53 protein-coding genes, 1 pseudogene and 1 riboswitch (1 of these 55 running past the window's edge) are annotated in these 56,990 nt (G+C 71.6%); of the genes and pseudogenes, 31 read left to right on the top strand and 23 right to left on the bottom strand.

Annotation, left to right across the window (positions count from 1 at the left end):
- From C2L59_RS15870 to C2L59_RS15860, 3 genes are all read left to right on the top strand, one after another.
- Positions 1–316: the end of a S8 family peptidase gene (locus C2L59_RS15870; protein ID WP_103350277.1), read on the top strand. Its footprint begins 569 nt before the window's first position; 316 of the gene's 885 nt are visible here — the last part of the coding sequence; the start codon falls outside the window, past its left edge; the stop codon is at positions 314–316.
- Between the two features lie 133 nt (positions 317–449).
- On the top strand, positions 450–3,827 hold the full coding sequence (locus tag C2L59_RS15865) for a pyruvate carboxylase (protein ID WP_103350276.1): 3,378 nt from the start codon (positions 450–452) through the stop codon (positions 3,825–3,827).
- 38 nt (positions 3,828–3,865) lie between these two features.
- Positions 3,866–4,648 carry an arginase family protein gene (locus tag C2L59_RS15860; RefSeq protein ID WP_103350275.1) on the top strand — a complete coding sequence of 261 codons (783 nt, stop codon included), beginning with the start codon at positions 3,866–3,868 and terminating at the stop codon, positions 4,646–4,648.
- 370 nt (positions 4,649–5,018) lie between these two features.
- On the opposite strand, the gene C2L59_RS15855 is transcribed toward C2L59_RS15860, so the two are convergent.
- Together C2L59_RS15855 and C2L59_RS15850 are read right to left on the bottom strand one after the other, a co-directional pair.
- Complete coding sequence (locus C2L59_RS15855) at positions 5,019–5,381, bottom strand: GntR family transcriptional regulator (protein WP_103350274.1); 363 nt, start codon at positions 5,379–5,381, stop codon at positions 5,019–5,021.
- Entirely contained in the window at positions 5,378–6,073 is a 696-nt protein-coding gene (locus C2L59_RS15850; protein ID WP_103350273.1) for a hypothetical protein, read from the bottom strand. The genes C2L59_RS15855 and C2L59_RS15850 overlap by 4 nt, the downstream gene beginning before the upstream one ends.
- 310 nt (positions 6,074–6,383) lie before the next feature.
- Between C2L59_RS15850 and C2L59_RS15845 the strand changes: the two genes are divergently transcribed.
- A complete protein-coding gene (locus C2L59_RS15845) occupies positions 6,384–7,667 on the top strand; it encodes a CdaR family transcriptional regulator (RefSeq protein ID WP_103350272.1) in 1,284 nt (427 codons plus the stop codon).
- 37 nt (positions 7,668–7,704) lie between these two features.
- Here C2L59_RS15845 and C2L59_RS15840 read toward each other — a convergent pair whose 3' ends face one another.
- From C2L59_RS15840 to C2L59_RS15820, 5 genes are all read right to left on the bottom strand, one after another.
- Positions 7,705–8,283 (bottom strand): DUF6801 domain-containing protein, encoded by a 579-nt coding sequence (locus tag C2L59_RS15840; RefSeq protein WP_103350271.1) that lies wholly within the window; start codon positions 8,281–8,283, stop codon positions 7,705–7,707.
- Positions 8,284–8,297: 14 nt separating this feature from the next.
- Positions 8,298–8,879: a DUF6801 domain-containing protein gene (locus C2L59_RS15835; RefSeq protein WP_103350270.1), complete on the bottom strand. Its 582-nt coding sequence runs from the start codon at positions 8,877–8,879 to the stop codon at positions 8,298–8,300.
- A 15-nt stretch (positions 8,880–8,894) separates the two neighbouring features.
- Positions 8,895–9,482 carry a DUF6801 domain-containing protein gene (locus C2L59_RS15830; protein WP_103350269.1) on the bottom strand — a complete coding sequence of 196 codons (588 nt, stop codon included), beginning with the start codon at positions 9,480–9,482 and terminating at the stop codon, positions 8,895–8,897.
- A gap of 20 nt (positions 9,483–9,502) precedes the next feature.
- Entirely contained in the window at positions 9,503–10,921 is a 1,419-nt protein-coding gene (locus C2L59_RS15825; protein WP_233223515.1) for a DUF6801 domain-containing protein, read from the bottom strand.
- Between the two features lie 85 nt (positions 10,922–11,006).
- Positions 11,007–11,645, bottom strand: coding sequence for a DUF6801 domain-containing protein (locus C2L59_RS15820; protein WP_103350267.1), 639 nt, complete (start codon positions 11,643–11,645; stop codon positions 11,007–11,009).
- Positions 11,646–12,067: 422 nt separating this feature from the next.
- Between C2L59_RS15820 and C2L59_RS15815 the strand changes: the two genes are divergently transcribed.
- Complete coding sequence (locus C2L59_RS15815) at positions 12,068–12,958, top strand: hypothetical protein (RefSeq protein ID WP_103350266.1); 891 nt, start codon at positions 12,068–12,070, stop codon at positions 12,956–12,958.
- A gap of 48 nt (positions 12,959–13,006) precedes the next feature.
- Here the strand turns inward: C2L59_RS15815 and C2L59_RS15810 are convergent, their stop codons facing one another.
- The 12 genes from C2L59_RS15810 to C2L59_RS15755 all read right to left on the bottom strand — a co-directional run bounded on the left by C2L59_RS15810 (position 13,007) and on the right by C2L59_RS15755 (position 24,664).
- Positions 13,007–13,651: a hypothetical protein gene (locus tag C2L59_RS15810; protein WP_103350265.1), complete on the bottom strand. Its 645-nt coding sequence runs from the start codon at positions 13,649–13,651 to the stop codon at positions 13,007–13,009.
- A gap of 68 nt (positions 13,652–13,719) precedes the next feature.
- A complete protein-coding gene (locus tag C2L59_RS15805) occupies positions 13,720–14,529 on the bottom strand; it encodes a hypothetical protein (RefSeq protein WP_199199097.1) in 810 nt (269 codons plus the stop codon).
- Entirely contained in the window at positions 14,526–15,029 is a 504-nt protein-coding gene (locus C2L59_RS15800; RefSeq protein WP_103350264.1) for a hypothetical protein, read from the bottom strand. The genes C2L59_RS15805 and C2L59_RS15800 overlap by 4 nt, the downstream gene beginning before the upstream one ends.
- Positions 15,017–16,225 (bottom strand): MCE family protein, encoded by a 1,209-nt coding sequence (locus C2L59_RS15795; RefSeq protein WP_103350263.1) that lies wholly within the window; start codon positions 16,223–16,225, stop codon positions 15,017–15,019. The genes C2L59_RS15800 and C2L59_RS15795 overlap by 13 nt, the downstream gene beginning before the upstream one ends.
- On the bottom strand, positions 16,225–17,283 hold the full coding sequence (locus C2L59_RS15790; protein ID WP_199199096.1) for an MCE family protein: 1,059 nt from the start codon (positions 17,281–17,283) through the stop codon (positions 16,225–16,227). The genes C2L59_RS15795 and C2L59_RS15790 overlap by 1 nt, the downstream gene beginning before the upstream one ends.
- Positions 17,284–17,369: 86 nt before the next feature.
- Complete coding sequence (locus tag C2L59_RS15785; protein WP_103350262.1) at positions 17,370–18,407, bottom strand: MCE family protein; 1,038 nt, start codon at positions 18,405–18,407, stop codon at positions 17,370–17,372.
- Positions 18,404–19,396 (bottom strand): MCE family protein, encoded by a 993-nt coding sequence (locus C2L59_RS15780; protein WP_103350261.1) that lies wholly within the window; start codon positions 19,394–19,396, stop codon positions 18,404–18,406. The genes C2L59_RS15785 and C2L59_RS15780 overlap by 4 nt, the downstream gene beginning before the upstream one ends.
- Entirely contained in the window at positions 19,393–20,397 is a 1,005-nt protein-coding gene (locus C2L59_RS15775; protein ID WP_103350260.1) for an MCE family protein, read from the bottom strand. Before C2L59_RS15775 ends, C2L59_RS15780 begins: the two co-directional genes overlap by 4 nt.
- Positions 20,394–21,668 carry an MCE family protein gene (locus C2L59_RS15770; protein ID WP_103350259.1) on the bottom strand — a complete coding sequence of 425 codons (1,275 nt, stop codon included), beginning with the start codon at positions 21,666–21,668 and terminating at the stop codon, positions 20,394–20,396. Before C2L59_RS15770 ends, C2L59_RS15775 begins: the two co-directional genes overlap by 4 nt.
- Positions 21,665–22,516, bottom strand: coding sequence for an ABC transporter permease (locus tag C2L59_RS15765; protein ID WP_103350258.1), 852 nt, complete (start codon positions 22,514–22,516; stop codon positions 21,665–21,667). The genes C2L59_RS15770 and C2L59_RS15765 overlap by 4 nt, the downstream gene beginning before the upstream one ends.
- 1 nt (position 22,517) lies before the next feature.
- A complete protein-coding gene (locus C2L59_RS15760) occupies positions 22,518–23,312 on the bottom strand; it encodes an ABC transporter permease (RefSeq protein ID WP_103350257.1) in 795 nt (264 codons plus the stop codon).
- Between the two features lie 359 nt (positions 23,313–23,671).
- The gene (locus C2L59_RS15755; RefSeq protein ID WP_199199095.1) at positions 23,672–24,664 is read right to left on the bottom strand and encodes an LLM class flavin-dependent oxidoreductase; all 993 of its coding nucleotides are present in this window, start codon (positions 24,662–24,664) and stop codon (positions 23,672–23,674) included.
- A gap of 162 nt (positions 24,665–24,826) precedes the next feature.
- Between C2L59_RS15755 and C2L59_RS15750 the strand changes: the two genes are divergently transcribed.
- Positions 24,827–28,597, top strand: a complete 3,771-nt coding sequence (locus C2L59_RS15750) for a hypothetical protein (protein WP_103350255.1) — start codon at positions 24,827–24,829, stop codon at positions 28,595–28,597.
- Positions 28,598–28,934: 337 nt separating this feature from the next.
- On the opposite strand, the gene C2L59_RS15745 is transcribed toward C2L59_RS15750, so the two are convergent.
- On the bottom strand, positions 28,935–31,049 hold the full coding sequence (locus C2L59_RS15745) for an ATP-binding domain-containing protein (protein WP_103350254.1): 2,115 nt from the start codon (positions 31,047–31,049) through the stop codon (positions 28,935–28,937).
- A gap of 123 nt (positions 31,050–31,172) precedes the next feature.
- On the opposite strand from C2L59_RS15745, the gene rsmD reads away from it, so the two are divergent.
- The 12 genes from rsmD to C2L59_RS15685 all read left to right on the top strand — a co-directional run bounded on the left by rsmD (position 31,173) and on the right by C2L59_RS15685 (position 40,598).
- Positions 31,173–31,733, top strand: coding sequence for a 16S rRNA (guanine(966)-N(2))-methyltransferase RsmD (gene rsmD, locus C2L59_RS15740; protein ID WP_103350253.1), 561 nt, complete (start codon positions 31,173–31,175; stop codon positions 31,731–31,733).
- Positions 31,734–31,776: 43 nt separating this feature from the next.
- Positions 31,777–32,262, top strand: coding sequence for a pantetheine-phosphate adenylyltransferase (coaD, locus tag C2L59_RS15735; RefSeq protein ID WP_103350252.1), 486 nt, complete (start codon positions 31,777–31,779; stop codon positions 32,260–32,262).
- 133 nt (positions 32,263–32,395) lie between these two features.
- A complete protein-coding gene (locus C2L59_RS15730; RefSeq protein WP_103350251.1) occupies positions 32,396–33,088 on the top strand; it encodes a ribonuclease domain-containing protein in 693 nt (230 codons plus the stop codon).
- Positions 33,089–33,207: 119 nt separating this feature from the next.
- Positions 33,208–33,936: a DivIVA domain-containing protein gene (locus tag C2L59_RS15725; protein WP_103350250.1), complete on the top strand. Its 729-nt coding sequence runs from the start codon at positions 33,208–33,210 to the stop codon at positions 33,934–33,936.
- A gap of 142 nt (positions 33,937–34,078) precedes the next feature.
- Positions 34,079–34,681 (top strand): DUF177 domain-containing protein, encoded by a 603-nt coding sequence (locus C2L59_RS15720; protein WP_199199094.1) that lies wholly within the window; start codon positions 34,079–34,081, stop codon positions 34,679–34,681.
- A gap of 72 nt (positions 34,682–34,753) precedes the next feature.
- Positions 34,754–34,936, top strand: a complete 183-nt coding sequence (gene rpmF, locus C2L59_RS15715; RefSeq protein ID WP_013223689.1) for a 50S ribosomal protein L32 — start codon at positions 34,754–34,756, stop codon at positions 34,934–34,936.
- 13 nt (positions 34,937–34,949) lie between these two features.
- The gene (gene rnc, locus C2L59_RS15710) at positions 34,950–35,699 is read left to right on the top strand and encodes a ribonuclease III (protein WP_199199093.1); all 750 of its coding nucleotides are present in this window, start codon (positions 34,950–34,952) and stop codon (positions 35,697–35,699) included.
- A gap of 90 nt (positions 35,700–35,789) precedes the next feature.
- Positions 35,790–37,145 carry a polysaccharide lyase 6 family protein gene (locus C2L59_RS15705; protein ID WP_103350247.1) on the top strand — a complete coding sequence of 452 codons (1,356 nt, stop codon included), beginning with the start codon at positions 35,790–35,792 and terminating at the stop codon, positions 37,143–37,145.
- A 44-nt stretch (positions 37,146–37,189) separates the two neighbouring features.
- A complete protein-coding gene (gene mutM, locus C2L59_RS15700; protein ID WP_103350246.1) occupies positions 37,190–38,050 on the top strand; it encodes a bifunctional DNA-formamidopyrimidine glycosylase/DNA-(apurinic or apyrimidinic site) lyase in 861 nt (286 codons plus the stop codon).
- Positions 38,051–38,105: 55 nt separating this feature from the next.
- On the top strand, positions 38,106–38,540 hold the full coding sequence (locus C2L59_RS15695) for a helix-turn-helix domain-containing protein (protein ID WP_103350245.1): 435 nt from the start codon (positions 38,106–38,108) through the stop codon (positions 38,538–38,540).
- A 325-nt stretch (positions 38,541–38,865) separates the two neighbouring features.
- Positions 38,866–39,423, top strand: a complete 558-nt coding sequence (locus C2L59_RS15690; protein WP_199199092.1) for a hypothetical protein — start codon at positions 38,866–38,868, stop codon at positions 39,421–39,423.
- The gene (locus C2L59_RS15685; RefSeq protein WP_103350244.1) at positions 39,420–40,598 is read left to right on the top strand and encodes an MAB_1171c family putative transporter; all 1,179 of its coding nucleotides are present in this window, start codon (positions 39,420–39,422) and stop codon (positions 40,596–40,598) included. Before C2L59_RS15690 ends, C2L59_RS15685 begins: the two co-directional genes overlap by 4 nt.
- A 192-nt stretch (positions 40,599–40,790) precedes the next feature.
- On the opposite strand, the gene C2L59_RS15680 is transcribed toward C2L59_RS15685, so the two are convergent.
- The gene (locus C2L59_RS15680; protein WP_103350243.1) at positions 40,791–41,693 is read right to left on the bottom strand and encodes an SMP-30/gluconolactonase/LRE family protein; all 903 of its coding nucleotides are present in this window, start codon (positions 41,691–41,693) and stop codon (positions 40,791–40,793) included.
- Between C2L59_RS15680 and C2L59_RS48955 the strand changes: the two are divergent.
- From C2L59_RS48955 to C2L59_RS15665, 3 genes and pseudogenes are all read left to right on the top strand, one after another.
- Positions 41,638–41,772: pseudogene (locus tag C2L59_RS48955) on the top strand (hypothetical protein); the annotation flags it as partial. The gene C2L59_RS15680 and the pseudogene C2L59_RS48955 overlap by 56 nt on opposite strands.
- A gap of 300 nt (positions 41,773–42,072) precedes the next feature.
- Complete coding sequence (locus C2L59_RS15670; protein WP_086843254.1) at positions 42,073–42,396, top strand: PadR family transcriptional regulator; 324 nt, start codon at positions 42,073–42,075, stop codon at positions 42,394–42,396.
- Positions 42,393–43,634: a DUF1700 domain-containing protein gene (locus C2L59_RS15665; protein WP_103350242.1), complete on the top strand. Its 1,242-nt coding sequence runs from the start codon at positions 42,393–42,395 to the stop codon at positions 43,632–43,634. The genes C2L59_RS15670 and C2L59_RS15665 overlap by 4 nt, the downstream gene beginning before the upstream one ends.
- Before the next feature lie 87 nt (positions 43,635–43,721).
- On the opposite strand, the gene C2L59_RS15660 is transcribed toward C2L59_RS15665, so the two are convergent.
- Positions 43,722–44,246 carry a general stress protein gene (locus tag C2L59_RS15660; protein WP_103350241.1) on the bottom strand — a complete coding sequence of 175 codons (525 nt, stop codon included), beginning with the start codon at positions 44,244–44,246 and terminating at the stop codon, positions 43,722–43,724.
- 228 nt (positions 44,247–44,474) lie between these two features.
- On the opposite strand from C2L59_RS15660, the gene C2L59_RS15655 reads away from it, so the two are divergent.
- The 4 genes from C2L59_RS15655 to C2L59_RS15640 are packed head-to-tail and all read left to right on the top strand — an operon-like array spanning position 44,475 to position 48,655.
- Positions 44,475–45,821 (top strand): glutamine synthetase family protein, encoded by a 1,347-nt coding sequence (locus C2L59_RS15655; RefSeq protein WP_103350240.1) that lies wholly within the window; start codon positions 44,475–44,477, stop codon positions 45,819–45,821.
- Positions 45,802–46,524 (top strand): gamma-glutamyl-gamma-aminobutyrate hydrolase family protein, encoded by a 723-nt coding sequence (locus tag C2L59_RS15650; RefSeq protein WP_199199090.1) that lies wholly within the window; start codon positions 45,802–45,804, stop codon positions 46,522–46,524. The genes C2L59_RS15655 and C2L59_RS15650 overlap by 20 nt, the downstream gene beginning before the upstream one ends.
- Entirely contained in the window at positions 46,521–47,888 is a 1,368-nt protein-coding gene (locus C2L59_RS15645) for an aldehyde dehydrogenase (RefSeq protein WP_103350239.1), read from the top strand. Before C2L59_RS15650 ends, C2L59_RS15645 begins: the two co-directional genes overlap by 4 nt.
- The gene (locus tag C2L59_RS15640) at positions 47,888–48,655 is read left to right on the top strand and encodes a 3-oxoacyl-ACP reductase (RefSeq protein ID WP_103350238.1); all 768 of its coding nucleotides are present in this window, start codon (positions 47,888–47,890) and stop codon (positions 48,653–48,655) included. The genes C2L59_RS15645 and C2L59_RS15640 overlap by 1 nt, the downstream gene beginning before the upstream one ends.
- Here the strand turns inward: C2L59_RS15640 and C2L59_RS15635 are convergent.
- Positions 48,652–48,849, bottom strand: coding sequence for a hypothetical protein (locus C2L59_RS15635; protein ID WP_103350237.1), 198 nt, complete (start codon positions 48,847–48,849; stop codon positions 48,652–48,654). The genes C2L59_RS15640 and C2L59_RS15635 overlap by 4 nt on opposite strands.
- A gap of 72 nt (positions 48,850–48,921) precedes the next feature.
- Here C2L59_RS15635 and C2L59_RS15630 point away from each other — a divergent pair, with 72 nt between their 5' ends.
- The 6 genes from C2L59_RS15630 to C2L59_RS15605 all read left to right on the top strand — a co-directional run.
- Positions 48,922–50,214 (top strand): helix-turn-helix transcriptional regulator, encoded by a 1,293-nt coding sequence (locus C2L59_RS15630; protein ID WP_103350236.1) that lies wholly within the window; start codon positions 48,922–48,924, stop codon positions 50,212–50,214.
- A 78-nt stretch (positions 50,215–50,292) separates the two neighbouring features.
- Positions 50,293–50,386, top strand: a riboswitch (glycine riboswitch).
- Positions 50,387–50,540: 154 nt separating this feature from the next.
- Positions 50,541–53,372, top strand: a complete 2,832-nt coding sequence (gcvP, locus tag C2L59_RS15625; protein ID WP_103350235.1) for an aminomethyl-transferring glycine dehydrogenase — start codon at positions 50,541–50,543, stop codon at positions 53,370–53,372.
- 5 nt (positions 53,373–53,377) lie between these two features.
- The gene (gene gcvT, locus C2L59_RS15620) at positions 53,378–54,469 is read left to right on the top strand and encodes a glycine cleavage system aminomethyltransferase GcvT (RefSeq protein ID WP_103350234.1); all 1,092 of its coding nucleotides are present in this window, start codon (positions 53,378–53,380) and stop codon (positions 54,467–54,469) included.
- A gap of 12 nt (positions 54,470–54,481) precedes the next feature.
- A complete protein-coding gene (gcvH, locus tag C2L59_RS15615) occupies positions 54,482–54,859 on the top strand; it encodes a glycine cleavage system protein GcvH (protein ID WP_103350233.1) in 378 nt (125 codons plus the stop codon).
- Positions 54,859–56,133 (top strand): serine hydroxymethyltransferase, encoded by a 1,275-nt coding sequence (gene glyA / locus C2L59_RS15610; RefSeq protein ID WP_103350232.1) that lies wholly within the window; start codon positions 54,859–54,861, stop codon positions 56,131–56,133. The genes gcvH and glyA overlap by 1 nt, the downstream gene beginning before the upstream one ends.
- Positions 56,130–56,990, top strand: an 861-nt coding sequence (locus tag C2L59_RS15605) for a lipoyl synthase (RefSeq protein WP_103350290.1), incomplete at its 3' end; no start/stop codon positions are given. The genes glyA and C2L59_RS15605, both read left to right, overlap by 4 nt.

Genomic DNA, 56,990 nt, shown 5'->3' with positions numbered 1-56,990 from the left:
GCTGACCGTCGCCGCCTCCGATGCCCAGGACCAGCCGGACAGGACGGCCAACTCGGGGCAGGCCGTCGACCTGTACGCCCCGGGGGCCGACATCCCGTGCCCGATCGCCGGCGGCACCGGCGCGGGCCCGGAGTCCGGCACGTCGATGGCGGCGGCGTTCGCGGCCGGCGTGGCCGCCCGCTACCGCGCGCAGCACCCGGGCGACACCCCCGCCCAGGTGGACGACGCCCTGGTGGGCGCGACGACGCCGGACGTGCTCAAGGGCGTTCCGGGCGGCACCGCCAACCGGCTGCTTTACGCGCCCGCCGGATCCTGAAAAGCTGCCCGGACGGCTCGCCCGGCAACCGTCCGCGACGCATGATGTCCATCACCCGGGACTGAACTCCCGCAGTGCGGGAAGAACCGGGTAACGTGCGTTGACTTACCGATCCAAGAGGGAAGGACCGGGCATGTTCCGCAAGGTTCTGGTGGCCAACCGCGGGGAGATCGCGATCCGGGCGTTCCGCGCCGGCTACGAACTCGGCGCGGGGACGGTCGCCGTGTTTCCGCACGAAGACCGCAACTCCCTGCACCGGCTGAAGGCCGACGAGGCGTACGAGATCGGCGAACCCGGTCACCCCGTGCGCGCCTACCTCTCGGTCGACGAGATCGTCGCCGCGGCGAAGAAGGCGGGGGCCGACGCCGTCTACCCCGGCTACGGCTTCCTCTCGGAGAACCCCGATCTCGCGCGCGCGTGCGAAGAAGCGGGGATCACCTTCGTCGGGCCGAGCGCCGACATCCTCGAACTCACCGGTAACAAGGCCCGCGCGGTCAAGGCCGCGCGCGAGGCCGGCGTGCCGGTGCTCGGGTCGTCCGAGCCGTCCAGCGACGTCGACGCGCTGGTCGCGGCGGCCGGGGAGCTCGGCTTCCCGGTCTTCGTGAAGGCCGTCGCCGGTGGCGGCGGGCGCGGCATGCGCCGCGTCGAGGACCCCGCCCTGCTGCGCGAGTCCATCGAGGCCGCCGCGCGCGAGGCCGAATCCGCCTTCGGCGACCCGACCGTCTTCCTGGAGAAGGCCGTCGTCGAGCCGCGGCACATCGAGGTGCAGATCCTCGCCGACGGGGCCGGCAACGTCATCCACCTCTACGAGCGCGACTGCTCGGTGCAGCGGCGCCACCAGAAGGTCGTCGAGCTGGCCCCGGCGCCGAACCTCGACCCCGAGCTGCGCGACCGCATCTGCGCGGACGCGGTCAAGTTCGCCCGGCAGATCGGCTACCGCAACGCCGGCACCGTCGAGTTCCTGCTCGACAAGCAGGGCAAGCACGTCTTCATCGAGATGAACCCGCGCATCCAGGTCGAGCACACGGTCACCGAAGAGGTCACCGACGTCGACCTCGTGCAGTCCCAGCTGCGGATCGCCTCCGGCGAAACCCTCGACGACCTCGGCCTGAGCCAGGACAAGATCTACCTGCGCGGCGCCGCGCTGCAGTGCCGCATCACCACCGAGGACCCGGCCAACGGCTTCCGCCCGGACACCGGGATGATCTCCGCCTACCGCTCGCCGGGCGGCTCGGGCATCCGGCTCGACGGCGGCACCGCCTTCTCCGGCACCGAGATCAGCGCGCACTTCGACTCGCTGCTGGTCAAGCTCACCTGCCGCGGCCGCGACTTCAACACCGCCGTCGGCCGCGCGCGCCGCGCCGTCGCCGAGTTCCGGATCCGCGGGGTCGCGACGAACATCCCGTTCCTGCAGGCCGTCCTCGACGACCCGGACTTCCGCGCCGGGCGCGTCACGACGTCGTTCATCGAAGAGCGGCCGCAGCTGCTCACCGCGCGGCAGTCCGCCGACCGCGGCACGCGGCTGCTGACCTACCTCGCCGACCAGACGGTCAACAAGCCCAACGGCGAACGCCCGAAGACCCCGGACGCCACGCTCAAGCTGCCGAAGCTCCCGAAGGACGCCGAGCCGGCGCCCGGGTCGAAGCAGAAGCTCATCGAGCTGGGCCCGGCCGGGTTCGCGCGCTGGCTGCGGGAGTCGCCGCACATCGGCGTCACCGACACGACCTTCCGGGACGCGCACCAGTCGCTGCTCGCCACCCGCGTCCGCACCAAGGACCTCCTCGCGGTGGCGCCGGTGGTCGCGAACACGCTCCCCGAACTGCTGTCGCTGGAATGCTGGGGCGGCGCGACCTACGACGTGGCGCTGCGGTTCCTCGCCGAGGACCCGTGGGAGCGGCTGGCCGCGCTGCGCGAAGCCGTGCCGAACATCTGCCTGCAGATGCTGCTGCGCGGGCGCAACACCGTCGGGTACACGCCGTACCCGACCGAGGTGACGAACGCCTTCGTCGAGGAGGCCACGAAGACCGGCATCGACATCTTCCGGATCTTCGACGCGCTCAACGACGTCGAGCAGATGCGCCCGGCCATCGAGGCCGTGCGCGAGACCGGGACCGCCGTCGCCGAGGTGGCGCTCTGCTACACCTCGGACCTGTCCGACCCGGGCGAGAAGCTCTACACGCTCGACTACTACCTCAAGCTGGCCGAGCAGATCGTCGGCGCCGGGGCGCACGTCCTGGCGATCAAGGACATGGCCGGGCTGCTGCGCGCGCCGGCGGCGACCAAGCTGGTCACCGCGCTGCGCAAGGAGTTCGACCTGCCGGTGCACATCCACACCCACGACACCGCGGGTGGCCAGCTGGCCACCTACCTCGCGGCGATCAACGCGGGTGCGGACGCCGTCGACGGCGCGGTGTCGTCGATGGCGGGCACGACGTCGCAGCCGTCGCTGTCCTCGATCGTGGCGGCCACCGACCACTCGGCCCGCACGACCGGGCTGGACCTGCGGGCGATCGGCGAGCTGGAGCCGTACTGGGAGAGCGTGCGCAAGATCTACGCGCCCTTCGAGGCCGGGCTGGCGTCGCCCACCGGGCGCGTCTACGACCACGAGATCCCCGGCGGGCAGCTGTCGAACCTGCGCACGCAGGCCATCGCGCTGGGCCTGGGCGACCGGTTCGAGGACATCGAGGCGATGTACGCGGCCGCGGACAAGATCCTCGGGCACCTGGTGAAGGTGACGCCGTCGTCCAAGGTCGTCGGCGACCTCGCGCTACACCTGGTCGGCGCGGGTGTCTCGCCGGCCGACTTCGAGGCGGAGCCGAACAAGTTCGACATCCCCGACTCGGTGATCGGCTTCCTGCGCGGCGAGCTCGGCGACCCGCCGGGTGGCTGGCCGGAGCCGTTCCGCACCAAGGCCCTGGAGGGCCGCGCGGCGGCCAAGCCGGTCGTCGAACTGTCCGAAGAGGACCGCGCGGCGCTCGCTTCGGAGCCGCGCCGGACGCTCAACCGGCTGCTGTTCCCCGGCCCGACGAAGGAGTTCGAGGCGCACCGCGAGGCATACGGCGACACGTCGGTGCTGCCCAGCAAGGACTTCTTCTACGGGCTGCGGCCGGGGGAGGAGTACCCGGTCGACCTCGAGCCGGGCGTGCGGCTGCTCATCGAGCTGGAGGCCATCGGCGAGGCCGACGAGCGCGGCGTGCGCACGGTGATGTCGACGCTGAACGGCCAGCTGCGGCCGATCCAGATCCGCGACCGTTCGATCGCTTCGGACATCCCGGCGACGGAAAAGGCCGAAAAGGGCAACCCGAAGCAGATCGCGGCGCCGTTCGCGGGCGTGGTGACGCTGCAGGTGGCCGAGGGCGCCACGGTCGAAGCCGGCGCGACGGTCGCCACGATCGAGGCGATGAAGATGGAGGCCTCGATCACGGCGTCGGCCGGCGGCAAGGTCGGCCGGCTGGCGATCACGAACGTGCAGCAGGTCGAGGGCGGTGACCTCCTGCTGGTCCTCGAGTGACGCCTTCACGGCGGCGGCTTCCGCGCTAGCATCGGCGGATGCTGATCAACGCGGTACCGCAGCGGCAGGGCGCGGTGGGACCGCGCGCGGCGGAGCTGCCGGACGGCTGTCTGGCGCTGGCGGAGCTGGCCGGGCACGTGCTCGGCCGGCCCGTCCACCACGTCCCGCAGACGCGCGCGGTGTCCGAAGTGGACGGCGGGATCGCGTCGCGGGCCGTGCTGACCGGCCCGAACCGCGCGGCCCAGCTGGCGGCCCTGGAGGCCCCGGGCGGCCCGGTCCTGACGATCGGCGGCGACTGCGGCGTCGAGCTGATCCCGATCGGCGTGGCGCGGTTCCGGCACGGACCCGGCCTGGGCGTGACGTGGTTCGACGCCCACCCGGACCTGAACACGGCCGAGACGTCCCCGTCGGGCGCGTTCCACGGGATGGTCCTGCGGTCCCTGTTCGGCGAGGGCGACCCGGAGTTCGCGGCGGCTCCGGCGCTGGAGCCCGGCCGGGTGGCCCTGGCCGGAACCCGCGTGTTCGACCCGGAGGAGCGGGCGGCGGTGGCCCGTGGGCTGGCGGTGACGTCCGCGGCCGCGCCGGCCGGGGTGGAGAAGCTGTACGTGCACGTGGACCTGGACGTGCTGGATCCGGCGGAGTTCCCGGGGCTCAATTACCCGGAGCCGGACGGCTGGACGATTTCGCGGCTGGTGGCGGAGCTCGACGCGCTGGCGCGGTTCGAGGTGGTCGGCGCGGGGATCACGGAGTGCGTGGGGACGCCGCGCGAGGTCGAGGTGCTGGAGCCGGTGGTCGAGGCGATCGGCCGCCTGCTCGGCTGATTGCGGTTCGGGCGGGGCCGGGCGGACTGCGCCGGGGTTCGGCTGGGGCTGCGCGGGCCTTGCCGGGCTCGCGAGCTCCGCGGCAGCTGGCTGCGCGGGCGGGCCGGGCTGCTCCCGGTCACGCGGGGCGGGCTGTGCCTTGGGAGCCTGGGGCGCGGAGTTAGCGGCTTGCCTGGCGGGCGGCGCTGTTCCGGGCACGTGGGGCGGGCTGTGCCTTGCGCACGCAGGTCGCGGAGTTAGCGCAACTGCCGCGGGCCGGGCGGAAACCCGCCGCGCTCGCCGCCGAAGCCGCGGCCGCGGCGAGCTCAGGATGCGTGCCGTGCCGGAGCCTGAGGCGCGAAACCCGCCGCAACACGCGGTCTGCCGGTGCTCACTCCGGCCAAGCCGCGCGCACCGCGGCGAGGGCGGCACCGAGGCCCGCGCCCAGATCGCGGGCCTGGGCCGCGTAACCGGCCGCGGCCGAGCCCAGGAGCGCCTCGCGGTCCGGGCGGCCTACCGGGATCGTCACCACCGTGCCGCGGGCGCGGGCCGTTGCCACCCAGCCTGCCGCCTCCAGTTCGCGGTATGCGCGGGCCACCGTGCCCGAGGCCAGGCCCAGGTCGCGGGCCAGCTGGCGGATCGGGGGCAGGCGGGTTCCCTCGGCCAGTGCGCCCGTCGTGACCGCGTGGACCACCTGGTCGTGCACCTGCCGCCAGGGGGCCAGCCCGTTCTCGGTGTCGACGACGATCTTCACGCCGCGGCCGGGAGCCGTTTCACCGGGGCCGTGACCGCCAGGAACGCCGCCAGGCCGGCCACGACCACCAGGAACGACACGAAGTCGCCCGCCGGCCAGCCGATCGCCGTGCACGCGCCGATGCCCAGCCCGATCGCCACCCGGGCGCTGCGGGTGCGCAGGGCCAGGTCCGCACGCGGGTCACCGACCGCCGGGCGGCGCACCGCGAGCAGTGCGATCGCCGCGCAGACCACCGCCGTGCCCGCCGCCACCGCCAGCTGCTTCCACTGGGCCGTCACCCCCAGGTGCACCATCGACCCCGCCGCCGCCAGGCCGCCGAGGACCAGCACCCACACCGGGACGATCCCCGGCAGCGTCCGCGGCACCAGCACCGCCTCCCGGCGCGGGCCGCGGTTCGGGCGCTGCGCCAGCAGCTCCGCGATCAGGCCGCCCAGCAGCAGCGTGACGACGATCGTGCCCGCTCCTTCGTCGCCCAGCAGCGGCGGGATGGCGAGGAAGAGCCACGGGTACCAGAGCCGGCGCCGCTTGAGGTAGCGGACGGCCATCGCGACCTCGCCGGGGCCGGGACCGGGCACGCCCCAGCGTTCCAGCAAGCGCTTACCGTGCTTTTCGCCCGGCCAGAGCACGATCAGGATCGCCAGCCCGAACAGGCCCATCACGAGCGCGACCCCGAGCACGTTGTCCCACGGCATGCCGTACCTCCCGACGCTTGTATCAAGCACATGATACAAGCTCGCGGCGTAACCGCAGGGCGGGGTGCTCGTGGCACGATTCGCCCGTTCGCACGCACGCTCCGGTGCACTCGGCGGGACGCTTGTCAGCCGATCGCAGCCAAGCCCGCGAAATTTGTCATCGCGGTGACAAGAAATAGGTTTTCTTTCACCGATGTGACACGTTTGGCGTTAGTTTTTCGATGTGCTCGTTGTCACCCCGCAACAGGCGCGGGGTGCCCGGTCGCGGGCGTCCGCGGCCGGTTTTCCGGGGCGGAGCGAAGGAGCTGCGATGTCGGTGGAGCGCGGATTCGAACACGCTGCGCCGCCGCCCACCGCCCCGCTACCCCGCAAGCTCGCCGACATATTGCGCCCGGAGCTGGCCAGTCTCGCCGCCGAAATCGTCGAAGAGATCCGCGCGACCATCCCGGCTTACGCCCGTCCGCTCGACGGGCCCTACGGCAAGTCGATCCGGGCCGGCGTCGAGTACGCGATCACGTTGTTCGTCGCGCAGATCGCCGATCCGACCGTGTCGAAGGAACAGTCCCACGAGGTGCACCACCGGCTGGGGCAGAACGAAATGCGCGAAGGCCGCAGCCTCGACACGCTGCAGTCGGCCTACCGCGTCGGCGCGCGGGTGTCGTGGCGGCGGATCATGCGCGTCGGGCGGCGCAGTGGCCTTTCGTCGGCGGTGATGTCCCAGCTGGCCGACGCGATGCTGGCGTTCATGGACGAGCTGGCTTCGGTCGCCCTCGACGGTTACCTGGAAGCCAAGGCGCGCACGGCGGGCGCCCTGGACACCTGGCGCCGCAAGCTGCTGCACCTGATCCTGGAGACGCCGCCCGCGTCCCCGAAAGCGATTGCCGAGCTGGCCCAGCTGATCGGCTGGCCGGTGCCGTCGGACGCGACACCGGTGGCGGTCTGCCCGGCCGGCGGCGTCGCCCCGGCCCGCCGGCACGCCGGGCTGGACGCCGACGTCCTCGCCGAACTCGACACCCCCGACCCGAAACTGGTCGTCCCGGGCGAGCTGAGCGGCGCCCGGCTGGCGGCGCTGCAGGTGGCCCTGCCGGACTGCCGGCTGTCGATCGGCCCGTGCGTCCCGCTCGCGTCGGTGGCGGATTCCCTGCGCTGGGCCCGCAACGCGCTCCAGCTGGCCGAACGCGGCGTGCTGGCGCCCCGCCCGGTGCTGCGGGCCGAGGAGCACCTGGCGACGCTGCTGGTGAACTCCGACACCGGCCTGGTGGGCACCCTCCGGCACCGCCTGTTCGCCCCGCTGGCGGACATGACGGGCAAGCAGCAGGAGCGGCTGCTGGAGACGCTGCGGGCGTGGCTGGACAGCCAGGGCAACGTGGTGGAGATCGCCGAGCGCCTGGGCGTCCACCCGCAGACGGTCCGCTACCGCATGCGCCAGCTGCAGGCGACGTTCGGCGACAGCCTGCGCGACCCGTCGGCCCGCTTCGAGATGGAGCTGGCCCTGCGCGCGGGCGCGGCCCCGCTGCCGCTGCGGTACCCGGTCAGCGACCTGCTGCCGTCGCAGCGATCGGGTGGTTCGCGTCCACAGTGGACGTCCAGCTGACCGGGGTGCCGCCCCGGGGGCGGCACCCCGGTGCGGCTCAGCTGATCGGCAGGGCCGGGGTGAACGTGGTGTCCTGGCCGTCCTGCGGGTGGCAGATCACGCTGGAGAACGCGGGCTCGCCGTCGGCCCGGTGCAGCGACAGCAGCAGGACCAGCTGACCCGCGGTGAACGTGATCGTGCCCGAGGAGCCGGCGGTGTGCGACGACCGCCCGCCGCTGAACGAGGCCACGGCCGGACCGGCACCCCAGGTCGACGGCTGGATCGTCGCGGCGCCGGGGTTGGCCGACCGGGGGCCGTTCGCCGCCTCGGTGAACACCGCGACCCGCCCGCCCGCGAAGCCGTCGCTCCCGCGGCTGGTGAACCACGTCTGCGCGGCCGGAGTCAGGGTCACGGTCCCCGAGACGCCCGAGAGCGCGAAGCCGACTCCGGGAGCGACGGTGTCCGGACCGGTGAACCCGGCGACCAGGGTTACCGTCTGCGGCGAACCGTCGGGAAACTGGCAGGTGTAGCCGACGGCACCGGAGTGGAACGCCGTGCTCGCGTGGGCGGGCGCGGCCGCCCCGGCGAGGGCGGCCGTCGTGATCAGGGTCAGGACCAAGCTGCGGAAGAGGCGCATGATTCCTTTCTGCGTCAGGAGATCGCGATGTCCGGCTGGAACGCCGCGCCGGGCGGGACGGGCACCGCCACCCGGCACGTCGACGACCACGGGACCCAGGTCCCGGTCGCCTTCTTGCGGAACTCCAAGTCCTCCCTGAGCTGTGCGCTCAGGGCGAATTCGATCGTTCCCGCCAGACCCGCGCCGGTGGTGACGTCCCCGGCCGCCACGTGGAACGTCATCGGGCCACTGGCGGGGAACGTCTGCTCGCCCAGGATTCCCGAGACCGGGGCGTCCGGGTACGCGTTCGCGGCGGTGATCGAGGCGGTGAGTCCGCCCCGGACCCCGTCGTAGCCCAGGCTCGCCAGGAGTGCGCGCAGCGGCGCCGGCACGACCTGGGTCAGGCTCACGTTCCGGAGGGTGATGGTGCTGCCCGGCGCCACCACGTCGTCGGTCGTGAACGAGGCGGCGAAGGTCGAATTCTGCAGGCCGACGCCGGGGTAGCTGCAGCGGTAGGGCACCGCGCCGGTCTGCAGGGTCACGGTGCCCGCGTGGGCCGTTCCCGCCGTCAGGCCCGTGACGAGCAGGGCCGCCGCGAGCGCTGTTGCGAATCTCATCCGTCGCCTCCAGCGTCAGGAGATCGCGATGTCCGGCTGGAACGCCCGGTTCTGCGCCGGGCTGGTCGCCTTCAGCGTGCACGTCGAAGACCAGGCGACCCACGTCCCCGTCGTCTTCTTGTGCCACTGGAGGGTTTCGTTGACCTGGACGCCCAGCGCGAACCCGATCGACCCCGTCGCGCCGGCGGTGAAGGTCAGGTCGCCCGCGAACTCGGGAAAGGTCAGCCCGCCGGTCGTGGGGACCGCCTGCTCGGGGAAGCCGCCCGAAATGATCGTCGTGGCCGGGGTCGCGTTCGTCGCGGTGATCGTGGCGGCGAACGAGCCCTGGACGCTGTCGTAGCCGGCGGCCGTGAACAGGGAGCGGACCGCCGGGGACATGACGTGGCTCAGGAACACGTCCGCGATGGTGAACGTGGCGCCCGGCGGAACCGTGTCCTCGGCGGAGAACGAGCCGGTGACCGTCGAAGCCTGCGGCGAGACGCCGGGGTACGTGCACGTGTAGGTCAAGGTGGCGGTCTGCGGTGTCACCTGTGCCGCGGACGCCGTTCCCGCTGTCACGCCGGTGACGAGCACGGCCGCCGCGACCGCTGTGCCGATCCTCATGGTTCCCCCTCGATCCGGTGCTACCTCGGTTTCGCGACCGCCTTCTTCGCGGCCGCGCTCTGCGAGCCCGGAGCGGGCGGGTTGGAGCCGTCCGGGCAGTCGGCGGGGTCGGGTGTGTCGCAGCCGACCAGGTTGTAGGTGTCGACGTAGGCCTGGTTGCCCGGGCCCGCGCTCATGCCGTCGAGCAGCGGGTTCAGGTCCTGGCCGCCGGAGGTGCAGCCCCGGAAGCCCGGCAGCGTGAAGCCGCCGTTCGGCTCGGTGCTGACGTGACCGACGCCGAACGCTTCGTACGGGCCGTCCAGGACGAGGTGGACCGGGTCCTTCGTCACGCAGTCGGGTCCGAGGTCGAGCGGGACGCCGTTGATCTCGGCGTGGCTCATCCGGGCCATCACCCGCAGGTCCGCGTGCAGGGACGGGAGTTCGGTGACCGGGTCGGTGTACAGGTTGCCGGCGAAGTCGATCATCCGCTGGGTCTGGTACTCGACCGGCAGGAACTCGACCGTCGCGCTCACCGGCACGAACCCGAAGCCGAGGAAGGTCGCGGTGACCGGGCTGAACGCGGTCGCGCCGGTGACCCACGAATCACCGGTGTCGATGTTCACGTTGATGAACCCGTTGACCAGCAGGGACGGGTGGGCGTCGACCGTCGCGCCCAGCCGCTTGATCGTCGACTTCGTGAGCACGCTGACCAGCCCGAGCGGCTGGGTGTACACGTTGGGGGGCGGCTCGTCGTCCATGGCCCGCACGTCGCCGGTCGCGGCCTGCTGCTTCTCCTTGGTGCCCGGTACCACCTTCGGGAGCACGAGGACCTTGCCCAGCGTCGTCTTCTGGCCGTCGTCGAGGGTGCACGCGACCTTCGGCGGCGCGGTGGTGGCGGCGGGCGCGTCGGGGGCCGGGACGGCTTCGAGCGTGAGGACCGGCGCGGTGACGTCGAAGGTGACGGCGCCGATCGTGTTGATCGCGATCTCCGGCACGGTCCCGGTCGCGGTCAGGACGACGTCGCCGGTCTCCGGCAGCGGGGCCGGCGCCACGACGAGGGTGACCGGGACGTGGTCCGAGCGGTCGTCCTGGTGGACGGCGAGGTCGAGCTGCACCGTTCCGCGCAGCGAACCGGTGGTGGCGCCGGCGGGCAGGAACGAGAGCGCGACGTCGCGGGGGAGGGTCAGCTTGACGGCGTAGGCGCCGATCGTCGCCGACGTCCCGGTCTTCGCCTGCGCGGGCAGCGTCGCGGTCGTCTCGACGGTGAGCGCGCGCGGGCCGAGCGGGTCGGCGAACGGGCAGTGCACCGAGACCGACGCCGCCGCCTGCGTGTCCGGCGGGACCGCGGGGCCGGGAGCGGCCGAGCCGACCCCGGTCAGCGCGCCGTTCGCCGCGGACAGCAGGCCGGCGGCCGCCAGCGCGGTCACCGTGACGGAGCGGGGCCGGACTCGACGTGGCATCGGTATCCCTGGGTGTGTTCGTGGTGCGAGAAAGGGGAAACCCGGTGCGGGCCCGCTCGCGCGGGACCCGCACCGGGAATCGGCGTCAGGAGACCGTGATGCTCGGGCTGAACGCCACGTTCTGGGCCGGGTTGGTGACCTTCAGGGTGCAGCTCATCGACCAGGCCGTCCAGGTGTTGGTGGCCTTCTTGTGGAACTCCAGGGCCGCGGTGACCGTGTTGCCCATCGACAGCGTGGCGGTGCCCGCCGACGCCGGCGCGGTGTAGGTCGGCACGCTCGAGGTCGCGACCTGCGAGATGTTGACCGTGATGGGGCCGCCGGCCGGGTAGATCGTCTGCGGGATGTTCAGCCCGGTGGCCGCCGGCTGCGACAGGGTCCCCGCCGACGCCGTCACCGGCACCGTGGCGGTGCCGCGGATGCCGTCGTACCCGACCGCGGTGAGCAGCGCGTGCACGCCGGCGCTGATCGTCGCGGAGCCGCCCACGTTGGTCGGCGTGGTGACGCTGCTGGTGGCGACGACGTCCGGCGCGTCGAGGTGCGAGGTGACGAGCACCGGCTGCGGCGTGATGCCGGGGAAGGTGCAGGTGTAGGTCAGGGGCGTGGTGCCACCGGCGGTGTAGGTGACCGTGGCGGCGGCCGCGGTACCGGCGGTCAGCACCGCGATGGCGCCGACGGCGGTAGCGGTGGTCGCGATTCCGGCGGACAGCCTGCTGAGTCGGGACATACCCATCTCCTTTGATTCAGTACAGTCTCGGCTTTGGCTGATCGATTGCTCGCCGTCGTTGCTCTCCGATCACGTTCGCCCGCCCCCATTGCCCCGAGCGGCGGGACGTGAATTAACCGACGTGCGAGGTGGAGGTCCATCTGCCGGGAATGAGGCTACTCGCGAGTTCAGTACGGAACAAGAGTTTGTGGCATCGGCAGCCAACCGGGCCGGGGCGGCCGCGGTTTCTTGTGCGGTCGCGCGCAGGCCCGGTGCGGCTTTCATCGGATTTTGACAAAGAAGTACCGCGTGGCCGAACGGTGCCGGGAACGGTCTACCATTCACGATCTTGCCGAAGCAATCCGGGATAACGAAACGCGAGAAAGGAGGCTACCGTGCCACTTGCTTCACGTTGTGAACGGGTATCGCTGAAGGGAGCCGTATTGACGGTCTCGGCGGCGATGGCCCTGTCGCTGTGCGCAGCACCGGCGTCCGCGGCCACCACCGGCGGCGTGATCGCCTGGGGGAAGCAGGACTACGCCATCACGGTCCCGCCGCCGAACGTGCTGTCCGGGGTCTCCGCCGTGTCGGCGGGCAGCACGACCGTGCTGGCCCTGCAGGGCGGCGCGGTCTTCGCGTGGGGCGCGAACAACTGGGGCGCCAACGTGGTCCCCGCCGACGCGCGGTCCGGCGTCAGCCAGATCGCCTCCGGCTGGGGTCACGAACTCGCCCTCAAGAACGGCAAGGTCATCGCCTGGGGCAACAACTGGTACGGCCAGACCACGTTGCCGGCTTCGGTGGGCAGCGGCGTCATCGCGATTTCGACGGCCAACATGCACAGCCTGGCCCTGAAACAGGGCGGGCAGGTGGTGAGCTGGGGCACGCGCACCGACGTGCCGGCGTTCGCGCAGTCCGGCGTCACCGCGATTTCCGCCGGGGGCGACCACAACCTGGTCCTCAAGAACGGCGGGGTGCTGGCCTGGGGCAGCAACGCCTACGGGCAGGTCACGGTGCCGGCCGGGCTGTCCTCGGGGGTCACGGCGATCTCCGCCGGGTTCGGCTACAGCCTGGCGCTCAAGGACGGCCGCGTCTACGCGTGGGGCCAGAACAACTACCACCAGATCGACGTCCCGCCGGCGGCCCTGTCCGACGTCGTCGGCATCGACGCCGGGTTCAACCACACGCTGGCCTTCAAGGCCAACGGCGACATCGTCAACTGGGGCTCGGACTTCGTCACCGAGTCGGAGCCGGTCACGTGCGGGCCGGTGTTCGCCGTCTCCGCCGGGGACAACGACAGCTTCGTGCTGAAGGAAGACGTCACCGCGCCCTGCTGATCGCCCGGGCCGGAGGGTGGCGGGCGGGATCGCCCGCCACCCGGTGGGTCAGCTCTGGGGAGCGGTCAGGTCGAGCGAAATCGTGTTGCCCGGCCCGGAAACCAGCGCGCCGAGCGCGAGGTCGGCGATGAAGCAGTTGCTGAACTCCGGGATCGTGTACGTGGCGCCGATGGTGATGGTCGGCGACGTGATGTCGATGTTCGGGGCGACCAGGTTCAGGTCGACCGGGGTCTTCGTCCGGCAGGCCTTGGGCACGGTGGGCAGGGGGATGACCGGCACGATCAGCCCGACCCAGATGTCGGAGATCTCCATGTTCGCCTTGGCGTGCGTGGTCAGCGTGCCGTCGGCGATGGTGCCGGTGGCCGGGCCGAGCGGGAGCACCTTGACCTTGGCCTTGATCCGGAACAGGCCCGAGACCAGCGAGATGTCGGCCTGCGACGGCGGCAGCGTCAGGTTCGCGCTGAGCCCGACCGAGCCGGTCTGGTCGTCGATGATCAGGTTGCCCTGGAGGGTGCCGGGGCCGAGTTTCATGGTGCTGCCGGTCTTCTTCACCGTGGTGGTGCCGTTCACGCTGTACGACACCGGGATTTCGATGACGTCGGCCGAGGCCGGCGTGACGGCGACGCCGGTCAGCACGACGGCCGCCGCCGACGTGAGCACGGCCAGTCTCCTCAGCTGCGTTGCCACGGACATGGTTGTCCTCCTTGTGCGTTTTCCCGTCCGTTCCGGGTGCTCCCGGAAACGGTGAAGTGCGCGTTCTTTCAGCGGGGTTCGAGCTCGGTGATGACCCAGCCGTCACGGGTGTGCTCCGCGGTCACGGAAAGCTGCGCCGCGGCGCTGTCAGTCGCATTGTTGTCGGCCCGGACGGCCGATTGATCGAGAAAGACGAGTAACCGCGCGTGACCATTTTTGAGTTCCTGCACGGCACTGGCGGAAACGCGCGATGTGAGCACGAGTTTCTGTTCCGGAGCCTTCTGCCGCACCTCGGCGAAGAGCTTGTCGTAGGAATCCTTGGCGGACCCCTGCAGCACGGCGGCGGCCGCCTTCTCGGTGACGTCGGTCCGGTCGTAGGAATAGGAGAAGATCCGGTTCACGGCGAGGCTGACCGCGGAGGTGACCTCGGCGGTGGCGGCGACGTCGGTGAGCGCGAGGTTGGCGGCGGCGGGGGTGCCGGCGGCGGAGCGGGCCTCGAGGGTGAACCAGACGCCGGCCCCGGTGAGGACGAGGGTGGCGGCGAGGAGGAGGGCGGGCAGCCGGCGCCAGGCGGGACGGGGGGTGGTTCCGGCGGCTTCGGGCTGGCCGGCTTCGGGCTCGGTTTCGGCGGCTTCGGGCTCGGTGGCTTCGGGCTCGGCTTCGGCCGAGTCGGAGTCGGTTGCGGGCTCGGCCGCTTCGCTCCCGGGGGAGCCGGTGGTGGCCGCACGGTCGGGCTCGGCGATCGGCTCGCCGGCGGGGGCGGTGGTGTCCTCGGCGGAGACCGCCTTCCCCGGCGCCCGGTCTCCCCGGGGTTCGATGGCGCCGGGCTCGGCCCCCGCCCCGGCCGTCGGCTCCACCTGTGTCTTCGTGCGGCTCATCGGGCACCCACCGGCAGCTGGTCCAGCGCGCTCAGCTTCCACCCATCCGCCGTCCGGCTCAGGGCCGCCGCGAAACGGTTGCGCTTGACCGCCGGGGCCGTTCCTTCCTTCGCCATCGTGATCTCCACCGAGGCCAGCAGCTTCGCCGTGCCCGCGTGCTCGTCCAGCTCGCTCAGGGCCGCGTCCACCACGCGGCCCGTGGCCACCGTCGCGTTCGCCGCCAGGGTCTTCTTCGTCGTCTCGTCCGTGCGGGCCAGCTGGTCGTGCAACGGGCCCGTCGAGGCCGACAGCCAGCGGCCCAGACCGCCGTTCACGTCGTGGTAGTCCAGCGTGTTCAGCTCCGCCACCAGCGTGCGGCCGGTCGCCAGTGCCTCGTCGCGGGCCGTTCCGTACGTCACCGCGGATGCGTGGGCCGCCGCGTACCAGGCGTAGCCCGACCAGCCCGCGAACACGGCCGCCGCCGCGATCAGGGCCGTCAACGCCACCTTCACCGCAGCCACAGCATCTCCTCGAGGCTCGTCGCCGTCGCCTGGGTGCCGAGGCCGAGGGGGCCCGTCAGCCCGCCCGGCAGGGCCGGGGCCGGGACCGCCGGGTGCGGCGCGTTCTGCGTGCCGCGCACCGAGCTCTCGTTCCCGTACGGCAGCGTGCACTTCGCGTCGGTGTCGAACGGCAACGGCGTCAGGTCCCGGCTCGAGCGGTGCGGCGTGCCCTCGTAACCCTGCAGGCACGGCGGCGGGTCGTCGAAGTTCAGCACCAGCCCCATCCGCAGCGCGTCGCCCGAGTCGTTCAGCGCCGAACCCACCGCCGCCACCGCCTTCGGGGTGTCCACCAGGAACTGCCGCTCCGCCGCCGTGCGGGTGGCGAACACCCGGGACGTCGTCAGCAGGTTGGCCAGCAGGATCGGCAGGCCCGGGTCGTTCTCCTTCAGCAGCCCGCTCAGCTCGGACGCCGCCGGCGGTGCGCTGGCGATCAGCCGCCGCAGGTCGCCGTCGGAGTTCGCCAGCTGCTGGGCGAACACGCGGGCGTTGCTGCTGAACGAACGCCACTCCCCGGCCGAACCGACCTGGGTGCGCAGCACCGTCGCGCCGTCGCCGATCAGCTTCGACGTCTGCGGCAGGTGGTTGCTGGCTTCCTGCGTGAACGTCGTCGCCGAGTCCATCAGCGTCTGCAGGTCCGGGCCGGCGCCGCGCAGGGCGTCGTCGAGCTCGTTCACCACCGTGCGCAGGTCCTGGGTCGGCACCGAGGCGGTGAACGAGTCCAGGTCCGTCAGCAGGCTGTTCACCGGCAGCGGCAACGTCGTCGACTCGCGGCGGATGACCGAGCTGCCGTCGAGGTAGGGCGCGTTCGCCGTGCGCGGCTGCAGGTCGACGTACTGCTCGCCGACCGCCGAGCGGTTCGCCACCACGGCCCGCGAGTCGGCCGGGATCGGCGGGGCGCCGTCGTCGATCAGCAGGTCGGCCTCCATGCCGGTGACGGTGAGCCGCAGCTCGCCGACCCGGCCGACGGCCACCCCGCGGTAGGTCACCTCGCCGTTGGTGAACAGGCCGCCGCCTTCGGCGAGCTCCAGTTTCACCGTGTAGCTGCCGGAGCCGAACAGCCGGCCCAGCCCGGCGTAGTTCGCGCCGACGAAGGCCGTCGTGGCCAGCGCGATCACGACGAACAGGACGACCTGGACGCGTACTCTGCGGCTCAGCATCAGCTGCCTCCGGAGACCCGGGTCCCGCTGCTCGGCAGCGGGAGCGTCGGCAGGCCGGGCGGGACACCCTGGCCGGGCGGGGGCAGTGGCACACCGGGTGCCGGGATCATCGAGGCGTAGGCGTTGATGTAGTCGCCCTTCACCGCGCCGAGCACCGAATCCGGGAACGGGAACGTCGGCAGCATCTGCAGCGACTGCGGCAGGTTCTGCCCGGCCGCGGCCAGCTGCCCGAGGATCGGGGCGAGCGCCCGCAGGTCGGCGACCATGTCGTCGCGGCTGCGGTCGACGACGTCGGTCGCCACCGTCGAAAGGTGGTCCAGCGCCTGCAGCATCGAGACCAGCTGGGTGCGCTGGTCGCTCAGCGCCTGCAGCCCCGGCGTCAGGTCGGTCAAGGCGCCGGACACCTGCTCGTGGCGGTGCTCGAGCGTCGCCGACAGCCGGTTCAGCCCGTCGAGCGCCTCGGTGATGTCGGAGCGGTGGGCGTCCAGGTCGGTCATCAGGGTGTCCACCCCGGACAGGAACGACCGGATCTGCGCTTCGTTGCCGTCCATCACCTTCGACAGCTCGCGGTTGATGGTCTGCAGCTGCCCGATCCCGCCGCCGTTGAGCAGCAGCGAAAGGGCGCCGAAGATCTCCTCGAACTCGGGGTTGCGGTTGGTCCGGTCCAGCGTGATCGTGGCGCCGTCCGCCAGCCGGCCGGTGCCGGCGGGTTTCGCGTCCCCGTCCGGCGGGGCCAGCTCGACGAACTTCTCGCCGAGGAGGCTGGACTGCCGCAGCCGCGCGACCGCGTCGGCGGGCAGCACGACGTCGCCGTTGACCTCCACGACCGTCTCGGCCGTCCAGCCGTCCCCGCCCAGCCGGACCTCGCGGACCCGGCCCACCGGGACGTCGCCGACCTTCACCGCGGCCTGCGGCACCAGGTCGAGCACGTCGGCGAACTGCACGGTCACCGAGTACGGGTGGTCGCCGAGGTCGGCGCCACCGGGCAGCGGCAGGTCGTAGACGCCCTTGAACTCACCCGCCGAGCAGCCCGCGAGCGTCAGGCACCCGACCGCCACGGCGGCGGCGACGCGGTGGCTTCTGGGGCCGAGCCCCAGACCCCGGCCGGGGGGCGGACCCCCCTGGACCCCCCGAAAGCGGCGCTTCATCGCTGCCCCCCGTTCGTGTAGACGTCACCGGTGGCCGGCAACGGCAGGGGTGGCTGGAGGTAGTAGTCGAAGTTGCCGCGGCCGCGCAGCTCCCCGGTCGCCGGGTCGACCGCGTTGAGCACGTTGGACACGGCGAGCGGGACGGCGTCGATCGTGCCCGCGAGCGAGTCGCGCTGCTCGACGAGCGTCCGCGTGGTCGTCACCAGGTTGTCCACGTTGGCCTTGAGCGCTCCGCGGTTGTCCCGGATGAACGCCTGGACGTCGGCGAGCGCGCGGCCGAGGCCGTCGAGCGCCCGGGCCAGGTCGCCGCTGTTGGCGGCCAGCGTGCCGGAGATCTGCGCCAGCTGCTGGTTCACGGTGCTGACCTGGCTGTCGTTGGTGGCCAGCATGGTGGTGAACTGCTGCAGCTCGTCGACGGTGCCGAACAGGTCGGTCGAGTTGCCGGCCAGCGTGCGGGCCAGCTGGGCGAAGTTGCGGACGCTTTCGTTGAACGCGCGGCCGTTGCCCTGCAGGTTCTGCGCACCGGTCTTCAGCAGGTCCGACAACGCGCCCTGGGCGTTCGCGCCGTTCGGGCCGAGGGCCTTGGAGATCGTGTCCAGGCTGGCGTAGAGCTGGTCGAGCTCGACCGGGGTGGCCGTGCGCTGCACCGGGATCGTCGCGCCGTCGGGCAGCCGCGGCCCGCCGCGGGCCGGCTTGGCGAACTGCAGGTAGCGGTCGGCGACGACGCTGGGCGCGATGACCAGCAGCGTGGTGTCCTCGGCGACCCCGACCGAGCCGTCGACGCTCATGTCGACCTGCACCTGCTCGCCGCGCGGGGTGACCTTGTCGACCTGGCCGATCCGGACGCCGAGCACGCGGACGTCCGAGCCGGGGTAGACGCCGACCGCGCGGGTGAAGAACGCCGTGACGTGGTGCTGGCCGGAGCCGGAGAACACCCACCACATCGCCGCCGAGACGACGAGGGCGAGCAGGATGGCGGCGGCGACGAACCGGCTCACCAGGACGCCGGTGCGGGTCGTGGTCAACGCGCTCACTTCGACCCTCCCGGGTTCTTCGGCGGGGTGCAGGGGTCGTGGTTCTCGGGCAGCAGCCCGCAGAGGTAGGCGTCGATCCAGCGGCCGTTGCCGGTCGTGTTGGTGAGCACCCGGAAGTACGGCCCGGCCAGCTGCAGGCCCTTGGTGAGGTTGTCGTTCTGCCGCTTGAGCAGGTCGGTGACCTGGTTCAGCGCCTGCAGGGCCGGCTTGAGCTGGTCGCTGTTGTCCCGGACCAGCCCGCTGAGCTGCTCGGCCAGCCGCGCCGAGCCGGTGAGCAGGTCGTGGATCGCGTCCCGGCGCCGGTTGAGCTCGGTGAGCAGCAGGTTGCCATCGCCGATGAGCTTCTCGAAGTCGTCGTTCGAGTTCGCCAGCGTCGTGGTCAGCTTCCGCGCGTTGGCCAGCAGTTCGGCGATCTGGCTGTCGCGGCTCGACACCGTCTTGGACAGCTGGGACAGGCCGTCGAGCGCGCTGCGGACGTGCCCGGGGGAGTTGCGGAAGGTGTCCGACAGCGTGGTGAAGCTGTCCGCGAGCTGCTTGGTGTCGATCGCGCCCACGGTGTCGACGAGGCCGTTGAAGGCGTCGGTGACGTCGTAGGGGGTGACCGTCCGGGCCCGCGGGATGGCCCGGCCGGGGTCCTGGACGCCGTCACCGGTGGGGTTCAGCGCGAGGAACTTGCGGCCCAGCAACGTCTTGATCTTGATCTCGGCCGACGTGCGGTCGCCGATCCAGGCGTTCTTGACCCGGAAGGAGACGAGCACGTGGTCGTCGGCCAGCTGCACGTCGCGGACCTCGCCGACCTTGATGCCGGCGATCCGCACCTCGTCGTCCTGCTGCAGGCCGGCGGCCTCGGAGAACTCGGCCTGGTAGGTGGTGCCGCCGCCGACGATCGGCAGGTTGTCGTAGTTGAGGGTGACGGTCAGGATCGCGGCGAGCGCGATGCTGCCGGCTACGCCGAGGGCGAGCGGGTTGCGTTCCTTGAAGGACTTCACGATTCGCACCTCGGCGTGGGGACGAACACGCCGCGCTGAGGCGTGGTTTCGAGCGTGGCGCGGCAGAGGAAGAAGTTCATCCACGAGCCGTAGGAGGCGGTCCGGCCGATCTCGTTGAACTTGACCGGCAGGTTGGTCAGGAAGCTGTCCACATCGGACTGGTTCTGGGCCAGCGTGCCCGCCACTTCCTTCAGCCCGGTGATGCTGTCCTTCAGCGGCGGCCGGGCCTGTTCGAACAGCCCGGCGGTGGACTCGGTCAGCGCGCCGATCCCGCTGATGGCGTCGCCGATCGCGGCGCGGTCGCCGGCCAGGCCGGACACCAGCTGCCGCAGGGTCGAGACGAGGTTCGCCAGCGCGTCGCCCTTGCCGTTGACGGTCTTGAGGACCTCGTTGAGGTTCCCGATCACCTCGCCGATCACCTTGTCGCGCCCGGCGAGGGTGGTGGTCAGCGAACCGGTGTGCTGCAGCAGGCTCTCGACGGTGCCGCCTTCGCCCTGCAGCACCTGGACGATCTCGCCGGAGAGCTCGTTGACGTCGTTCGGCGACAGCGCCTGGAACAGCGGTTTGAAGCCGTTGAACAGGTCGGTGAGGTCCAGCGCGGGGGTCGTGCGGTCCAGCGGGATCTGGGCGCCCTCGGGCAGCTGCTCGCGGGTGGCGGTGTTCCCGCGCTCCAGGGCGACGTACCGCTGCCCGACCATGTTGCGGTACTTGATGACCGCCTTGACGTCGGCGGGCAGCCGCCGGCCCTGGTCGAGCGAGAAGGCGACCACCGCCCGGTTGCGGTCGCCGATGTCCAGGGATTCGACCTGCCCGACGCGGACCCCGGAGATGCGCACGTCGTCGCCGACGTTGAGCGAGGTCGCGTCGAGGAACTTGGCCGTGTAGCGGCGGCTCGCACCGACGCCGGAGTTCGTGATGGAGATGGCCAGCAACGCCGTGGCGAGCGCGGTGACGGCGATGAAGATCAGGCTCTTGATCAGCGGGGAGGCGATGTTCCTCACTTGAGCTTCACCTCCGTGCCGCGGTAGAGCGGCCCGACGAGCACGCTGCTCCAGCCCGGGACCTGGCCCGTCGGCACCCCGATCGACGGCGCGACCAGGGTGGCCAGCAGCTGCTGCTCCTGCGGCGAGTTAGCGACGCCGAGGTCGCCCTGGCCGCCGGTCAGCAGCGGGTGCCCGGTGGTACCGGGGGCCGCCGCCGCGGTGCCGATGGTGGGGGCGACGCCGGAGGGGTAGCAGCGCGGCTCGCCGCCGTCGGTGAAGCGCGGGTCGTCCCGGCCGGGCCGGTACTTGCCGCTGTCGGTGGTCACCGCGATCTCGGCGTGGATGCCCGGTTCGCCGGTGCCCGCCCCGAGCACCTTGTCCATGGATTTCCTCAGTGCGTTGAGCGAACCGATCGTGCAGGCGAAGCTGGGGGAGTACTTCGCCGCGATCTCCAGCGGCGCGCGGCTGTCGGCGGCCAGGGAGATGAGGTTGTCGCGGTTGGCGGCCAGGAACGCGGCGACCTCCTGGGACGACGAGGTGACCTGCTGGTACACCCCGGCCAGGTCGGCCTGCTTCTCCTTGACCGTGTTCAGCGTGACCGCGGAGGCGGTGAGCGCGTCCAGGAGGTCGGGCGCGATGTCGCCGTAGAGGTTCGAGACCGTCGCGAGGTCGCGCAGGTCCGCGGTCAGCTGCGGGAGCTCCGGGTTGAAGTCCTTCAGGTAGTCCGCGGCGGTGCCGATGGTCTTGCCGAGCTGCTCGCCGCGGCCCTCCAGGGCCGTCGACACCGCGGTCAGCGTCGTCGCCAGCTTCTGCGGCTGGACGGCCTGCAGGACCGGCAGCAGGTTGTCGAAGACGCGTTCCAGTTCGACCGCGTTGGCCGAATGGTCCTGCTCGATGACGTCGCCGGCGACCAGGTGCGCGGCCCGCGCGCCGTCCGGGATCGACAGCTGGACGTACCGCTCGCCGAACAGCGTCTTCGGCACGAGCAACGCGGAGACGTTGCGCGGCAGCATGTCCACCTTGCCCGGTTCGAGAGCAAGCGCTATCTCGGCGCCCTGCGGGGTCGCCCGGACCTCGCGGATCTCGCCGACGAGCACGCCGCGGGCCTTGACCTGGCCGCCCGGCGAGAGCTGGTTGCCGATGCGGCTCGCCTTGAGCGTCACTCCGACCGTGGTGACGAAGTCCTTGTCGTACACCTTGATGGACAGCGTCACCAGCACGCCCATCACCACGAGGAACAGCACGCCCGCGGTGCGGACCCCGGCCTTGCGGCGGGTATCGCGTCTCATCCGGCCACCTGCACGGTCGTCGTCGCGCCCCAGATCGCCAGGGACAGGAAGAAGTCGAGGACGCTGATCGCGACGATCGCGGTGCGCACCGCGCGGCCCACCGCGACGCCGACGCCGGCCGGGCCGCCGCTCGCGCGGAACCCGTAGTAGCAGTGCGCCAGGACCACCACGATGCTGAACACCAGGACCTTCCCGAACGACCACAGCACGTCGCCGGGTGGCAGGAACAGCAGGAAGTAGTGGTCGTAGGTGCCGGCGGACTGGCCGAAGAACAACACGGTGACTTCCCGCGAAGCGAGGTAGCTCGACAGCAGCCCGATCGCGTAGAGCGGGATGACGGCGAGGAAACCGGCGATCACCCGGGTCGTCACCAGGTACGGGACGCTGGGGATGCCCATGACTTCGAGGGCGTCGATCTCCTCGGAAATCCGCATCGCGCCGAGCTGCGCGGTGAAACCGCAGCCGACGGTGGCGCTCAGGGCGAGGCCGGAGACCAGCGGCGCGATCTCGCGCGTGTTGAAGTAGGCGGAGACGAACCCGGCGAACGCCGAGGTCCCGACCTGGTTCAGCGCGGAGTAGCCCTGCAGGCCGACGACCGTGCCGGTGGCCACGGTCATCCCGACCATCACGCCGATCGTGCCGCCGATGACGGCCAGCGCGCCGCTGCCGAAGCTGACCTCGGCCAGCAGGCGCACGACTTCGCGCAGGTAGCGGCGCAGCGCCCGCGGGGTCCAGGCGATCGCCCGGAGGAAGAAGAGGATCTGGTCGCCGAGGGTGTCGAGGAAGCCGAACCGGCGGTCGACGGCCTCGCGCACCCGCGCCGTTCTCGGGAGTTCCGTGGTCGTCACTTCAGCTCCCCTTGGGCGGCACGAGTTGCAGGTAGACGGTGGTGAGGATCAGGTTCAGCACGAAGAGCAGCAGGAACGTGATGACCACGGACTGGTTGACCGCGTCGCCGACGCCCTTCGGGCCGCCCTTGGGGTTGAGGCCCCGGTAGGAGGCGACCACCCCGGCGACGAAGCCGAAGATGAGGGCCTTGATCTCGCTGATCCACAGGTCGGGCAGCTGGGCCAGGGCGGAGAAGCTCGCCAGGTAGGCGCCCGGGGTGCCGTGCTGCATGATCACGTTGAAGAAGTAGCCGCCGAGCACGCCGACGACGCTGACCATGCCGTTGAGGAAGACCGCGACACCCATCGCGGCGAGCACCCGCGGCACGATGAGCCGCTGGACCGGCGAAACGCCGAGCACCTCCATCGCGTCGATCTCTTCGCGGATCGTGCGGGAGCCGAGGTCGGCGCACATCGCGCTGCCGCCGGCGCCGGCGATGAGCAGCGCCGTGACGATCGGGCTGGCCTGCTGGATGATCGCGAGCACGCTCGCCGCGCCGGTGAACGACTGTGCGCCGATCTGCGTGGTCAGCGACCCGATGTGCAGCGCGATCACCGCGCCGAACGGGATCGAGACCAGCGCCGTCGGCAGAATCGACACGCTCGCGATGAACCAGAACTGCTGGATCAGCTCCCGTACCTGGAAGGGGCGGCGGAAGGTCAGCCGGACGACGTCGAGGCCGAGCCCGTAGAGCCGTCCGGTCTGCCGCAGTGCGGCCGCCCCCGGGAACGACGCCGTCGTCGTCCGTTCGGCCATTCGTGTGCCTCCAGCGGTTTCGGCGGCACGCCGAATACACCCGAGTTGACCAAGGCGAAATGGTCCGAATGGGTTAACAAATTCCGGCCATTCACGGTCTCGGGGGCACCGTGCCGTTTCCTACTGGTCGGTACGCTAACGACGGCCTTGCTGGGAGACAAGAACTTGAGCAGGATCACGGGGTCACGGGCTGGTAACCGCGCATTTCTTGTCCGGTGCTGACAAACGGACCCGATCTTGTTGTCAGTAGAGGGAAAGAAATCGCCGTCCCGGACGGCCTTGCGCGCAACGGCCCGCACCATCGTGCGCATTCGGCGTAACCCGGAACGGACGGCAGGTCCGTCCGTTCCGGGGCCGGGTCAGGACCGGAGGGCGGCGAGGAGCTCGTAGGAGCGGACGCGGTCGGCGTGGCCGTGGACCATCGTGGTGACCATCAGCTCGTCCGCGCCGGTGTCGGCCAGGAGCTGCTCCAGTCCCTTGTGGACAGTCTCCGGCGAGCCGACGATGCTGGAGCCGAAGCGCTCGGCGAGGAACGCGCGGTCCATCTCGGTGTACGGGTATTCCGCCGCCTCTTCGGGGGTCGGCAGCGCGATCGGGCGGCCGCGGCGGAGGCTGAGGAAGGTCAGCCCGCTCGGGCCGGCCAGGAACCGCGCGCGCTCGTCGGTCTCGGCGGCGACCACGGACACCCCGAGCATCACGTAGGGCTCGTCGAGCACACCGGGCCGGAAGTTCTCGCGGTACAGCTGCACGGCCGGGATGGTGTTCTCGGCGGCGAAGTGGTGCGCGAAGGAGAACGGCAGCCCGAGCCGGCCGGCGAGCTGGGCGCTGAAGCCGCTCGAGCCGAGCAGCCACACCGGCGGCTGGTTGCCCTCGGCCACCACGGCGTTGACGCCGCGGGCCTCCGAATGGGTGAAGTAGCCGATCAGCTCCTGCAGGTGCTCCGGGAAGTTCTCCGCGGAGAGCCCGCCGGGGCCGCGCAGGGCGAGCGCGGTGCGCTGGTCGGTGCCGGGCGCGCGGCCGATGCCGAGGTCGATCCGGCCCGGGTGGAACGCCTCCAGGGTGCCGAACTGCTCGGCGACGACCAGCGGCGCGTGGTTGGGCAGCATGATCCCGCCCGACCCGACGCGGATCCGCTCGGTGGCGTCGGCGACGTGCCCGATCAGCACGACGGTGGCCGAACTGGCGATGCCGGGCATGTTGTGGTGCTCGGCCAGCCAGTAGCGGCGGTAGCCCAGCCGTTCCGCGGCGCGGGCGAGGTCCAGGGTGTTGCGCAGCGTCTCGCCGACGGTGTTCCCCTCCGAGACGGGGGACAGGTCGAGCACGGACAGCGGCACGTCAGGCAGTGAGCTCACAACCGGGTCCAACGCCCCGGTGCTGCCATTGCTTCCCGCGGGGCGGTGACGATCTTCACGCCGCTTCCGCCGAACGGCCCCGGAACGGCCCGCGACCGGACTACGGTGGGCGCACCGGAAACAGGGAAAACAGGAGGACGGGTGCCGCGTCCGGAACGACCGTTGGACCCCGGGGACGATCCGCTGACCGAATTCGCCGCCGATCTCCGGCGGTTGCGCGAGAGCGCCGGCAATCCGACCTACCGCGAGCTCGGGCGGCGCGCGCACTACTCGGCCGGGACGCTGTCCGAAGCCGCCGGCGGCCGGAAACTCCCCAGCCTGGCGGTCACCTTGGCCTACGTCCGGGCCTGCGGTGGGCTGCCGGGGGAATGGGAAGAACGCTGGCACGCCGTCGCCGGTGAGTCCCGCCGGGACGGTGCCGGTTCACCACCCGAGCCGGAACCCGGGGAAATTCCGCCGTACGTCGGGCTGGCCGCTTTCGGCCCCGGTGACTCGGGCCGATTCTTCGGGCGCGAGCGGCTGGTCGAAAAGCTCGTCGAACGGCTCGGGCGACAACGATTCCTCGCGGTTCTCGGCGCGTCCGGCTCGGGGAAGTCGTCCCTGCTGCGGGCCGGGCTGCTGCCCTCGGTGAAGGGGCCGGCCGTGCTGCTCACCCCGGGCGCCCGGCCGCTGCAGGAGTGCGCGGTCAAGTTCGCCGCCGCGCTCGGCGTCCCGCCCGGCGCCCTGCTCGACGACTTCGCCGCGCACCCGCGCAACCTCGGGCTCGCCGCCCGGCAGCTGGCCGACGGCGGCGAAACCGACGTCGTGCTGGTCGTCGACCAGTTCGAGGAGGTCTTCACGCTCTGCCAGGACGACCACGAGCGGGCGCGGTTCCTCGACGCGCTGGTCACCGCGACCACCGAACCCGGCAGCCGCACCCAGGTGGTCCTCGGCATCCGCACCGACTTCTACACCCACTGCGCGCGGCACGGCCGGCTCGCCGAGGCCATGCAGGACACCCAGGTCCTGGTCGGCCCGATGACGACCGAGGAGCTCCGGCAGGCGATCTCGCGGCCCGCCATCGACGCCGGGTACCGCGTCGAGACCGCCCTGGTCTCGCGGCTCGTCGCGGACGCCACCGGCCAGCCCGGCGTGCTGCCCCTGCTTTCGCACGCGCTGCTCGAGACGTGGCGCCGCCGCCGCGGCACGACCCTGACGCTCACCGCGTACGAGTCGGCCGGCGGGGTCGAGCGGGCCATCGCGCAGACGTCCGAAGACACCTACGCCAAACTGTCGCCGCGTCAGCAGCAGCTGGCGCGCCAGATCTTCCTCCGCATGACCGCGCTCGGCGAAGGCACCGAAGACACGAAGCGGCGCATTGCCCGCGTCGAGCTCGACACCGACGACCAGGACACCGCCGTCGTCCTCGGCGAGCTGGCCGCGGCCCGGCTGGTCACCCTCGACGACACCGGCATCGAGATCGCCCACGAAGCTTTGATCCGCGGGTGGCCGCGGCTGCGCGAGTGGCTCACCGAGGACCGCGACGGCCTGCGCGTGCACCGGCAGCTCACCGAGGCGACCGATGCTTGGGAGTCCGTCGGCGAGGACCCGGGCTGGCTCCACCGCGGCACCCGGCTGGCCATCGCCCGCGAATGGGCCGCGCGCCAGGACTCGGCGTTGTCCCGGCGGGAACGGCGGTTCCTCGACGCGAGCCTCGCCGTCGAACACGCCGAGCGGGACCGCGACCGCCGTCGCACGCGGCGGCTGCGCCAGCTGGTCGCCCTGCTGGCCGTGCTGCTGGTCTTCGCCGTGGCCGCCACCGTCTACGCCGTGCGCGCCGAGACCACGGCCACCCGGCAGCGCAACGACGCGCTCGCCCAGAAGGTCGCCGGCCAGGCGCTGGCCATGCGCGCCACCAACCCCGCGCTGGCCGCGCAGCTCGCGCTGGCCGCGTACCGCCTGGACCCCGGGTCCGACGAGCGCAGCGGCCTGCTCGGCGTGTCCGGGTCGCCGTACTCGACGCGGCTCACCGGGCACACCGGCCGGGTCAACACCGCCGCCCTCCGCCCGGACGGGCGGGTCCTCGCCACGGCCGGCTGGGACGGCACCGCGCGGCTCTGGGACGTCCACGACCCGCACCACCCGGTGGCGCTCGGCGTGCTCACCGGGCACTCGGGCAACGTGAACAACGTCGCCTTCGCCGCCGACGGCCGGACCGTCGCCACCGCGGGCTTCGACGGCACGGTCCGCGTCCGGGACGTCTCCGACCCGGCCCGGCCGGGGCCCGCCGTGGTCGTCGAACAACACGAAGGCAAGGCGTACGCGGTCGCGTTCAGCCCGGCCGGGCCGCTGCTGGCGACCGCCGACGTCCAGGGCACGATCCGGCTGTACGACACCACCGACGCCGCGCACCCGCGCCCGGCGGGGGAGCTGACCGGGCACACCTCCTACGTCAACAACCTCGCCTTCAGCGCCGACGGCCGGCTGCTGGCCTCGGCGTCGGCCGACAAGACGGCGCGCCTCTGGGACGTCGCGTCACGGCGTCAGCTCGGCGTCGCGGCGGGGCACACCGACGTCGTGCACGCGGTCGCGTTCGCCCCCGGCGGCCACACGCTCGCCACGGCGAGCCAGGACCAGACCGCGCGGCTGTGGGACGTCACCGACCCGGCGAATCCGGCGCCGCTGGCGTCGCTCACGACGCACAAGGCGATCGTGCGCTCGGTCGCGTTCACCGCCGACGGGCGCACGCTGGCCACCACCGGCTTCGACCGCACGGCCCGGCTGTGGGACGTCGCCGACCCGCGGCAGCCGCGCGAGCTGCCGCCCCTGCCCGGGCACACCGGCGCGGTCGTGTCGGCGGTGTTCGCCCGCGACGGCCGCACGCTCGTCACGGCCAGCGACGACCAGACCGCCCGGCTGTGGGACCTGCCCGGCCCCGGCCTCCCCGCGCACACGGCCCAGACGTGCCACGTCACCTTCGGCCCCGCCGGCAAGCTGCTGGCCACCGGCGGCTACGACGAAACCGTGCGGCTGCACGACCTCACCGACCCGCGCGCGCCCCGGGCACTGGCGACGGTCGGCGGCTTCGGCGACGCGGTCTGCGGGGTCGCCGTCAGCCCGGACGGGCGCACCCTGGCCACCGGCAGCTGGGACCACACGATGACGCTGCGGGACATCACCGACCCGGCCCACCCCGGGCCGCCGGTGGTGTTCAACCGGCTGCACGACGACATCGACGCGGTCGCGTTCAGCCCGGACGGCCGGCTCCTCGCCACGGCGGGCGACGGGCACACGGCCCGCCTCTGGGACCTCGCCGAACGCGCGCACCCGGTGGAGATCGCGAAGCTCGAGGGCCACGACGACGACGTCCACACGCTCGCCTTCAGCCCCGACGGCCGCACGCTCGCCACGGCCGGCTGGGACCACACCGCCCGCCTCTGGGACGTCTCGGCTCCGCGCGCCCCGCGGTTGCTCGCGAAGCTGACCGGCCACACCGACACGGTGTTCTCGATCGCCTACAGCCCGGACGGCCGGCACGTCGCCACCGCGAGCGCCGACCGCACGGTGCGGCTCTGGGACGTCGCGGACCCGGCCCACGTGCCACCCCCGGCGGTGCTCGACGGCCACACGGACATCGTGCTGTCGGTGTCGTTCAGCGGCGACGGCCGGACCTTGGCGTCCGGCAGCTACGACCGCACGATCCGGCTGTGGGAGGTGGCGGGCGCAGCGCCGTACGCGGTGCTGCCCGAGCAACGCGACCGCGTCTACGCCGTGCAGTACGCACCGGACGGCCACACACTGGCGGGAGCGGTCGCGGACGGCACGGTCCTGCTGTGGGAGGCCGACCCGGGCCGGGCGGCCGAGCGGATCTGCGCGGCGGTGTCCCCGCGGATCACCGAAGCGGAGTGGACGGCGAGCCTGCCGGGCCTGGCTTACGCGCCGCCCTGCCCCTGACCGGGTTGTTCGGCGTTGTTGTTCGGTGCCCGGCCCCGGACACCGAACAACCCGGATTGGCTAGACATGCCCTCGGACGGCGACGTCCGCGAGACGTTCACTTCACCGGGGGTCTGAAGGGCTCCTTCGAGGGCACGGGAACCCGCCTCCCGCTCCGCGAAGGGGCCCTTCAGCGTTTCCGCCCCGAGGCCGGATCGCAAGCCGACCTTCCAGGTGCGCGAGCCGACCGTCCAGGCACGCGAGCCGACCCGCCAGGTGCGCGAGCCGACCCGCTAAGTGCGCGGGCCGACCCTCCAGGCACGCGCGCCGGGCCGCCGAGCGCTGAACCGGCTCCGCGTCAGGCGGCCGGGATCCAGTCCGGGTTCGAGGCCAGCACGATCAGCTGCTGCGTCGCCCGGGTCAAGGCCACGTACAGCACCCGCCGCCCGGTCGTCGACTCCGTGACCAGGTCCACCGGCTCCACGAGGACCACCGCGTCGTACTCCAGGCCCTTCGAATCCAGGCTGCCCACGACCTTCAGCCGCTCGTCCGCCTGGCCCGACACCCAGCCCGCGACCTCCGGCACCCGGTCCATCGCCGTGATGACGCCGACCGTGCCCTCGACCGCGCCCAGCAGTTCCTTCACCGCCGCCTGGGTCGCCGCCGCGAGGCCGGCCGCCTCCACCGGGCGGACCTCCGGCTCCACGCCGGTGCGGCGGACCGCCACCGGCAGGTCGCCGGACTCCGCGTGGTTCGCCACCACCTTCGCCGCGAGGTCGAAGATCTCCGCCGAGTTGCGGTAGTTCGTGCGCAGCGTGAACCGGCGCCGGGCCGTCTTGACGCCGAACGCCTGGTCGCGCGCCGAAGCCGCCTCCGCCGGGTCCGGCCAGGAGCTCTGCACCGGGTCGCCGACGACCGTCCAGCTCGCGTACTTGCCGCGCCGGCCGACCATCCGCCACTGCATCGGCGACAGGTCCTGCGACTCGTCGACGACCACGTGCGAGTACTCGTCGTAGTGCTCCGGCCGGGTCGGCGCCCCGCCCGAGCGCTCCGGCTCGACCTCGACCACCTGACGCCGCTTGCGCTTCGGCGGCGGCCCGATCAGCACGCGCAGCTCGTCCAGCAGCGCCACGTCGGCGATCGACCAGCCCCGCGACCGGTCCGCGAAGTCCGCGGCCAGCATCGAGATCTCCTGGCGGTTCAGGACGCCCTTCGCCGCCGCGGCCAGCCGCTTCTCGTCGGCCAGCCACTTGAGGATCTGCGCCGGGTACAGCACCGGCCACCACACGACGAGGAAGCGGTGGAAGTCGATCCGCTCGCCCAGGTCGGTGATCAGCTCGGCGCGGTCGAGCTGACGGCCGTCGTCCTTCGCGTGCTCCTCGGCCTTCGCGGCGAGGGCGTCCAGCAGCAGCTCCGCCGCGCGGATCCGCGCGCGGTTCGGCGGCGCGCCCTGCGTGTGCGCCTTGCGGCGGACCTTCTCCAGGTCGCGCGCGTTCAGCTTGAGGACCTCGCCGCGGTAGACGATCCGCAGCTCCTCCGGCGCGTCCGGCGGGGTGTCGCGCAGCGCCCGCAGCAGCACCTTCCGGATCCGCAGCGACCCCTTGACCGCCGCCAGCGCCGCCGCGTCCTGCCGCGTCGCCTCCAGGCCGTCGAGGACCTCGCCGAGGGCGCGCAGTTCGACGTTCGTCTCACCCATCGAGGGCAGCACGCGCGAGATGTAGCTGGTGAACACGCCCGACGGCCCGATGACCAGCACGCCGGCCCCGCCGAGCTGACGCCGGTAGCGGTAGAGCAGGTAGGCCGCGCGGTGCAGCGCGACGGCGGTCTTGCCGGTGCCCGGCCCGCCGGTGATCTCGGTGACCCCGCGCCACGGCGCCCGGATGACCTCGTCCTGTTCCTTCTGGATGGTGGCGACGATGTCGCGCATCTTCTCGCCGCGCGACCGGCCCAGCGCGGCCATCAGCGCGCCCTCGCCGACGATCTGCATGTCCTCGGGGACGGCGTCGGCGATCAGGACGTCGTCGTCGACGTCCAGGACGTTCTGCCCCGAGCAGCGGATCACCCGCCGCCGCACGACGTCCATCGGTTCTTCGGCGGTGGCCTGGTAGAACGCCGCCGCGGCCGGCGCGCGCCAGTCCGTGACGAGGTTGTCGAACTCGGCGTCCCGGATGCCGAGCCGGCCGACGTAGGTGCGTTCGCCCTCGCGGTCGTCGAGCCGGCCGAAGACCAGGCCCTCGTACTCGGCGTCGAGCGTCTGCAGCGTCTGGTTGGCGTGGTAGACCATCATGTCGCGCTCGAACAGCATCGACGCCTGCTCGAAGATCGCCTCGCGCTGCGCTCCCTGGCCGATCTCGTAGCCCTTCGTGCGCATGGCCTCGGCCTGGGCCCGCAGTTCGTCCAGACGGGTGTACACGCGATCGACGTGGGCTTGCTCGATGGCGATCTCGGCCCGTCTGACCCGAGGTTCCGACACGCATGGCTCCTTGACAGCTTTGGGATCGCCTCCGAGGGCGAAGAACGACTCTACGCGGTGGCCCAGGCGGGGACACCCGTGTCCCGGTCATCCGCGCCGCGCGTCGTCCCCCACAATCGGGGGGTGACCAGGATCGTGGCCGGGACGGCGGGCGGACGGCGGCTGAAGGTGCCGCCGAAGGGCACCCGACCGACGTCGGAACGCGTGCGGGAAGCCCTGTTCAACGCCCTCGGCACGGCGGGTGAGCTGGACGGCGCCCGCGTCCTCGACCTCTACGCCGGCTCCGGCGCGCTCGGCCTCGAAGCGCTCTCCCGCGGCGCGGCGGACGCGCTGTTCGTGGAGGCCGACCGGCGGGCCGTGGAGGTCCTGCGGGCCAACGTCGCGGCGCTGGGCCTGGGCGGCACGGTCCGGGCCGGACAGGTGGAAGCGGTGGTCGCGGCGCCCGCGCCGGCCCCGTTCGACCTCGTGCTGGCCGACCCGCCGTACGCCGTGGACGCCGCGGCCCTCGGGGCCGTCCTGGCGGCGCTGGCCGCGGGCGGCTGGCTGGGGCCCTCGGCCCTGGTGGTGATCGAGCGCGCCGCCCGCGACGGCGAGCCGGACTGGCCGCCGGGCTTCGAGCCGACCCGCGCGAAGAAGTACGGCGACACGGCCGTCTTCTGGGCGGAGTACGCGGCTGTGGCGTGAGCCACGCGGCGGGAACGGGGTCCGGCACGGTAGCGTCCGCGCCATGCGGCGTGCGGTCTGTCCCGGTTCCTACGATCCGGCCACCAACGGCCACCTCGACATCATCGAACGGGCCAGCCGGCTGTTCGACGAGGTCGTCGTCGCGGTCGGGGTGAACCGGTCGAAGAAGGGCCTGTTCGAGGTGCCCGAGCGGCTCGACATGCTCCGCGAGATCACCGCGAAGCTCGGCAACGTGCGGGTCGACTCCTGGGAGGGCCTGCTGGTCGACTACTGCCGCGACCACGACATCGCGGCGGTCGCCAAGGGCCTGCGCTCGGTCAGCGACTTCGACTACGAGCTGCAGATGGCGCAGATGAACCGCGAGCTCACCGGCGTCGAGACGCTGCTGATGGCGAACAACCCGGCGTACGGCTTCGTGTCCAGCTCGCTGGTCAAGGAGGTCGCCGCGCTCGGCGGCGACATCGAGCACCTCGTGCCGCCGATCGTCTACGAGCGCCTCTCGGAGAAGTTCCCGAAGCTCGGGGCCTGACCCTCCACAAGGGAGCCCCGGCTGTCCGGTTCCCGGCGTTCGGACCCCTCCGTTCGTCGGGACTTCGGCCCGGTGGTGGCGGAGTTCACGTCGTCGTCTCCTGACGATCATCCGATCGAGTTACGGTCCGAAAATGACCAACTACCGATCGCGCCTGGCTGCCGTCTTGCTCGCGCTCTTGGCGACGGTGTTCGCCGGGGTCACCACCGCCTCGGCGGTTTCCCCCGCCGTCGTCGCGCAGAATTCGTGCGGCAATCTGTCCGGCTTTTCGCACACGACGCTTTCGGCGCTCCCGCCGGAAGCGACGACGACGTACAACCTGATCCGGACGGGCGGCCCGTTCCCGTACCCGAAGAACGACGGCGTCGTCTTCGACAACCGCGAAGGCGTCCTCCCGGCCTGCGCGTCGGGCTACTACCACGAGTACACGGTGCCGACCCCGGGCTCGAGCACCCGTGGCACGCGCCGCATCGTGACCGGCAGTGCCGGCGAGTACTTCTACACGGGCGACCACTACGCGACCTTCAAGGTCATCGACATCGGCGGCGGCACGACGCACGCGTGCGGCGACCTGTCGGGCCTGGCGAAGATCGGCTACTCCCAGCTGTCCTCGGCGGCTCGCACGGTCGTGGACAACGTGCGCGGCGGCACGGCCACCGGCACGACGTACGAGAACCGCGAAGGCGTGCTGCCGGCCTGCGCGCCGGGCTACTACAAGCTGTTCGCGGTCGGCACGAACGACCGCGTGATCTCCGGCAAGGCGGGCGAGCTGGCCTACACGCCCGACCGGTACGCGACCTTCAAGCGGATCGACCCGGCTTCCTGATCTTCGCGGCGGCCGCCGGGCGTGTCCCGCCGGGAGGACACGCCCGGTGCCGTGCGCCTTCACCGCTTCGGCGCCCGATGCGGGCAGACTGGGCACAGCGACAGGGGATTGGAGTTGCCGTGTACCGGGTTTTCGAGGCGCTCGACGAGCTCGTGACCATCGTCGAGGAGGCGCGCGGCGTCCCGATGACGGCCAGCTGCGTGGTGCCCCGGGGGGACGTGCTCGAACTCCTCGACGATGTTCGCGACGCCCTGCCGGCGGAGATCGACGACGCCCAGGACGTCCTCGACAAGCGCGACGACCTCATCCACGCCGCCCGCAAGGAAGCGGGCGACACGGTGGCGGGCGCGAACGCCGAGGCCGAGCGCACGATCGCCGAGGCGACCGACGAGGCGGAGCGCATCCTGGCCGACGCCCGCGCCCGCGCGGAGCAGATGCTGGCGGACGCGCACGACCAGGCCGACCGCACGGTGGCGGCGGGCCAGGCGGAGTACCAGAACCTCACGGACCGGTCGCGCGCGGAGTCCGAGCGCATGATCCAGGCGGGTCGCGACGCCTACGACCGCGCGATCGAGGACGGCCGCGCGGAGCAGGCCCGGTTGGTGGCCCAGACGGAGGTCGTCCAGGCGGCGCACGCGGAGTCGGCCCGGATCGTGGACGAGGCCCACGCGGAGGCGGACCGCCAGCGGGCGGACTGCGACGCGTACGTGGACGGGAAGCTGGCGGAGTTCTCGGAACTGCTGGCGACGACGCTGCGGACGGTCGATTCGGGGCGCAACCACCTGAGGTCGCCGGCGAACCTGCCGAGCTCGGGCGGACGGCCGACGCTCTACGACTACCAGGTGTGACGATCTTCTCAGCCGGGCCGGCGGGCTCGCGCCCGTTCTGACCCGGGACCGGAGCGCCGGCGGCGGCCCGGCCGCCGAGCCGCGGGCGCGTCCGTGCCGCCCAGCTCAAAACCGGTGGCGACCAGTGCGTACCCTGGACGGGATGTCCGAGAACAAGACCCCCCAGCTCGACGACCGCAGCCCGTGGGTGATCGACACCCGTGAGCTCGGCCGTCACGCCGGCCTCAGCCGCGCCCTCCGGCGCAGCGTGCCGGTGGAGACGCCGCTCGGCGTCCCCGACGTCATCACCATCGAAGCCGGCTCCGAGCTGGAACTCGACCTGCTCCTCGAGTCCGTCGTCGAAGGCGTGCTCGTCAGCGGCACCGCGCGGGCCACCGCCAAGGGCACCTGCGCCCGCTGCCTCGACCCGCTCACCGAAGAGGTCGAGGTCGAGGTCCAGGAGCTGTTCGCCTACCCCGGCTCGGTGACCGAGGAGACCACCGACGAGGACGAGATCCCCCGGCTGGTCGACGACCGGATCGACCTCGAACCCATCGTGCGCGACGCCGTCGTGCTGGCCCTGCCGCTGGCTCCGCTGTGCACCGAGGACTGCGCCGGCCTCTGCACGGAGTGCGGCGTCAAGTGGGCCGATCTCGAGCCCGGACACGGGCATGAGAAGATAGACCCTCGGTGGGCCGCACTCGTCGAGCGATTCGACGAGAACGCGGGCGAAACGCCTGCGCCGGGCCCCGCTGAGCAAGCCTGACGAGCGCCAGCTCGTTCCGGAGGAAAGTTCGCTCGCACGACCGCGAGCAGACCGTCATAAGGAGATTCACTCGTGGCCGTCCCGAAGCGGAAGATGTCGCGATCCAACACGCGCTCCCGCCGCAGCCAGTGGAAGGCGGCTCCGGTGCAGCTGGTGCCCTGCTCCAACCGCGCCTGCAAGCAGCCGAAGCTCCAGCACATCGCGTGCCCGTCGTGCGGCCAGCACAACGGCCGCCAGGTCGTCGAGCCCGCCTGATCGGGTAGCCGACATGGGGGGCAAGACGCCCGGGGGACCCGCAGCCGATCCGGCGCCGTTGCTCGAAGCGCTCGGGGTCACCCTCGACCCCGAGCGGCTCCGGCTTTCGCTGACCCACCGTTCGTACGCGTACGAAAACGGGGGGCTGCCGCCGAACGAGCGGCTGGAGTTCCTCGGTGACGCCGTGCTGGGCCTCGTCGTCACCGATCACCTCTACACCACTCACCCCGACCTGCCCGAAGGTCAGCTCGCGAAGCTCCGCGCCAGCGTGGTCAACATGCACGCACTGGCGCGGGTGGCGCGCGGGCTCGGCGAGGGCGGTCTCGGGGCGCACCTGCTGCTCGGCAAGGGCGAAGAGCTCACCGGCGGCCGGGACAAGGCGAGCATCCTCGCCGACGGGCTGGAGGCGGTGATCGGCGCCGTCTACCTCGAGCACGGCATCGAGATCGCGCGCAAGCTCGTGCACCACCTCTTCGACGGCCTGCTCGCCGAAGCGCCGCTGCGCGGGGCCGGGCTCGACTGGAAGACGAGCCTGCAGGAGCTGACCGCGTCGGCCGGTCTCGGCGTGCCCGAGTACCGGGTCGAGGACACCGGGCCGGACCACCGCAAGGAGTTCACGGCCACCGTGCTGGTCGCCGGCCGTCCCCTCGGCCACGGCACCGGGTCGACGAAGAAGGAAGCCGAACAGAAGGCCGCCGAGACGGCTTGGCGTTCGCTGTCGGCCGAAGTCGAGGCGCAGAAGCAGGCCGAACCGGAGTCCTGATCAGCGGGAACCCCCGTTGACGGCGCCGCCCTCCCCTCCGTAGCTTGGTGATCATCCGCCGCGCTCGTACTCACTGGAGAGGTAGGGCGGATGCGTCTGTTCTTCGTACCCTTGATCGCCGCGGCGCTGGTCGTCGTGCCCGGCCCGGCCGCGTCGGCCGCGACGATCCGCGTCACGTCGCTCGCGGCGCTGCAGTCCGCGATGGACAAGGCCGATCCGGGTGACACGATCGCCCTCGCCGACGGCAGTTACGCGGCGAGTTCGACACTGTCGATCAGACGGTCCGGCACCGGCTCGGCGCCCGTGACGATCGCCGCCGAACACACCGGGCAGGCCACCATCACCGGCTCGAAGACGTTCGCCTTCGCGAGCGGTGTCGCCAACGTGGTGCTGCGCGGGTTCAAGTTCCGCAACGGCGCGTCGCTGAGCGTCCCGGCCGGCGCGGCGAACAACCGCCTGACCCGCAACGACTTCCAGCTCACCACGGACGGGAACTGGGTGACGGTCGGCGGCGACGACACGGTGGTCGACCGCAACGTCTTCCAGAACCGCACCACCCAGGGCGTGTTCCTGCAGATCCTCGGGCCGTCCGGCGCCATGGCGAAGCGCGTCCACGTGCACCACAACTACTTCTACAACCACCGGTTCAGCGGCTCGAACGGCGGCGAATCGATCCGGCTGGGGCTGAGCGACCGCCAGTCGTACAGCGCGAACGCCCTGATCGAGAACAACCTGTTCGAGAAGGCCGACGGCGACAGCGAAGCGATCTCCGTCAAGTCGTCGGACAACGTGGTGCGCTACAACACGATCCGGGACAGCAAGGGCTATATCGTGCTGCGCCACGGCAACCGCAGCACCGTCGAGGGCAACGTCCTGTTCGGCTCGGGCATCCGGTTCCACGGGAACGACCACAAGATCGTCGGCAACTACGTGGCGAATTCCGGCGACCGCGCGATCGTCTTCGGTTCCGGCGACGAAGCCGACAGCGGGCCGACGAGCAAGCTGCACGACCGGCCCGACCGGGTGACCGTCGCGTACAACACGGTGCTGGGCAGCTCTTCGGTGATCGACGGCGACGGCGGCGACTTCAAGCCGAAGGACTGCGTGGTCGCGGACAACATCGTCAAGGGCACCTCGGGGACGCTGGTGACGCTGCCGAGCGGATCGGTCGTGAAGTACGAGGGCAACATTTCCTTCGGCGCCGCGGCGGGGATCCCGTCGCGGAACGTCGACCCCAAGCTGGTCAAGGACGCGGCCGGGCTCTACCGCCTGTCGCCGGGCAGCCCGGCGATCGACACCGGGGCCGGGTCGTACCCGTACGCGGGGAAGGACTTCGACCTGCAGGCCCGCTCGGGCGCTTTCGACGTCGGCGCGGACGAGTACTTGGCGTCGGGGACGACCCGGGTTCCGCTGACGAAGGCCGACGTCGGACCCACCGCGCCGTAGGTGCCGTTCCGGAAACTGTCGTACCCCCCGGGCACAATGGCCGTATGCCCGAACTACCCGAGGTCGAAGTGGTCCGCCTGGGCCTGCAGGCGCACGTCGCGGGGCGGACCATCCGCGAGGCTGAGGTCCTGCACCCCCGCGCCATCCGCCGGCACGCCCTGGGCGCGGAGGACTTCACGCAGCGGCTCGCCGGCACCCGCGTCGAGGCGGCGCGGCGCCGGGGCAAGTACCTGTGGCTGGAGCTGTCCGACAAGGAGGCGCTGCTGGCCCACCTGGGGATGAGCGGGCAGATGCTGGTCCAGCCGGAGGGCGCGCCGGACGAGAAGCACCTGCGGGTGCGGCTGCGCTTCGACGACGACGGCCCGGAGCTGCGCTTCGTCGACCAGCGGACGTTCGGCGGCCTGGCGCTGGACGACCTCAACGAAGTGCTGTTGCCGGACACGATCGCGCACATCGCGCGCGACCCGATGGACCCGGAGTTCGACCTCGACGCGGCGGTGCGCGCGCTGCGGTCGCGGCGCACGGAGGTCAAACGGGCGCTGCTCGACCAGACGCTCGTGTCGGGCATCGGCAACATCTACGCGGACGAAGCGCTGTGGCGCGCCCGCCTGCACTGGTCCCGGCCGACCGGAAAGCTGACCCTCGCGAAGGGCCGCGAGCTGCTGTCGGCGGCGTCGGACGTGATGAACGCGGCGCTGGGCGCGGGCGGCACGTCGTTCGACGCGCTGTACGTGAACGTCAACGGGCAGTCGGGCTACTTCGACCGGTCGTTGGACGCGTACGGCCAGGAGAGCATGCCGTGCCACCGGTGCGGCACGGCGATCCGGCGGGAGCCGTTCATGAACCGTTCGTCGTTTTCGTGCCCCCGCTGCCAGCCGCGGCCGAGGCCGAACTCGGGTAGATAAAAGGGGGTTGCCTTTCAGCTAGGATGAATATGCCTGGTAGCTGAGGGAGTGCATCGTGGTCAAGGAGCCCGGAAGTTCGACGCTGGCCGACAAGATCGACCGGCTGTTCCACGTGGTCCGCAGGCCCGACCGGGAGCCGTACAGCAACGAAGAGGTGGCCAAGGCCTGCCGCGAGGCCACAGGCGAAAGCTTTTCGACGACGTACCTGTGGCAGCTGCGCACGGGCCGCCGCGACAACCCGACCAAGCGCCACCTCGAGGCTTTGGCGCAGTTCTTCGGCGTACCCCCGGCATACTTCTTCGACGACGAGCAGAGCACGAAGATCGCGGAGGAGCTGGCCCTGCTGGGCGCGCTGCGCGACGCGGGCGTCCGTGACCTGGCGTTGCGCGCGGTGACGCTGTCTTCGGACGGCCTGGACACCATCAGCGACATGATCGACGCGATCGCCCGAAGGGAGGCCGGCCGCGGCGCCCCGAAGAAGGAGGGCTGAGGTGGCGGAACTCTCGCCATCGGGACCGGAGTCACCGGGGGGCGTCGCGGAGGCTGGTTGTGCGGGCGCCGATCCGCGCCTGCGGAGTTTGCCGGGGGGCGTTGTGGGGGCTGGTTGTGCGGGCGCCGATCCGTGCCTGGCTGCTCCGTGGCGCGGCGTGCGGGGTATCGTCGCGAATCGCCGATCCGGCCGCCCGAGCCGCCTGCCGGGAACCACGTGCCGCGTCCGCGCGCCGGATTCGGCCCGGCCGCGCAACCAGGTGAGCCCGGCCGCGTTGTTCCGGCTGGAACCGTAACGGCCGGGGTGGGGTGAGGGAGACGTGAAGGTGGCGCGACCGTCCTGGCGGCGGCGACCGGCTCGCTCGCTCTGGCAGCGGGCGCGCGAAGTCGCCGATGCCGTCAGCCTGCCCGAACCGTTCGATGCCGGGGCCTTCGTCGCGGCCCTCGCCGCCGAGCGCGGCCGTCCCATCGAGCTGATGCCCGTCAGCGCTCCCGAAGGCGCGCCGTGCGGGTTGCTGATGAGCACCGAACGGGCCGACTACATCCTCTACCCGACCAACACGACCGCGCTGCACCGGCGGCACATCCTGCTGCACGAGGTCGGGCACCTGCTGTGCGGCCACGTCGGCTCCGACGGGGGTGCCGACGGCGTGGCCATCGACGCCGCCGCGGGACGGCAGCTGATGCCGAACCTCTCGCCGGAGCTGGTCCGGCGCGTGCTCGGGCGCACCACCTACTCCGAGGTCGAGGAGCGCGAAGCCGAACTCGTCGCGAGCCTGCTCGCGCAGCGCGTCGTCCGGCCCGCCGAGCCGCGTGAACCCGCGCCGGGCGTCCCGGAGGGCGTGCGGCGCTTCGATTCCGTGTTCGGCCGCCGCACGCCGTGATCGAGTCGCTCGCCTACTACCTCTGCCTCGCGGGGTTCGCCGGGTTCGGGTACAAGCTGATCGAGGCGCGCCGCAGCCAGCCGGCGCGCACGATGTGGTTCCTCGCCGGCTTCGGCATCTGCATCGCCGCCGGAATCGTCGTGCTGACGCCGGCCATGTCGGCCCTCGCCGGCCCGGGCCCGGTCGCCGAATGGGTGCTGAGCCTGGCCGGCGACGAACTCAAGCTGGGCGCGATCGGGTTCGCGGTCGCCTTCACGCAGTCGGTGTGGCGCGGCGAAGGTGCCCGGCTCGCGCCGCACGCCCTGTTCACCGGCGCGACGATGGTGCTGCTGGCCGGGTGTTTCGCGCTGTCCGAGCCACGGCGCGTGGGTGACGAAACGGTGTTTTCCGCCGCCGGCCTGCCGTTCGCACTGGCCGACAAGGTGTTGTTCCTGGTCTACAGCCTGATCAGCCTCGGCCTGCTGCTCGCGGTGTTCGCGCGCAGCGCGTGGCACGCGGAGCCGGGCCCGCTGCGCGCCGGGCTGTGGCTGCTGGTGGCCGGCGTGGCCTCGGCCTTCGCGTGGACGTTCTGGGACGTCGACGACGTCCGCCACCTCGCCGGATCGGCGCGGATCGGCGCCCGGGAGGACGTGCCGTCGTCGGTGCTCGCGGCGGTGACGATCGGGTGCGTCGCGGCGGGGGCGACGCTCAGCGCGTGGTCGCCGGCGGTGTCGTCGGTGCTCGGCCGGGTCCGCGCGTACCGCGCCTACCGCCGCATCGAGCCACTGTGGACGGCGCTGCGCACGGCGGTCCCTGGCATCGCCCTCGACCCGGGCCGCGAGCTGGCGGGCGGAGCCGAGTTCGCGCTGTACCGCAGGGTCATCGAAATCCGCGACGGCCACCTGGCCCTGCGAGCCCACTTCGACCCGGACCTCCCGGCCCGCGCGGAGGCGGCGGCCCGCCGGGCGGGAGTCCGCGAAGCCGAGGTGGCGGCCACGGTGGAGGCGGTAACCCTGGCGGCGGCGATCGAGGCGGGCCGAGCAGGCCGCCGCTTCAACCGTTCCCCGGACCCCGACGCCGAACCGGACGCGGCCGCGGACGTGACGGCCGAGGCCGCCTGGCTGGTCCAGGTGAGCCGAGCCTGGCAACGCCGCGACGCGGTGGTCGAACGGGTCAAGACCGCCACTCCCGGCTAGCTCCGCTCCGCCCGGCTCCGCCCGCACGCCCCCAATGTGGCGTTGGGTGCGTTGGGTGCCCCCAATGTGGCGTTCGGTGCGTTGAGCGCACCCAACGCCACATTGGGGCGCCGGCCTGCGCAGCCCGGTTCGGCCCGGCCCGGCCCGGGCAGCTCCCAGCCGCTGCGTCCGGCTGAACCCGCGCGAGGCCGGTCAGCGCGGATAACGGGCCCCGTTCACCGTCACCCTCAGCGTGTACAGCGAGCTCGAAGCCGTGATGAACAGCTCGTTCCCCCTTGCCCCGCCGAACGTGAAGTTCGAACAGATCTCCGGCATCCGCAGCTTGCCGATCCGTGTCCCGTCCGTCGCGAAGCAGTGCAGGCCGTCGTGGGCCGCCGCCCAGATCTGGCCTTCGCTGTCCACGCGGACTCCGTCGAAGCCGCCGCTGTCGCTCGTCGCGAAGATGTCGCCGCCCGTCAGCGCGCCGCCCTCTGCTACCGAGAACACCCTGAGGTGGCTCGGGTCCTGGCGGGTGTCGGCGAGGTACAACCGCGACTCGTCGGCCGAGAACGCCAGGCCGTTCGGCCGGCTGAAGTCGTCGGCGACGATCGTCACCGAACCGTCCGGGTCGGCTCGGTACACGTGGCACGCGCCGATTTCGCTCTCCGCGCGGTAGCCCTCGTAGTCGCTGTCGATGCCGTAACTCGGGTCGGTGAACCAGATCGAGCCGTCCGAGTGCTCGACCACGTCGTTCGGGCTGTTCAGCCGCTTCCCCCGGTACCGGGACGCGAGGACCGTGATCGAGCCGTCGTGCTCGGTGCGCGTCACCCGGCGCGTGCCCTGCTCGCAGCTGACCAGACGTCCGCGGCGGTCGACCGTGTGGCCGTTCGCGTAGCTCGACGGCTGCCGGAACACGCCGACCTGGCCCGTCGTCTCGTCCCAGCGCAGGGTGCGGTCGTTCGGGATGTCGCTGAACACCAGGTAGCGCCCGGCCGGGAAGTACGCCGGGCCCTCGGTCCAGCGGCAGCCGGTGTGCAGGCGCTGCATCCACTCGTCGCCGTTGACGCGCCGGAAGCGCTCGTCCAGCACCTCGAAGTCCGTCTTGACCAGGTCCATCGGCTTCACCATACGGCTCGCCGAACTGCAGCGGGACGCGACGCAGGCGTACGCCGCCCTGGGCAAGGCTGTCGGGCTCTCCGCCGGGGCGGCCCACGAGCGGGTGCGCAAACTCCGGGAGCAGGACGTGATCCGCCGGACCACCGTGGACGTCGACCCGGCCACCGTCGGCCGCGGGGTCGCCGCGTTCGTTTTCGTCGAGGCCGGCTCTCGCGATCGACGGCGTCACCGGCACGCAGACCGTCGTGGTCCTCGAATCCTTCTTCGAACGCCCGGTGGACCCCGAGGTTTGAGCCCCTTCGCGACGCACCGGGCCCTCCGCCGTGCGCACTACTGTGCAATGCGTGGTACCTTCTCATGCGTAAGACTGGAGGGTGCAGTGGAGATCAGTCAGCTGCTCAAAGGGGTGCTCGATCTCGCCGTTCTCGCGGTGCTCCGCGAGGAGGACGGCTACGGGTACGACGTCCTGCGAAGACTCAGGGCGGCCGGCCTGGACGAGGTGGGGGACGCGTCGGTGTACGGGACGTTGCGCCGGCTCTACAAGGCCGGCCTGCTGACGTCGTACGTGGTGCCCAGCGAAGAGGGGCCGCACCGCAAGTACTACAGCCTGAACGAGCCGGGCCGGGCCCGGCTGGCGGAGTCCGGCAAGACCTGGCAGAGCTTCGCGTCGACGATGAACGTGCTTTTGGGAGAGGCAGCATGAGCGACAAGCCGACCGCCGTGCGGGTGTATCTGGCGCGGGTCCGGACCGCGCTCGCCGACCTGCCCGCGAGCGAGATCGAAGAGATCCTCGAAGACGTCCGGCCGCACCTGGCGGAACTCGAGGCCGAGCTGGGGGAGGGTGCCCGCGTCGAAGCCCTGATCGAACGGCTCGGCTCGCCCGAGAGCTACGCCGCCGAGCTGCGCGCGTCCGGCGGGTACCCGGTGCCGGGCGAAGGGGCGACGCAGGTGCCGGCGACGGCCAGGCCGAGCCTCGTGAAGCCGAGGATCGCGTTCTGGGGCCTGGTGCTCTGCGCGCTGGCGGTCGGGCTGTTCGCCTTCGGTGCCGGCGTTTCCGTGCACGGCGAGGTGCTGGTGGGCCTGCTGCTGTTCGCGCCGGTGTTCCTCGTCAGCCTCGTGCTGCTGCTGCGCGGCGGGATCGAACCGGTACTGGCGCTGCCGGAACTCGTCTGGCTGCGCTCGGCCCTGGCCAAGGGCCGCGAGCAGGAGGACACCGGCAGGCTCCTGCGCTACCTCGGTTCGCTCAAGCCGGCGTGGTGGGTGCTGTGCGCGATCGTGCTCGTCGCGTTCGGGCTGCTGCTCATGCTGCGGGAGCGGGACACGGTGGTCCTGCTGCCGTTCCTGATCCTCGCGGCCGTCGCGGCGGTGTGGGCCGGCCCGCGGGTGCGCACCGACCGGCGGCTGCTGTGGGTGGCCGTGCCGATCTCGGCGTTCGTCATCGGCGGCGCGCTGGGCGGCTTCGGCGCCGCGGTCGACCTCCTCACGCGGAACAATCCCTACCCCGGTCCGTCGTACTACTCGTCCTCGGCCGACAGCTACGGCAACGACCAGCTGACCTACGGCGGCCACGACGTCCAGAACGTCTACGCCTTCGACGCCGAGGGCAAGCCGCTGACCGAGGTCTACCTCTACGACGAGGAGGGCAGGCCGCTCACGCTGACCCGCTACGGCTGCGAGCGCTCGAGCGGCGGCAAGCAGAAGATCGGCGAGGACAACCGGTTCCCGCGCCCGAAGATCGAGCAGGGTGTCGTCGACGACCGGGGCGACTACAACGGCTACAACGGGTACCGCGGAGCCTGCCGCGAACTCGGCGGCGTGCCCTTCAGCGCGGCGATCCCGAAGGTGACCGTGCCTGTCACGCCGAGCACGCCGACGCCGACGGCCACACCGACACCGACACCGACGCCGACACCGACGCCGACGCCGACACCGACCAGGTAGGGGGGACAGGGGCGGTCGGGGCCGCTCCTGATGCGGCGAAGGCCGCCTCCGGGGCATCCCGGGGGCGGCCTTCGATCAGCAGCGGCGTCAGTGGCCGAACGCGCTGCGCGCCGCGAGGTCGGCCAGCAGGGCGCGGCCCTTTTCGGCGTTGCGCGGCTGCGACAGGACGTCGTAGCGGCGGGCCACCAGCTGGCTCTGCGAGACGAACCCGCGCTTGTTCCGGTTCACCGCGTAGCCCAGTGCGCCGAAGAGCAGGTTGAACCCGAGTCCGGCGACGAGGCCGATCACGATCGGGACCAGGCCGGCGCCCGGGTTGAGCAGGCTGAGCATCAGGCCGAGGAACACACCGAACAGCGCACCGGACGTCGCCGCGCTGCCGAGGACCTTGCCCCACGACATCTTGCCCGCGACCCGCTCGACGAGCATCGGCTCCACGCCCACGATCGTGACGTCGGTGACGGGGAAGTCGGTGCCCGCGAGGTGGTCGACCGCGCGCTGGGCCTGCTCGTAGGAGTCGTACGAACCGATCGGCCAGCCGGTGGGCAGGGTCGGGAGCTGGGGCCGGGCCTGCTGCTGTCCGATCGTGCTCTGCTGCGTGAATGCTGTGGTCATCGATCTCACCTCTCTTGCCCTGTCCAACGTGCGAGGGCCGCGGTTTCCTCCCGTCCGGGTGAATTCACAGACTCTTCTCAGCCGGGCAACCCGGACAATCCGGCCGCCGCCGCAATGGTACAAGAAAATACCTTTTCCCAGGTTGACCCCGCCCCGGTCACCGGGTAGGAAGAACCGGCAAAGGATTCATATCAAACCTTTGGGGCGACGATGGCACGCAGGCGAGGCATGCTCACGCTCGACGAACTCCGGGCGCGCGTGGACGCGGGCACGATCGACACCGTGCTCGTCGCGCTCACCGACATGCAGGGCAGGCTCCAGGGCAAGCGCTGCTCGGCCGAGTACTTCCTGGACGAGGTCGTCGGCCACGCCACCGAGGCCTGCAACTACCTGCTCGCCGTCGACGTCGACATGAACACCGTCGACGGCTACGCGCTCTCCTCCTGGGACAGCGGCTACGGCGACTTCGTGCTGCGCCCCGACCTCGAGACGCTGCGGGAGATCCCGTGGCAGGAGGGCACCGCGCTCGTCCTCGCCGACGTCGAGCGCGTGCAGGGCGGCCCCGTCTCGGTGTCGCCGCGCCAGATCCTGCGCCGCCAGCTCGACCGCCTCGCCGAACGCGGGCTCGCCGCCTACGTCGGCACCGAGCTCGAGTTCATCGTCTTCGACGACACCTACGAGGCCGCCTGGGACAAGCACTACCACGGCCTCAAGCCCGCCAACCAGTACAACGTCGACTACTCGATGCTCGGCACCGCGCGCCTGGAGCCGCTGCTGCGCCGCATCCGCAACGACATGGCCGGCGCCGGGCTCTACCCGGAGTCCGCCAAGGGCGAGTGCAACCCGGGCCAGCAGGAGATCGCTTTCCGCTACACCGACGCGCTCGCCACCTGCGACAACCACAGCGTCTACAAGAACGGCGCCAAGGAGATCGCCGCGCAGGAGGGCAAGAGCCTCACCTTCATGGCGAAGTACAACGAGCGCGAGGGCAACTCCTGCCACGTCCACATCAGCCTGCGCTCCACCGAAGGGCGGGCGGTGCTCGCGGGGGACAGCGAGCACGGCTTCTCGAAGCTGATGGAGCACTTCCTCGCCGGTCAGCTCGCCGCGTTGCACGAGCTGACCTACTTCCTCGCGCCGAACATCAACTCCTACAAGCGGTTCGTGCCCGGCAGCTTCGCGCCGACGGCGATCGCGTGGGGCACCGACAACCGGACGTGTGCGCTGCGGGTCGTCGGGCACGGCGAGTCGCTGCGCGTGGAAAACCGCGTGCCGGGCGGGGACGTCAACCCGTACCTCGCGGTCGCCGCGCTGATCGCCGCCGGCCTGCACGGCATCGAGAACGAGCTGGAGCTGGAAGAACCGTTCACCGGCAACGCCTACCACTCCGGCCGGGACATCGTGCCGACCACGCTGCCCGAGGCCGCCGCGGCCCTGGCCGGCAGCGACCTGGCGCGCGCGGCGTTCGGCGACGACGTCGTCGACCACTACCTGAACGCGGCGAAGATCGAGGTCGACGCCTACAACGCCGCCGTCACCGACTGGGAGCTCGTCCGTGGCTTCGAACGGCTCTGAGCTGAACCAGAGCAAGCCCGTCATCGGCCTCACCAGCTACCTCGAACCGGCGAAGTTCGGCGTCTGGGAGACCGAGGCCGTGCTCCTGCACCGCTTCTACGTCGACTGCGTCGTGGCGGCCGGCGGCATCCCGGTGCTGCTGCCGCCGGTGTCCGACGCGTACGACCGGCTGACGTCCACAGTGGACGGCCTGGTGCTCACCGGCGGCGCCGACGTCGAGCCCGCGCGCTACGGCGCCGAGCCGCACCCGGCCACCTACGTCCGGCCGGAGCGGGACGCCTTCGAGTTCGGCCTGTTCGCGGCCGCGCGCGCAGCGGGCAAGCCGGTGCTCGGCGTGTGCCGCGGCCTGCAGGTGATGAGCGTCGCCCTCGGCGGCACCCTGACCCAGCACCTGCCCGAGAGCGGCACCACCGAGCACCAGCCCGCCCCGGCGACGTTCGGCCGGGGCACGGTGACGCTCGCCGAAGGCAGCCGGGCGGCGGCGATCCTCGGGCCCGAAACCAAGACCCTGTGCTACCACCACCAGGCGATCGACCGGCTCGGCACCGGCCTGGAGGCGGTCGGCTGGGCCACCGACGGCACCATCGAGGCCGCCGAGGTGCCGGGGGAGTTCACCCTCGGCGTCCAGTGGCACCCCGAGCAGGACACCGACGACGTCCGGCTGTTCCAGGCTCTCGTCGAAGCGAGCAAGGAGAGGGCATGACCACCAGTTTCGACGTGCTGAACCCGGCCACCGAGGAGGTGGTGCGGAGCGTCCCCTTGACCAGCGTCGAAGAGACCGATGCGGCGATCGCGCGCGCCCACGCGGCGTTCCCGGCCTGGCGCGACGTCACCCCCGGCGACCGCGCCCGCCTGCTGCGCCGGTTCGCCGACGCCGTCGAGGCCGACATCGAGCACCTCGCGCGGCTGGAGGTCGAGAACTCCGGGCACACCATCGGCAACGCCCGCTGGGAGGCGGGCAACGTCCGCGACGTCCTCAACTACTACTCGGCCGCGCCGGAACGCCTGATCGGCCGGCAGATCCCGGTGCCGGGCGGCATCAACGTCACTTTCCACGAGCCCCTGGGCGTGGTCGGCGTGATCGTGCCGTGGAACTTCCCGATGCCGATCGCCGGCTGGGGGTTCGCGCCCGCGCTCGCCGCCGGGAACACCGTCGTCCTCAAGCCCGCCGAGCTGACGCCGCTGACCGCGCTCCGGCTGGCCGAGCTGGCGCGCGAGGCGGGCCTCCCGGAGGACGTCTTCCAGGTGCTGCCGGGCAAGGGGTCGGTGGTCGGGCAGCGGTTCGTCGACCACCCTTCCGTCCGGAAGGTCGTCTTCACCGGCTCGACCGAGGTCGGCAAGCGGATCATGGCCGGCTGCGCGGCGCAGGTGAAACGCGTGACGCTGGAACTCGGCGGCAAGAACGCCAACATCGTGTTCGCCGACTCCGACCTGGAGAAGGCCGCGGCGACCGCGCCCTACGGCGTCTTCGACAACGCCGGCCAGGACTGCTGCGCGCGGTCGCTCATCCTGGTGCAGGCGAGCGTGTACGAGAGGTTCATGGAGCTGCTCGAACCCGCGGTGCACGGCGTCGTCGTCGGCGACCCCGGCGACGAAAGAACCGAGATGGGCCCGCTGATCTCGGCCGCGCACCGGGAGAAGGTCGCGTCCTACGTGCCGGCCGGCGCGCCGGTCGCGTTCCGCGGCACCGCCCCTTCCGGGCCCGGTTTCTGGTTCCCGCCGACCGTCGTCACCCCACCGGACCTGCGGCACCCGCTCGCCTCGGACGAGGTCTTCGGCCCGGTCGTCGCCGTCGTGCCGTTCGCCGAAGAGGGCGACGCGATCCGGATGGCCAACGCGACCGAGTACGGCCTGTCCGGGTCGATCTGGACCCGCGACGCCGGCCGCGCGTTCCGGGTGGCGCGCGGTGTCGAAGCCGGCAACCTCTCGGTGAACTCGCACTCGTCGGTGCGCTACTGGACGCCGTTCGGCGGCTTCAAGCAGTCGGGCCTCGGCCGCGAGCTGGGCCCGGACGCCGCGGCGGCCTTCACCGAAACCAAGAACGTCTTTCTGAGCACGGAGGAGTAATGGTCCAGCGTTTCGAAGGCCGCGTCGCGGTCATCACCGGCGGCGCGAGCGGCATCGGCCTCGCCTCGGCCCGCCGCCTGGCGAGCGAAGGGGCGAAGGTCGTCATCGGGGACCTGACGCCGGATTCGGGCAAGGCCGCGGCCGACGAGATCGGCGGCGCGTTCATCCAGACCGACGTCACCGACGCCGAGCAGGTCGAGAACCTGTTCCACAGCACGGTCGAGCAGTTCGGCTCGGTCGACGTCGCCTTCAACAACGCGGGCATCTCGCCGCCGGAGGACGACTCGATCCTGACCACCGGCATCGAGGCGTGGGAGCGGGTCCAGCGCGTCAACCTGACGTCGGTGTACCTGTGCTGCAAGGCCGTCCTGCCGCACATGCAGCGCCAGGGCCGCGGCTCGATCGTCAACACGGCGTCGTTCGTGGCGGTGATGGGCGCGGCGACGTCGCAGATCTCCTACACCGCGTCCAAGGGTGGCGTGCTGGCGATGAGCCGCGAGCTCGGCATCCAGTTCGCGCGCGAGAACATCCGCGTCAACGCGCTGTGCCCGGGCCCGGTGAACACCCCGCTGCTGAAGGAGCTGTTCGCGAAGGACCCGGAACGTGCGGCCCGGCGCCTGGTCCACGTCCCGGTCGGCCGCTTCGCCGAGCCGGAGGAGATCGCGGCGGCGGTGGCCTTCCTGGCCAGCGACGACGCCAGCTTCATCACGGCGTCCCAGTTCCTCGTCGACGGCGGCATCTCGGGCGCGTACGTCACCCCGCTCTAACGCTTGACCTGCTTCTTGACGCCGTAGACCTCCTTGAGGAACTTCCAGGCGGCGTTGAGGCGCTTGCGTTCTTCCGAGATCGCCCGTTCGCGACGCCGCAGGACGCGGACGGCGACCTCGGAGGCCAGGAACGCGCCGGCGGCGAAGGTCAGCACGCCGACGATCAGGGTGAGGGCGATCACGGTGGTGGTCATGGTGACCAGCGTCGGCGCCCGACGGGCGATTCGTCCCTGCGCAAAGCTAGCGGGTTTCGTTAGCTTTGTGAGGTGACGCACTGGCGCGCCGGCGAGTGGGCGGAAGCGGTCCGGGCCGGGATCCGCTCCCGCGGGCTCTCCCTGGACGAGGCCGCCCGGCGCATCGGCGTCCCGACGTCCACCCTGCGCAGCTGGATCGAGCACCGGCACGCGCCCAAGGTCACCGTCTTCGACCACTGGGCCCAGCTCGCCGAGGTCACCGGGCTCGGCGAGGCCGAGCTGCTGCGCGTGGCCGGTGTGCTGCCGGACGCGCTCGCGAGCCCGGTGCACGTCGCCCAGGCCGCGAAGGCGCTCAGGGAAGGCATCGACCGGGCGGGGCAGTTCCTCCGGCAGGCGACCGCGCTCGTCTACTCCTCGCCCGGCACGCAGGTGGCCAACGCCATCGCCGCGTCGCCGATCGACTGGGAGATGCGGATCCGGTCGGCCACCCGCGGCGGCGAGGTGCGCGTCACCTACCACCACTACGTCGGGATCGTGCCGCCGCGGGACTTCCCCCACGACGACGCCGAGGTGCGCCGCATCATCGAGCACGACGTCCTCGGCGAACTGTGGCGGCCGCTCGGGCTGTACTGGCGGGTCGCGGAGGTGCACGACTGGCACGAGCCGCCGCGGCTGGTGATCCAGGTGCCCGAGCAGGAGGCGACGCGCCCGCCCGTGCCGTCGCCGGTCGTCGCCGCGCCGCCGGTGATCGTGCTGTCGCCGATCTGGGGTTACGGCGAGCTGCTGGCCTCCCTGGTCGCCGACGGCCTCGGGTTCGGCAACGTCGACTTCCGCTACTTCGGCCTCCCCGACGCGATGGCCGACCGCGTCCGGATCACCGCCCGCGAGCTGGCCGGGCCCGCGCCGCGGCTGGTGCACTCGGTGCCGCCGATCATGCTGCTGCACGGCCTGGCCGTGCCCGACCTGACCGGCCGGCTCCCGGTCGTCGTCCGCTATGGGCCGCGGATGCGCGCCCGCGCGGCGCGGATTTACCGGGACGCACTGCTCGAGGCCGGATTCGCCGACCCGCTGGAAGGGGCGCGGGCGATCGAGGACGCCATCGCGGTCCCGCCGGGCTGCCCGCACTTCGAGGTGACGCTGGCCGACGAGGACGTCTTCGACGGCGACCGGCCCTCGCTGGACCGCCTCAACGACTCGGTGGCCTGGTTCGCCGAGCAGATCGTCGAGCAGGTGCTGCTGGGCGCGGGGCACCCGCCGGTGCCGCTGGGCGGCCCGCTGAAACGCCTGGTCCTGCCGTCGGGCCGGGTCCGGCGCCCACCGGCGCTGGCCGGGTGCGTGGTGCGTCGAGCCCCGCTCGAATACTGATGTGGCGTTGCCCGGGTGAAGTAGACGGACCTCGAACCCGCCGGGTACCGTAACCGCCACAACTGCAGATCGGGCCGTAGAGCCGAGGCGGGAGAGCCCTCACGAAGTCGGTGGGGCACCGAAGGAGCAAACTCCCCGGAATCTCTCAGGTACCTGCTACCGCTTCGCGCGAGGCCACTCTGGAAAGCAGGCGCACCCGCGCCTCACCCAAGGTGAAAGCCGTGCTGTGTCTTCTCACAGCGGCACGGTGAAACTCTCAGGTGCCATGACAGAGGGGGAGTTCCCAGCGCACCGTTCTGTCCGGTGCCCGGCCCGAGGAGCTCCCCATCACGTCTACGCAGTTCGACGCCCGCCACATCGGCCCGTCCGAGGCCGAACGCGCGAAGATGCTGGCCGAGTGCGGCTACGGCAGCCTGGACGCCCTCGTCGGGGCCGCCGTCCCGAGCGCCATCCGCGCGACGAAGGAACTCACCCTCCCGCCCGCCGCGTCCGAAGAGGACGCCACCGCGGAGCTGCGCGCCCTCGCTGCGCGCAACCGGCCGATGACGCAGATGATCGGCCTCGGCTACTCCGACACCGTCACCCCCGGCGTGATCCGCCGCAACGTCCTCGAGAACCCGGCCTGGTACACCGCGTACACGCCCTACCAGCCGGAAATTTCCCAGGGCCGCCTCGAAGCCCTCCTCAACTTCCAGACCATGGTCGCCGACCTGACCGGCCTGGCCACCGCGAACGCCTCGCTGCTGGACGAGTCGACCGCCGTCGCCGAGGCCGTCACGCTGATGCGCCGTGCGTCGAAGTCCAAGTCGAACAAGGTCGTCCTCGACGCCGAGTGCCTGCCGCAGACCATCGCCGTCGTGCGGACCCGCGTCGAGGCCCTGGGTATCGAGGTCGAGGTCCGCGACCTGCTCACCGGCCTGCCGGACGACTTCTTCGGCGTCGTCGTCCAGTACCCCGGTGCGTCCGGCGTGCTGCGTGGCCGCGGCTTCTACCACGCGATTTCCGAGTCGGCGAAGGCCGCGGGCGCGCTGTTCACCGTCGCCGCCGACCTCCTCGCGCTCACCCTGATCACCGCGCCCGGCGAGTTCGGCGCCGACGTCGCCGCCGGGTCGACCCAGCGCTTCGGCGTTCCGCTCGGCTACGGCGGCCCGCACGCCGGGTACATGTCGGTCCGCGCCGGCCTCGAGCGGTCGCTGCCCGGGCGCCTGGTCGGCGTCTCGGTCGACGCCGACGGCAACTCCGCCTACCGGCTCGCGCTGCAGACGCGTGAGCAGCACATCCGCCGCGAAAAGGCGACGTCGAACATCTGCACCGCGCAGGTCCTGCCGGCCGTGCTCGCCGCGATGTACGCGGTTTACCACGGCCCGGACGGCCTGAAGAAGATCGCCCAGCGCGTCCACGGCCTCGCCGCGGGCTTCGCCGGCGCCCTGCGCAAGACCGGCGTCGAGGTCGTGCACGAGTCCTTCTTCGACACCGTCGTCGCGCGCGTCCCGGGTGGGGCCGCCGAGGTCCACGCCGCCGCCCGCGCGGCCGGGATCAACCTCGGCCACGTCGACGCCGACCACGTCCGCGTCGCCTTCGACGAGGTCAGCACCCCCGCCATCACGGCCAAGGTGCTGACGGCGTTCGGCGTCGAAGAGGACGGCCAGGACGGTGTCGCCCTGCCGAACGGCCTGGCCCGCGAGAGCGGCTTCATGGGCCACGAGGTCTTCGGCACCCACCGCTCCGAGACGGCGATGCTGCGCTACCTGCGCAAGCTGTCCGACCTGGACTACGCCCTCGACCGCGGCATGATCCCGCTCGGCTCCTGCACGATGAAGCTCAACGCCACCACCGAGATGGAGCCGATCAGCTGGCGCGAGTTCGCCGGCATCCACCCGTTCGCGCCGGCCGGGGACGCCGAGGGCTACCACGTCCTCGTCGGGCAGCTGGCCGAGTGGCTGGCCGAGGTCACCGGCTACGACAAGGTGTCGCTGCAGCCGAACGCGGGCAGCCAGGGCGAGCTCGCCGGCCTCCTCGCGATCCGCGCCTACCACCGCGCGAACGGCGACGAGGCTCGCGACGTCTGCCTGATCCCGTCGTCCGCGCACGGCACCAACGCCGCTTCCGCGGTGCTGGCCGGGATGCGCGTGGTCGTCGTGAAGTGCACCGACGAGGGCAACGTCGACCTGGCCGACCTGCGGTCCAAGGTGGACAGCCACCGCGACACCCTGGCCGCGATCATGGTCACCTACCCGTCCACGCACGGCGTGTACGAGCACGACATCGACGAGCTGGCCGAAATCGTCCACGACGGCGGCGGCCAGGTCTACGTCGACGGAGCGAACCTCAACGCCCTGCTCGGGCTGGCCAAGCCGGGCGAGTTCGGCGGCGACGTCTCGCACCTGAACCTGCACAAGACGTTCTGCATCCCGCACGGCGGCGGCGGTCCGGGCGTCGGCCCGGTCGCGGTGCGCGCGCACCTCGCGCCCTACCTGCCGAACCACCCGCTGCTCGACGCCGCCGGCCCGGAGACCGGCGTCGGCCCGATCAGCGGCGCGCCCTACGGCTCGGCCTCGATCCTGCCGATCTCCTGGGCCTACGTCCGGATGATGGGCGCGCCCGGCCTGACCGCGGCCACGAAGGTCGCCGTGCTGGCCGCGAACTACGTGGCTTCGCGGCTCGCCCCGCACTACCCGGTGCTCTACACGGGCCAGGACGGCCTGGTCGCCCACGAGTGCATCCTCGACCTGCGTCAGATCACCAAGGAGACCGGCGTGACGGTCGACGACGTCGCCAAGCGGCTCATCGACTACGGCTTCCACGCGCCGACCATGTCGTTCCCGGTCGCCGGCACGCTGATGGTCGAGCCGACCGAGTCCGAGGACCTCGGCGAGATCGACCGGTTCATCGCCGCGATGATCGCCATCCGCGGCGAGATCGACGAGGTCGCGAACGGCAAGTGGACCGCGGAGGAGTCACCGCTGCGGGGCGCCCCGCACACCGCGGAGACGCTGGTCGGCGAGTGGGACAAGGCCTACGACCGCGAGCTGGCCGTGTTCCCGGCCGGGGTGTCGCGCAAGAACAAGTACTGGCCGCCGGTCCGCCGCATCGACGGCGCCCGCGGCGACCGCAACCTCGTCTGCTCCTGCCCGCCCCTCAACGCTTACGAAGGCTGAGCCCAGTGTCTCGAGAAACGTCCCTGCACGGAGTCCACAAGGGACTCGGTGCGCTGTTCACCGACTTCGCCGGCTGGTCCATGCCGGTCCGCTACGCCAGCGAGCTGGCCGAGCACAAGGCCGTCCGCGAGGCGGCCGGGCTGTTCGACCTCTCGCACATGGCCGAAATCCACGTCACCGGCAAGCAGGCGGCCGACGTCCTGGACTTCGCGCTGGTCGGCAACCTGACCGGGGTCAAGCCGGGCCGGGCGCGGTACACGATGATCTGCAACGCCGAGGGCGGGGTCCTGGACGACCTGGTCGTCTACCGCCTGGCCGACGAGCACTACCTGGTCGTGGCGAACGCGGGCAACGCGAAGGTCGTCGCCGACGCACTGGCCGAGCGGGTCGCGGGCTTCGACGCGAAAGTCGACGACCGCAGCGAGACCACCGCGCTGATCGCCGTCCAGGGCCCGAAGGCCGTCGAGATCCTGGGCGCGGTCACCGACGCCGACCTGGACGCGCTGAAGTACTACGCCAGCGTCCCGGCGACGGTGAAGGGCCACGAGGTCCTGCTCGCCCGCACCGGCTACACCGGCGAAGACGGCTTCGAGCTGTTCGTCGACGCCGACGAGGCCCCCGCGTTGTGGCGCCTGCTGCTGGAGGCCGGCGAGCCGCACGGGCTGGTCCCGGCCGGCCTGGCCTGCCGCGACACGCTGCGGCTCGAAGCCGGGATGCCGCTGTACGGCAACGAGCTCACGGTCGGGCAGAGCCCGTTCGAGGCCGGGCTCGGCCGCGTGGTCAAGTTCGAGAAGCCGGGCGACTTCGTCGGCCGCGCCGCCCTGGAAGAGCGCTCCGAGGTCGACGTCCCGCGCGTGCGGGTCGGCCTGAAGGGCGCCGGCCGCCGTGCGCCGCGGCACGGCTACGCGGTGCTGGCCGACGGCACCGGAATCGGCGAGGTCACCAGCGGCGCGCTGTCGCCGACGCTGGGTTACCCGATCGCCATGGCGTACGTCGATCGGGCGTACGCCGAGCCCGGCACCGAGCTCTCCGTCGACATCCGGGGCAGGATCGAGCCCGTCGAGGTCGTCGCCCTGCCCTTCTACTCCCGCGCGTAAAGGACTTTTCCTGTGAGCATCCCCGAGAACCTGCAGTACACCAAGGAACACGAGTGGCTGAAGGTCGAGGACGGCGTGGCCACCGTCGGCATCACCGCCTTCGCCGCCGAATCGCTCGGTGACATCGTGTTCGTCCAGCTGCCCGACGCGGGCTCGACCATCACCGCCGGCGAGGTGTTCGGCGAGGTCGAGTCGACCAAGTCGGTCAGCGAGCTGTACGCGCCGGTTTCCGGCGAGGTCGTCGAGGTGAACGGCACCACATCGGACACCCCCGAGGTCATCAACTCCGACCCGTACACCGAAGGATGGCTCCTGAAGGTGCGTCTGACCGGGGACGTGCCGGACCTGCTCGACGCCGCCGCGTACGCCCAGCTCACCCAGGAGAACTGATGACGACTTTCGACGCTCACCTCGCCGACGTCGACCCCGAGGTCGCCGCGGCCGTCGCGGCCGAGCTCGACCGCCAGCAGTCGACCCTGGAGATGATCGCCTCCGAGAACTTCGCCCCGGTGGGCGTGCTCGAAGCGCAGGGCTCGGTGCTGACCAACAAGTACGCCGAGGGCTACCCGGGCCGCCGCTACTACGGCGGCTGCGAGCACGTCGACGTCGTCGAGCAGCTCGCCATCGACCGCGCGAAGGCCCTCTTCGGCGCCGAGCACGCCAACGTCCAGCCGCACTCGGGCGCGCAGGCCAACGCGGCCGCGATGTTCGCCGTGCTCAAGCCGGGCGACACGATCCTCGGCCTCGACCTGGCGCACGGCGGCCACCTGACGCACGGGATGAAGATCAACTTCTCGGGCAAGCTGTACAACGTCGTCGCCTACCACGTCGACAAGGAGACCGGGATCGTCGATCTGGCCGAGATCGAGCGCCTCGCCGTCGAGCACGAGCCGAAGCTGATCATCGCCGGCTGGTCCGCGTACCCGCGTCAGCTGGACTTCGCCGAGTTCCGCCGGATCGCCGACCTCGTCGGCGCGCGGCTGATGGTGGACATGGCGCACTTCGCCGGGCTGGTCGCGGCCGGGCTGCACCCGTCGCCGGTGCCGCACGCCGACATCGTCACCACGACCACGCACAAGACCCTCGGCGGCCCGCGCGGCGGGCTCATCCTGTCGCGCGAGGAGCTGGCGAAGAAGATCAACTCGGCGGTGTTCCCGGGCCAGCAGGGCGGGCCGCTCGAACACGTCATCGCGGCCAAGGCCGTCGCGCTGAAGATCGCCGCGAGCGACGAGTTCAAGGAGCGCCAGCAGCGCACCCTGGAGGGCTCGCGGATCCTGGCCGAGCGGTTGTCGCAGGAAGACTGCGCTTCGGCTGGGGTGCGCGTGCTGACCGGCGGCACCGACGTCCACCTGGTGCTGGTCGACCTGGTGCAGTCCACTCTGGATGGTCAGCAGGCCGAGGACCGGCTGCACGAGGTCGGCATCACGGTCAACCGCAACGCCGTCCCGTTCGACCCGCGCCCGCCGATGATCACCTCGGGCCTGCGGATCGGCACGCCGGCGCTGGCCACCCGCGGTTTCCAGGCCGACGACTTCGCCGAGGTCGCCGACGTCATCGCCGAGGCGCTGAAGCCGGACTTCGACGACGCCGTGCGCGCGACGCTGCGTGACCGCGTCGAGGCCCTGGCGAAGAAGCACCCGCTGTACGCGGACCTTTCGCGATGAGCGCGTTGCCCGAGGGCCGGAAGCTGCTGCGTCTCGAGGTTCGCAACAGTGAGACGCCGATCGAGAAGAAGCCGTCGTGGATCAAGACGCGGGTGCGGATGGGGCCGGAGTTCACCGAGCTCAAGGGTCTCGTGCGCCGCGAGGGTTTGCACACGGTCTGTGAGGAGGCCGGTTGTCCCAACATCTACGAATGCTGGGAAGACCGGGAAGCGACGTTCCTGATCGGTGGCGACCAGTGCACCCGGCGCTGTGATTTCTGCCAGATCGATACGGGTAAGCCGGCGGCGTTGGACCGTTCCGAGCCGCGGAAGGTTGCGGAGTCGGTGCAGGCCATGGGCTTGCGGTATTCGACGGTCACCGGTGTCGCCCGGGATGACCTCTCCGATGGTGGCGCGTGGCTGTACGCGGAAACTGTTCGGCAGATTCACGCTCTCAACCCCGGGACGGGTGTCGAGCTGTTGATCCCGGACTTCAACGCGGATCCGGAGCAGTTGGCGGAGGTGTTCGGGTCGCGGCCGGAGGTTCTGGCGCACAACGTGGAGACGGTGCCGCGGATTTTCAAGCGCATTCGTCCCGGGTTCCGGTATGCGCGGTCGTTGGAGGTCATCACTGCGGCGCGTGAGGCCGGGTTGGTGACGAAGTCGAATTTGATCTTGGGTATGGGTGAGACGCCGGACGAGGTGGCGCCGGCGATGCAGGATCTGGTGGATGCGGGTTGTGAGATTTTGACGATCACGCAGTATCTGCGTCCCTCGCCGCGGCATCATCCGGTGGATCGGTGGGTGAAGCCGGAGGAGTTCGTGGAGCATTCTCAGGCGGCCGAGGCGATGGGTTTCGCGGGTGTCATGGCGGGGCCG

The sequence above is a fragment of the Amycolatopsis sp. CA-128772 genome, assembly GCF_002904295.1.
Lineage (GTDB): Bacteria > Actinomycetota > Actinomycetes > Mycobacteriales > Pseudonocardiaceae > Amycolatopsis.
Note: the sequence above shows the minus strand (reverse complement) of the source record. Positions and strands in the feature narration are given on the sequence as shown.

What these genes read in the sequence shown, in the direction of transcription:
- glyA (WP_103350232.1), top strand. Translation starts at nt 54,859, where the DNA reads ATGACGACTTTCGACGCTCACCTCGCCGACGTCGACCCCGAGGTCGCC.
- C2L59_RS15760 (WP_103350257.1), bottom strand. Translation starts at nt 23,312, where the DNA reads ATGGCCGAACGGACGACGACGGCGTCGTTCCCGGGGGCGGCCGCACTG.
- C2L59_RS15635 (WP_103350237.1), bottom strand. Translation starts at nt 48,849, where the DNA reads ATGACCACCACCGTGATCGCCCTCACCCTGATCGTCGGCGTGCTGACC.
- coaD (WP_103350252.1), top strand. Translation starts at nt 31,777, where the DNA reads ATGCGGCGTGCGGTCTGTCCCGGTTCCTACGATCCGGCCACCAACGGC.
- C2L59_RS15640 (WP_103350238.1), top strand. Translation starts at nt 47,888, where the DNA reads ATGGTCCAGCGTTTCGAAGGCCGCGTCGCGGTCATCACCGGCGGCGCG.
- mutM (WP_103350246.1), top strand. Translation starts at nt 37,190, where the DNA reads ATGCCCGAACTACCCGAGGTCGAAGTGGTCCGCCTGGGCCTGCAGGCG.
- C2L59_RS15840 (WP_103350271.1), bottom strand. Translation starts at nt 8,283, where the DNA reads ATGCGCCTCTTCCGCAGCTTGGTCCTGACCCTGATCACGACGGCCGCC.
- C2L59_RS15660 (WP_103350241.1), bottom strand. Translation starts at nt 44,246, where the DNA reads ATGACCACAGCATTCACGCAGCAGAGCACGATCGGACAGCAGCAGGCC.
- C2L59_RS15805 (WP_199199097.1), bottom strand. Translation starts at nt 14,529, where the DNA reads ATGAGCCGCACGAAGACACAGGTGGAGCCGACGGCCGGGGCGGGGGCC.
- C2L59_RS15720 (WP_199199094.1), top strand. Translation starts at nt 34,079, where the DNA reads ATGTCCGAGAACAAGACCCCCCAGCTCGACGACCGCAGCCCGTGGGTG.
- C2L59_RS15860 (WP_103350275.1), top strand. Translation starts at nt 3,866, where the DNA reads ATGCTGATCAACGCGGTACCGCAGCGGCAGGGCGCGGTGGGACCGCGC.
- C2L59_RS15830 (WP_103350269.1), bottom strand. Translation starts at nt 9,482, where the DNA reads ATGAGGATCGGCACAGCGGTCGCGGCGGCCGTGCTCGTCACCGGCGTG.
- C2L59_RS15680 (WP_103350243.1), bottom strand. Translation starts at nt 41,693, where the DNA reads ATGGACCTGGTCAAGACGGACTTCGAGGTGCTGGACGAGCGCTTCCGG.
- C2L59_RS15730 (WP_103350251.1), top strand. Translation starts at nt 32,396, where the DNA reads ATGACCAACTACCGATCGCGCCTGGCTGCCGTCTTGCTCGCGCTCTTG.
- C2L59_RS15795 (WP_103350263.1), bottom strand. Translation starts at nt 16,225, where the DNA reads ATGCTGAGCCGCAGAGTACGCGTCCAGGTCGTCCTGTTCGTCGTGATC.
- C2L59_RS15820 (WP_103350267.1), bottom strand. Translation starts at nt 11,645, where the DNA reads ATGTCCCGACTCAGCAGGCTGTCCGCCGGAATCGCGACCACCGCTACC.
- C2L59_RS15835 (WP_103350270.1), bottom strand. Translation starts at nt 8,879, where the DNA reads ATGAGATTCGCAACAGCGCTCGCGGCGGCCCTGCTCGTCACGGGCCTG.
- C2L59_RS15655 (WP_103350240.1), top strand. Translation starts at nt 44,475, where the DNA reads ATGCTCACGCTCGACGAACTCCGGGCGCGCGTGGACGCGGGCACGATC.
- C2L59_RS15810 (WP_103350265.1), bottom strand. Translation starts at nt 13,651, where the DNA reads ATGTCCGTGGCAACGCAGCTGAGGAGACTGGCCGTGCTCACGTCGGCG.
- C2L59_RS15705 (WP_103350247.1), top strand. Translation starts at nt 35,790, where the DNA reads ATGCGTCTGTTCTTCGTACCCTTGATCGCCGCGGCGCTGGTCGTCGTG.
- C2L59_RS15645 (WP_103350239.1), top strand. Translation starts at nt 46,521, where the DNA reads ATGACCACCAGTTTCGACGTGCTGAACCCGGCCACCGAGGAGGTGGTG.
- C2L59_RS15845 (WP_103350272.1), top strand. Translation starts at nt 6,384, where the DNA reads ATGTCGGTGGAGCGCGGATTCGAACACGCTGCGCCGCCGCCCACCGCC.
- C2L59_RS15770 (WP_103350259.1), bottom strand. Translation starts at nt 21,668, where the DNA reads ATGAGACGCGATACCCGCCGCAAGGCCGGGGTCCGCACCGCGGGCGTG.
- C2L59_RS15865 (WP_103350276.1), top strand. Translation starts at nt 450, where the DNA reads ATGTTCCGCAAGGTTCTGGTGGCCAACCGCGGGGAGATCGCGATCCGG.
- rnc (WP_199199093.1), top strand. Translation starts at nt 34,950, where the DNA reads ATGGGGGGCAAGACGCCCGGGGGACCCGCAGCCGATCCGGCGCCGTTG.
- C2L59_RS15665 (WP_103350242.1), top strand. Translation starts at nt 42,393, where the DNA reads ATGAGCGACAAGCCGACCGCCGTGCGGGTGTATCTGGCGCGGGTCCGG.
- C2L59_RS15825 (WP_233223515.1), bottom strand. Translation starts at nt 10,921, where the DNA reads ATGCCACGTCGAGTCCGGCCCCGCTCCGTCACGGTGACCGCGCTGGCG.
- C2L59_RS15850 (WP_103350273.1), bottom strand. Translation starts at nt 6,073, where the DNA reads ATGCCGTGGGACAACGTGCTCGGGGTCGCGCTCGTGATGGGCCTGTTC.